The organism is Pseudomonas sp. NBRC 111143 (genome assembly GCF_001320965.1).
GTDB classification, from domain to species: Bacteria; Pseudomonadota; Gammaproteobacteria; order Pseudomonadales; family Pseudomonadaceae; genus Aquipseudomonas; species Aquipseudomonas machongensis.
The window spans coordinates 57672-114799 of record NZ_BCBT01000001.1; the positions used below are offsets into that span (position 1 = coordinate 57672).

The window sequence follows — 57128 nt, forward strand, 5'->3', positions numbered from 1 at the left end:
CCGTCTGTTCGAAGTCACCGGCGCCCGCGCCACCCATGCCTCACTGCGCTTCGACCGGCACTGGCGCAACCTCAGGACCCAGACCCTGCACGACCCGGTGGACTATCGCATCCATGAACTGGGCGAGTGGGCGCTGAACGACAAACGCCCTGCCCCGTCCTTCTATTCCTAAAGGCACGTCCATGCAATTGCTGACCCTCCCCCCTTCACCGTCATTGGCTACCTCGATCAGGGCGACCGCACAGGTCTTCGAAGACCCCAGGTCGCAGGCGCTGCTCGCCCACCTGCAACAGGTCGCTCCCAGCGAGGCCAGCGTCCTGATCATTGGCGAGACCGGCACGGGCAAGGAGTTGGTCGCACGCCACATCCACAACCTCAGTGCCCGCCGCGACGGCCCGTTCGTTGCGGTCAACTGCGGCGCGTTTTCCGAGTCGCTGGTCGAGGCCGAACTGTTCGGCCATGAGAAAGGCGCCTTCACCGGCGCCCTTGCGTCCAAGGCCGGCTGGTTCGAGGAGGCGAACGGCGGCACGTTGTTCCTCGATGAAATCGGCGACCTGCCGCTGCCCATCCAGGTCAAGCTGCTGCGTGTGCTGCAGGAACGCGAAGTGGTGCGCCTGGGGTCACGCAAGAGCATCCCGATCAATGTGCGCGTGCTGGCCGCCACCAACGTGCAACTTGAAAAGGCCATCAACGCCGGGCACTTTCGCGAAGACCTGTACTACCGCCTGAACGTCGTCACCCTCTCGCTGCACCCGCTGCGCGAGCGGCCGGGCGATATCCTGCCGCTGGCGCGCCACTTCATCCGCAGCTACAGCGAGCGCCTGGGCTACGGCCCGGTGGAACTGGCAGCCGATGCCCAGGCCAAGCTGGTGGCCTACAGCTGGCCGGGCAACATCCGCGAGCTGGAGAACGTGATTCACCACAGTCTGCTGACCTGCGGCGACGGCTTGATCCATGCCCGCGACTTGCGCCTGTCAAACCTGCGCCTGGAACGTCAGGACGATCTGCCTTCGCCGGCCTCTGCCAGCAAGGACGGCGGCATCGATGAACTGCTGCAGCAGGCGTTCAGCCGGCTGTACGAGGAGCAGCCGGGAGATCTGTACGAGAAGGTGGAGAATGCCTTGCTGCGCTCGGCCTATCACTTCTGCCATTACAACCAGGTGCATACCGCGCAGTTGCTGGGGCTGTCGCGCAACGTCACGCGCACGCGGCTGATCGCCATCGGCGAGCTGGTGGTGAACAAGCGCCGCGCACCGGAGCAGCCGTTGGACAACCGGATGGTGCGGCTGTCGATCTGAACGCGTCATGGCCTGTGCCACCCACCCAGGCGCGCTTTTCGCGGGTAAAGCCGCTGCTGCACGTAAATCTCGCCCCATGCCATTCGTCCACCTGATACCCGAACCCTGCCCGGCGGCTCCTTTGCCCGCCAGGCGGTTGCGATCAGCCCTGCAACGAGATGGCAATGACCAAGACCCGTTCCCGCAAAGCCCTGTATATAGGCCTGCCTCTGGCCCTGGTGGCCGCCCTGGGCAGTGCCGCTGGCTATTTCTACTGGCAACGCCAGGATGCCGGCTACCCGCACAAGATCGTCGAACAGGCCAACGCCCTGCATGAGCACATGCTCTCGTTCGACAGTCACATCACGGTGCCGCTGGACCTGGGCAGCACCGGCAACGAGATCGACAAGGACGGCCCTGGGCAGTTCGACCTGGTCAAGGCCAACCGCGGTCGTCTTTCCGGTGCGGCCCTGACCATCTTCGGCTGGCCGGAAATCTGGAACGGCCCCAACGCACCGCACCGCCCTACCCCGGGCTTCGTCGACGAGGCGCGCCAGCAGCAGGAAGTGCGCTACAAGATCATCAGCGGCATGGTCCGCGACTTCCCCAACCAGGTCGGTATCGCCTATACCCCCGACGACTTCCGGCGCCTGAACGGCGAAGGCAAGTTCGCCATCTTCATCAGCATGCTCAACGCTTACCCGCTGGGCCACGACCTGTCGCAGCTCGACCTGTGGGCAGCACGCGGCATGCGCATGTTCGGCTTCAGCTACACCGGCAACAACGACTGGGCCGACTCCTCGCGCCCGCTGCCGTTCTTCAACGACACCGCCGACGCTCTGGGCGGCCTGTCGCCCTTGGGTGAACAGGCGGTCAAGCGCCTCAACGACCTGGGCGTGATCATCGATGTCTCGCAGATGTCGACCCTGGCCCTGGAAGACGTCGTGCGCCTGAGCCGCGCGCCGATCGTGGCCTCGCATTCGGCGCCGCGGGCGCTGGTGGACATTCCGCGCAACCTCTCCGACAAGGAAATGCAGCTGATCAAGGACAGCGGCGGCGTGATCCAGGTGGTGGGCTTCGGCCAATACCTCAAGCCCCTGGGCAAGCCGGTGCTGGAAAAACTCGAGGCGCTGCGTGCGCGCTTCGACCTGCAACCCCTGCAGGGCCTGGCCAATGCCCTGATGCCGGGCGATGCGGTGATCGCCATCTGGCCTGAATCACGTTTCGGCGAGTACGCCAGCAGCCTGTACGGAATTCTTGAAGAAGAACCCAAGGCGACCCTCAAGCAGTACGCGAACGCCATCGACTACACGGTGAAGAAGGTGGGTATCGACCACGTCGGCCTCAGCTCGGACTTCAACGACGGCGGCGGCCTCGATGGCTGGAAGGATGTCAGCGAGATCCGCAACGTCACCGCCGAGCTGCTCAGCCGTGGCTACAGCGAAACCGATATCGCCAAGCTCTGGGCCGGCAACTTCCTGCGGGTCTGGGACCAGGTGCAAAAAGCCGGTCAACCTGTCGCTTCCACCCAACACTGATCAAGGCCTGCCCGCATGAGCAACCGTCGTACCTTTCTCAAGCAGGCCGGCCTGGTCGCCGCGAGCCTGCCGCTGCTGCCTGGCGCCCTGGCTGCAACCTCGTCGCCAGCAACGCTCACCGGCACGGACAAATGGCGCAACCTGCGCACGCTGTTCCCGCTGGACCCGGACATCGCCCACTTCGCCAACTTCCTGGTCACCGCCCACCCGCGGCCGGTGCAGGAAGCGATCGACCGCCACCGCGCCGACCTCGACCGCAACCCCGCCGCCCTGATGGACTGGGAAAGCCAGTACGAATGGCAGCGCGAGGACGAAGTGCGTGACTGGGCCGCACGCTACCTGGAGGTCGGTCCGCGGCAGATCGCACTGACCGGCAGCACCACCGAAGGCCTGGCCATGATCTATGGCGGCCTGCAGGTCGGCGCGAAGCAGGAGATCCTGACCACCGAGCACGAGCATTACTCCACCCACAAGACCCTGGCCTTCCGCACCCAGCGCGAGGGTACGCAGGTGCGCAAGATCCGCCTGTTCGACAACCCCTGGGACGTGTCCACCGATCAGGTGCTGACCACCGTGGAGCGCAATATCCGCCCCGAGACCCGCGTGCTGGGCATGACCTGGGTGCACTCGAGCAGCGGCGTCAAGCTGCCGGTCGGCGAGATCGGCGAACTGGTGCGCCGCCACAACCGCGACCGCAGTGAAGCCGAGCGCATCCTCTATGTGGTCGACGGCGTGCACGGCTTCGGCGTGGAGAACCAGCGCTTCGCCGACTTCAACTGCGACTACTTCATCGCCGGCACCCACAAGTGGATGTTCGGCCCGCGCGGCACCGGCATCATCTGCGCCGCCTCGACCGGCATGGATCACCTCACGCCCAGCGTAGCGACCTTCTCCCGCGATGAAGACTTCGCCACCATCATGACCCCCGGCGGCTACCACGCCTTCGAATACCGCTGGTCACTGGGCGAGGCGTTCAAGCTGCACCTGCAACTGGGCAAGGCCGATGTGCAGGCGCGCATCCACCAGCTCAATGCCCTGCTCAAGGAGCGCCTGCTCGAAGACCGCCGCATCGAACTGGTGACGCCGCGCAGCGCGCAGTTCTCGGCAGGCTTCACCTTCTTCCGCGTGCCCGGCAAGGACCCGGATGCCTTCGCCGCGAAGCTGATCGCGGGCAAGGTCATGTGCGATGCCGTGGAGCGCGACGTTGGCCCCGTCATCCGCCTGGCGCCAGGTTTGCTCAACGACGAACAGCAGATCGACCGGGTCATGCACCTGATTACCCAGCAACTTTGAACAAGGCATCTCCCATGAGCACACCTCTGCACCGCCTCACCCTGGCCGCCGTGCTGGCCGCCTGCAGCCTGCCGGCCCTGGCCGCGCAGCCGTCGGACAAGCCCGGCACAGTGTTTCGCGACTGCGCCAGGACCTGCCCGGAAATGGTCGTGCTGCCCGCCGGCACCTTCACCATGGGCACCCCGCCCGACGAGATGGGCCGCCAGGACGACGAAGGTCCGCAGCACCCTGTGACCTTCGCCAAGCCATTCGCCATCAGCCGCTTCCAGATCACCGCCGGTGAATGGGCCGACTACCAGAAGGCCACCGGCGTCGTCATCGCCGACGGCGACGACCGCCCCGGACGGCGCTGCACCAATAGCAAGCCCAGCTACCCGCAAGGCCCTCGCCAGCCGGCGGTGTGCATGAGCTACGGCGACATCGAGCACTATGTGGCCTGGCTGTCGAAGAAGACCGGCAAGCACTACGCCATGGTCAGCGAAGCCCAGCGCGAATACGCCGCACGCGGCGGCAGCACCGGCATGTTCCCGTTCGAGCCGGACGCCACCCTCGAGATCAGCAAGAACGCCAACGTCTACGGCCCCAAGGATGGCTACAGCTTCAGCTCGCCGGTCGGCAGCTTCCCGGCCAACGCCTTCGGCGTCTACGACATGCACGGCAATGTCTACGAATGGGTCGCCGACTGCTACCACGACAGCTATGTCGGCGCCCCCGCCGACGGCAGCGCGCGCACCGAGGCGGGCTGCACGCAGATCTCCATCCGTGGCAACGACTGGGGTGAAGCGCCGATCTTCTCGCGTTCGGGCAACCGCAACACCACGGTTCGCGACGACCGTGGCGACTGGCTCGGTTTTCGGGTAGTCCGCGAGCTCTGAGGCGCTACGCGGCGGTAAATTCTCCCACCCTCGGCTCGTTCCTATCGGTGTACTTGCGCAGGACTCGGGGCGCCCCACGCGGCGCCCCCACTCGACCATCCAAGGAACCGCAACCATGAGCCAGACCTCTTCGCCCGACAAAATCCACGACCTCATCGGCGTCGGCTTCGGCCCTTCCAACCTGGCACTGGCCATTGCCCTGGAAGAGCTCGCCGAAACCAACGGCCACGCCCTCGACGCGCTGTTCATCGACAAGCAGAGCGACTACCGCTGGCACGGCAATACCCTGGCTACCCAGAGCGAGCTGCAGATCTCCTTCCTCAAGGACCTGGTCTCGCTGCGCAACCCCACCAGCCCCTACAGCTTCGTCAATTACCTGCACCAGAAGCAGCGCCTGGCCGACTTCATCAACCTGGGCACCTTCTACCCTTGCCGCCTGGAGTACAACGACTACCTGCGCTGGGCCGCCGAACACTTCGCCACCCAGGCGGTGTATGGCGAGGAAGTGCTGCGCATCGAACCGGAACTGCGTGATGGCCGGGTCGATCACCTGCGCCTGGTCTCGCGTGACCAGCACGGCCAGGAGCACCAGCGCCGGGCCCGCTCGGTGGTGGTCGGCAGCGGCGGCACGCCCAAGGTTCCCGATGCTTTCCGCCCGTTCAAGAACGACCCGCGCGTGTTCCACCACTCCCAATACCTGAGCGCCCTGCAGCAGCTGCCGTGCAACAGCGGCAAGCCCATGCGCATCGCCGTGATCGGCTCGGGCCAAAGCGCCGCAGAGGCATTCATCGACCTCAACGACAGCTACCCGTCGGTCAAGGTCGACATGATCCTGCGCGCCTCGGCACTCAAGCCTGCCGACGACAGCCCGTTCGTCAATGAAATCTTCGCCCCCGAGTACACCGACCTGGTGTTCAACCAGCCGCACGCCGAACGCGAGAAACTGATCGGCGAGTACCACAACACCAACTACTCGGTGGTCGACGTCGACCTGCTCGAACGCATCTACGGCATCCTGTACCGCCAGAAGGTCGCCCATCAGTATCGCCATGCCGTGCTGTGCCGGCGCACCATCGAAACGGTGGTCGACACCGCCGAAGGTATCGAGCTGACCCTGCGCGACCTGGCCACCGACGTTCGCCAGACCCACCGCTACGACGCGGTCATCCTCGCCACTGGCTACGAGCGTCGCTCCCACCGCGACCTGCTGGCTCCGCTGCAGCAGCACCTGAAAGACTTCGAGGTCGACCGCGACTACCGCGCCCTGGCCAGCCCCGAGTTCGGCGCCAGCGTCTACCTGCAAGGCTTCTGCGAAGCCTCGCACGGGCTCAGCGACACCCTGCTGTCGGTGCTGCCGGCACGTGCCGCAGAAATCGGTCAGTCGCTTTACCAGCACCTGGGCAAGCACGCCAGCAACGCCCCGGCCGCGCTGCGTATGACCAGCGCCTGAAGACAGGAACCTTCCGATGAGCAAACAACCCCGTGGGGCCGTGCGTGAGCTGCTGACGCTGCTGCGGCCCTTCTGGCCGGTGGTCGCCCTGTCGATTGCCCTGGGCATGGTCGGTGGCCTGAGCGTCACCGCCCTGTTGGCCACCATCAACACCGGGCTGCACACCGAAGGCGGGCTGAGCCAGGGGCTGGTGCTGGGCTTCGTCGGGCTGTGCGCCCTGGCGTTGGTCAGCAGCATCCTCTCCGACATCGGCACCAACCAGGTGGGCCAGCACATCATCGCCAAGCTGCGCAAGGAGCTGGGCGAGAAGGTGCTGGCGGCACCGATCGAACAGATCGAGCGCTTTCGCAGCCACCGCCTGATCCCGGTCCTGACCCATGACGTGGACACCATCAGCGACTTCGCTTTCGCCTTCGCGCCACTGGCGATTTCGCTGACCGTCACCCTGGGCTGCCTGGGCTACCTGGCAATGCTGTCCTGGCCGATGTTCCTGATGATGCTGGCTGCGCTGGCCATTGGCATCGCCATCCAGTCGGTGGCGCAGTCCCGCGGTATTCGTGGGTTCATGGCGGCGCGCGATGCCGAAGACCAGTTGCAGAAGCACTACAGTGCAATTGCCGCCGGTGCCAAGGAGCTGCGTATCCACCGCCCGCGCCGCCAGCGCATGTTCCAGCATGGCATCAGCGACACGGCCGAACGGATCCGCGATCTGCAGACACGCTCGATCAACACCTTCGTGGTCGCCAAGAGCCTGGGCTCGATGCTGTTCTTCGTGGTCATCGGCCTGGCCCTGGTGCTGCAATCGCTCTGGCCCAGTGCCGATGCCAGCGTCATGAGCGGTTTCGTGCTGGTGCTGCTGTACATGAAAGGGCCGCTGGAACACCTGATCAGCACCCTGCCGATCATTGGCCGGGCGCGCATTGCCTTCCAGCGCATTGCCGAGCTGTCGGAGCGATTCGCCACCCCGGAGCCTCACCTGTTGCTGGCCGACTCCGGTCAAGCCGCACCACAGGTGCACAGCCTGGAACTGAGCGATGTCGGCTTTGCCTTCCCGCCGGTCGGCGATGCCCGCCCCTTCACCCTCGGGCCGGTCAACCTGAAGATTGCCCAGGGCGACATCGTGTTCATCGTCGGCGAGAACGGCTGCGGCAAGACTACTCTGATCAAGCTGCTGCTGGGGCTCTATGCCCCCCAGCAGGGCCAGATCAAGGTCAATGGCAAGGCCGTGGATGCCGAATCGCGCGACGATTACCGCCAGCTGTTCACCACGGTCTTCGCCGACTACTACCTGTTCGACGACCTGGTTCAGGGCGACCAGGCGATTCCCGAGGATGCCAACCAGTACCTGGAGCGCCTGGAAATCGCCCACAAGGTCAAGGTCAGCGATGGCCAGTTCAGCACCACCGACCTGTCCACCGGGCAACGCAAGCGCCTGGCGCTGGTCAATGCCTGGATCGAACAACGCCCGGTGCTGGTCTTCGATGAATGGGCCGCCGACCAGGATCCGACCTTCCGTCGCATCTTCTATACCGAGCTGCTCCCGGACCTCAAGCGCCTGGGCAAGACCATCATCGTGATCTCCCACGATGACCGCTACTTCGACATGGCCGACCAGCTCGTGAGGCTGGAAGCCGGCAAAGTCGTCGAGGAGCTGACACCCGCCTGAAAAAAACAGAACCGGATTTTTCCGGTTCTGCTGTGTGTGTGCGTCTCACTAGATGTAATGCAAATCATTATCTACAACACCATCATAGAGTCTGCCAATGCACGTCTTCCCTAACCTTCGCCCGTTGTCAAAGGCCATGCTTGTCCGGCGCCTCATGGCGTCCGGCTTGCCCGCCACCGCTGTCGGCATGATGCTGGCAGCGCCGATGGTTGCCCAGGCCCAGCAAGTGGCCTTCAACATTCCCCAGCAGGCGCTTGGTAGCGCGTTGATTGCCTTCGGGCAGCAGAGCCAGTGGCAACTGCTGTACTCTCCCGACCAGATCAGCGGCCTGCGCAGCACCGCGGTCAAGGGTTCGCTGGAGCCCGATGCCGCGTTGCGCCAATTGCTCGGCGGCACGGGCCTTGGCTACAGCGTCAACGGCACCACAGTGACCATCAGCGGCCGTAGGGAAGGCGGCGCGGTGGAACTGGGGGCGACCAACGTCAACGCCGGCGTACTGGGCGAGACCACCGAAGGCACAGGCTCGTACACCACAGGCTCGATGAGCACGGCGACCAAGTTGCCGACGTCGCTGCGCCACACGCCGCAGTCGGTCACGGTGCTGACCCGTCAGCGCATGAACGACCAGAACATGCAGACCCTCGAAGACGTCTCGCTGTACACCCCTGGCCTCACCCTGCGCAAGACCGGCGGTGAACGTCCGACCTTCTATTCGCGCGGCACCTCGGTCGACAACATCATGATCGACGGCCTGCCGGTGGCCTACGATACCGACACCCTCGGCACCTCGATGCTGTCGATGTTCGATCGCGTGGAAGTGGTGCGCGGCGCCTCCGGCCTGATGGTCGGTGCCGGCAACCCCTCGGGGACGTTGAACCTGATCCGCAAGCGACCAACCATCGAGCCGCAGATGTCGATCACCACCAGCGCAGGCTCGTGGAACAACTTTCGTACCGAACTCGACGCCAGCAGCAAGCTCAACGACAGCGGCAGCGTACGGGGTCGCGCCGTCGTCGCGCTGCAGGACAAGGACAGCTTCGTCGACGACTACAGCAACAAACGCCAGTTGATGTACGGCATCACCGAATTCGACCTGACCGAGGACACCACCCTCACCCTGGGCGGCTACTACAACCGCGAGGACAACCCTGGCGCCGATTGGTCCGGGCTGCCGACCTACGCCAACGGCAACTTCCTGCCGATCTCTCGCTCGCACCGCATGAGCCCGTCCTGGACCTACTGGGACAAGAAGAACAAGAGCGTCTTCGCCGAGATCGAGCACCGCTTCGACAATGACTGGAAGCTGCGCCTGAACACCACCTGGCTGCGCGGTGAGATGGACATGCTCGGCACCAGTTTCTATCGCCTCGACCAGGCGGCCGACACCCTGCAGCTCAACGTAGGCCGCTACACCTACGAGCACACCCAGAAGAGCGTCGATGGCTATGTCAGTGGCCCGTTCAGCCTGTTCGGTCGCACCCATGAACTGGTGCTCGGTGGCAGCTACCGCCACGACCGCACCGACGACGGCCCTGGCGGCGGCCCGCTGGGCACCTTCGATTACCCGGTCGATCCGCTGTCGTTCGATTTCGGCTCGGTGCCCAAGCCCGAGATCGACTTCAACTGGTCGCGCAAGGGCAAGGTCGAGCAGTCCAGCACCTACGCCACCGTTCGCTTCAACATCCAGGACGACCTCAAGCTGACCCTCGGCTCGCGTCTGGACTGGTATGAATACGAACAGCAGACCCAGTCCGGCGACTTCTCCTTTGGCGGCAGCTCCAAGGCCACCCGCGAGTTCACGCCCTATGCCGGCGTGGTGTACGACCTGAACGACACCTACTCGGTGTACGCCAGCTGGACACGCATCTTCAAGCCACAGGAAGCCCGCTCGGCCACCGGTTCCATCCTCGACCCGGTCACCGGCAGCAACTATGAGACGGGGATCAAGGGCGAATACTTCGGCGGCGCCTTGAACGTGAGCCTGGCCTACTTCCAGTTGAACCAGGAAAACCTCGCCAAGTACCTGCCACAGTCGTCCTGCCCGGACCTCTCCGATGGCTGCTACGAGGCGGCGGGCGAAGTCGAGACCAAGGGCGTCGAGCTGGAAGTGCAAGGCATGCTCGCCGAAGGCTGGCAGGCGTCGGTCGGCTACACCTATGCCGCCGCCAAGTACACCAAGGAAACCGATACTCAACAGAAGGGCGACCGCTTCGACAGCGACACCCCTTACAACCTGTTCAAGGTCAACACCGTGTACCAGTTGCCGGGTGACCTGAACCAGTGGAGCATCGGTGGTGGCTTCCGCACCCAGAGCCGGGCCTATACCAGCTTCGGTGTGCAACAGGGCGGCTACAGCGTGACCGACCTGATGACCGCCTACCGGATCAACAAGCACTTCACCGTGCAAGGCAACCTGAACAACGTGTTCGACAAGCGTTACTACCAGAACATCAGCAACCCGGCCGGGGCCAACATCTTCGGCGATCCACGCAACTTCACCGTCACCATGAGGTGGACGCTGTAACCTCTGCACCCTCGGGCCTGCCAGTCAGGCCCGATCCATTCTGGCGCGATCGAAACGCCCACCACACGAAGCAATCACCCGCCATTCATGACTCCAGGTCAAAAGACCTTGCCCCACGCCCCTCTTAATCAACCCCGCTGCAACCTTCAAACTGCTCCCCACTCGAATGGTCGATGTGTCCAGGCGCCAGCGCCTCCCGATCGATCCCGAATTCCCCTATAGCAGGAGCAGATCCATGAGCATTCCATCCTTCGGCCTCGGCACCTTCCGCCTCACCGGCCAAGCCGTCATCGACTCGGTCAAGTCCGCGCTGGAGCTGGGCTACCGCGTCATCGACACCGCGCAGATCTACAAGAACGAAGCCGACGTCGGCCAGGCCATCGCCGAAAGCGGTGTACCTCGTGGCGAGCTGTTCATCACCACCAAGATCTGGACCGACAGCTACGCTGCCGACAAGCTGATCCCCAGCCTGCGCGAGAGCCTGGCCAAGCTGCGCACCGATCATGTCGACCTGACCCTGATCCACTGGCCGGCCCCAGGCAACGGTGTCGAGCTGCGCGAGTTCATGGGCGCCTTGGCCGAAGCCAAGAAGCTGGGCCTGACCCGCCAGATCGGTATCTCGAACTTCAACATCGAGCTGACCCGCCAGGCCATCGATGCGGTTGGCAAGGGCGAGATCGCCACCAACCAGATCGAGCTCAGCCCCTACCTGCAGAACCGCAAGCTCACGGCCTTCCTCAAGGAACAGGGGATCACCGTCACGTCCTACATGACCCTGGCCTACGGCAAGGTGCTCAAGGACCCGGTACTGGCCAAGATCGCTGCCAAGCACAAGGCCACTGTTGCCCAGGTCGCCCTGGCATGGGCTCTGCAGCTCGGCTATGCGGTCATCCCCTCCTCCACCAAGCGCGAGAATCTGGCCAGCAACCTGCTTGCCCGTGACCTGCGCCTGGACGAAGAGGACATGGCGCAGATCGCAGACCTGGAGCGTAATGGCCGCGAAGTCAGCCCGGACGGCCTGGCGCCGGCCTGGGACTGATCCCTCGTCGCACTTGGGCGTCGACTGCGGTCGACGCCACACCCGACATTCCTGAAGTCGCCATAACCCGGAGTTTCCGATGAGCGCGCTTTCCCCTAAACGGGTCCTGTTTGCCCTGGCCATCGGCGCCTTCGGCATCGGCACCACCGAATTCGCCCCCATGGGCCTGCTGCCGGTCATTGCCGAAGGTGTCAACGCCAGCATCCCCACTGCCGGCATGCTGGTCACCGCCTACGCCATCGGCGTGATGGTCGGCGCACCGATCATGACCCTGCTGTTCAGCCGCTTCGGCAAGCGTGCTGCACTGATGATGCTGATGAGCATCTTCACCGTCGGCAATCTGCTGTCGGCGCTGTCGCCGGACTATTACACCCTGCTGGCCTCGCGCCTGATCACCAGCCTCAACCACGGCGCATTCTTCGGCCTGGGCGCGGTAGTCGCGGCCAGCGTGGTACCCAAGGACAAGCAGGCCAGTGCCATTGCCACCATGTTCATGGGCTTGACCATCGCCAATATCGGCGGCGTACCGGCCGCCACCTGGATCGGTCAGCAGATCGGCTGGCGCATGGCCTTCGCCGGCACCGCCGTGCTCGGTCTGATCGCCATCAGTGCCTTGTGGTACGCCCTGCCCAAAGGCGAGCGTGGCAGCGTGCCGCATGTGCGCAAGGAACTGGCGGTGATCGCCCGCCCCAGCGTGCTGCTGGCGATGGCCACCACGGTGCTCGGCGCAGGCGCCATGTTCACGCTGTACACCTATGTTGCCCCGGTGCTTGCGGAATTGACCGGTGCCTCCAATGCGTTCGTCACACTGGGCCTGGTGCTGATCGGTGTCGGTTTCACCCTCGGCAACAGCCTTGGAGGTCGTCTGGCCGATTGGTCGCTGGACGGCGCGGCACGGATCTTCCTCGGTACCCTGGCGGTGATCATGCTGCTGATGCCGTTGGTGCTGGGTAGCCATGTCGGTGCTGCGCTGGCCCTGCTGGTCTGGGGGGTATTCACCTTCGCCGTGGTGCCGCCGCTGCAGATGCGGGTGATGATTGCGGCGGCCGAGGCCCCAGGCCTGGCCTCGTCGATCAATGTAGGTGCATTCAACCTGGGCAATGCGGTCGGTGCCGCACTGGGCGGCGCGGTGATCAGCCTGGACCTGGGCTACGCCGCGGTGCCGATGGCCGGCGGTTTGCTGGCGGCGGCCGCGCTGCTGCTGGTGTGGCTGGGGGGACGCAACAAGGTGGCGAACAGCACCATCAGCGAAGCGCTGTAAGCACCGTACAGGGCTCTTCGAGAGGGACTACAGGTAATGGGAAACGCTGAACCGCGTCTTCTGCCAGTATCGAATGGCCCCTCTTCAGGACCTTCGCCATGCCACCTGCTGATGTTTTCCTGCGCGGCCAGCGCTATGATGCTCCTCATGCACACAGCCCCTTCGTGGCTGACCGGAGGTACATCACGATGACCGCAAAAGCCAGGAAAGTCTCCGAACCTGAGCTCGACGCTCTTGAGCAGACCGTGCCCGAGCATGCCCGTGAGGCGACACTCAGCGCCTATCAGCGCGCCCTGCAGATGAGCCAGCAGGGGGTGCTGACCACTGACGACGGCGAACTGGTCAGGGTCAACGCGGATGGCGCCCGGACCGTCCTGGCCAAGGCCGGCCCACGGCGCAGGGTCAAGCTCGGCGAGGTTGTCACCGTTCGCAAGGTCGACGACAGCAGCGCCGGTGAGCGTGCCTAGGCTGCGGGTCTTTGCCGGTCCGAACGGCTCCGGCAAGAGCACCATCAAGGCCAGCCTGCCCGCCGCACTGACCCGCCTCTTCGTCAATGCCGACGAGCTGGAAACCCAGGCCAAGGCCAGCGGCTTCATCGACCTCTCCCTCTTCGGCATCCAGGCCACGCTGCCTGACGTGCTGGCGTTCCACCTAGAGCATCCCTTGATCATCAGCAAGCGACTTGCCGAGCAGGTCGGGCGACTGGGGCTCGAGGAGCAGCGGATCGACTACCGTGCGGTACGCATGGATGCCTACTTCGCCTCGGTCATCGCCGACTTCATCCGCCAGCGCCTGCTCGAAGCCCGGGCCAGCTTCACCTTCGAAACCGTCATGTCCCATGGCAGCAAGATCGAGTTCATGCGCCAGGCACAAGCCAGTGGCTACCGCACCTACCTCTACTTCGTCTCGACGGAGAACCCGGAAATCAACATCGACCGGGTGGCCATCCGTGTCCGCCAGGGCGGGCATCCGGTCAGGCCGGACCTGGTGCGCAGTCGCTATGGACGTTCGCTCGACCTGTTGCCGGAGGCCATCGCCGCCAGCAACCGGGCCTATGTATTCGACAACTCGCAGCAGAGCGCGCTATGGCTCGCAGAGATCACCGATGGCACGCAGCTGGAGTATCGCACCGAGGAGATCCCGGACTGGTTCTTTGAAGCCTATGTGGACGAAGTCGAACCGTGAGGCTGGCCACGGATTATTCCACCTGCCGCAATTATGAACTGCCGCCTGCACCAATTCCCAGCGAACACGCTTGAGCCTACGCTTCATCCATCAGGCCACTTCTTCCGGGCCTGCACATGAGGAGTCCCGCGATGTCCCGCCCACCATTGCCCCCGTTCACCCGCGAAACCGCTATCGAGAAAGTCCGCCTGGCCGAGGATGGCTGGAACAGCCGCGATGCGGCCAAGGTTGCCCTCGCCTACACCCTCGACACTCGCTGGCGTAACCGGGTCGACTTCGCCAGCAACCGCGACGAGGCACAGGCCTTCCTGACCCGCAAGTGGAATCGTGAGCACGAATACCGCCTGATCAAGGAGCTCTGGGCCTTTACCGAAAACCGCATCGCCGTGCGCTATGCCTATGAGTACCGCGATGACAGCGGCCAGTGGTACCGCGCTTATGGCAACGAGAACTGGGAGTTCGCCGCCGATGGTTTGATGCAGAACCGTCACGCCAGCATCAATGAAATGCCGATCACGGAAGAAGAGCGCCAGTTCCGTTGGCCGCTGGGGCGTCGTCCGGATGACCATCCGGGGCTGAGCAGCTTCGGTTTCTGATCTTGCAGACGCATTCGCCCAGGCCTGTCGTGACAGGCCTGGGCGAAGTGCTTTTACGGTATTCAACCGTACAGGTAGTTGATGTCCTTGAGCGCCAGCGGTGGCACCTGGCCAAGCAGGTAGTCGCGCAGCTTGCTCATCTGCCGAGCCTTGGGGCTGGCCTTGAGCCACGTCATGTAATAGCCATCGCCTGTCGCCACGGCCTGCTTGAAGGGTGTGATCAGGCGGCCTGCGGCCAGGTCGGCACTGGCCAGTGCCAGATCGACCACCGAAATGCCCAGCCCCTGCTGGGCCGCGGAGATCCCTTGGTCAAGGGTGTCGAACACCTGCCCTTGATCGATGCTGATGTCCAGGGCATCGACCCGCGCCAGCCAGCGCCGCCAATCACGGCGGTCAGACGAGGGATGCAGGAATTCACAGTCGCGTAGCACCGACAGGTCTGACTCAGGATCCTTGAGGTAGTCGGGGTGGCAGACCGGAATCAGCCATTCATCGAACAGCTTCAAGCTCTCCACATCGGCAGGGAAATTGCCGCTGCCCAGCAGGATGGCGCAATCGTAGGGCTCGGAATAGAAATCTACCGTGTCGATGTCCATCCACACGCTCGACAGTTGCACGCTGCAACTGTCGTCGATCTTCTTGAAACCGTCCAGTGCCTTGAGCAGCCAGCGCACGGTGAGCGTGGAGGCGGCTTTCAGGCGCAGGCCGTAACGGTCCTGGCGCAACAATGCGCAAGCATTCTCGATGATCTTGAAGCCGACCTTGAGCTCCTGGGCCAGCAACCGACCGTGCTCGGTCAAGCGCAGCTTGGGGCCACGGCGCTCGAACAGGTCGCAACCGAACATGGCTTCGAGGGTCTTGATGTGGTGGCTTACCGCCCCTTGGGTCAGGGCCAGTTCTTCCGCTGCGCGGGTGAAGGAGCCGTAACGAGAAGCCACTTCGAAGGCACGCAAGGCGTGCAGGGCTGGAATCCGTTCTGACATCGTCGCCGTCCAAAGCATGAGTGAAACTAATAGTAGGTCATAGTTCCAGGCGTTTTACAACCTTGGGAGGTTCTTCGAAAATGCCGTTAAATAACAATTACAGCTAACCAACACGCCGCGATAAGGCAGAAAAACCACCTTATAGAAACTTCCTGGGGAAACCATGTTTACGGGTTATGGAAACTGCTATCGCCTGGATGCGCTAGAGCTGGCCGATGAACATGTTCGGAACAGGCAGCATTGGACCTACAAGACCATAGAGCACTTCAAGGAAATCCTCGGCAACCCCGGCTTTCCCTGTCTCTTCGGACGCAAGGCGGTCGCTGCCGCCACCTGCCACATCATTTTCGCCCGCGCCGATGATCCGGCCAATGATATCGCCCGCGGTCTCGCCGACTACGTCAGTACCATCGCGCCGATCCCGCTCAAGCAGCGCATCGGCAACCCGCTGCTGGTGTTTCTGGAAACGACCACCGACGCAACGCTGGCCGAACAGCAGGCCCTGGCCTGGAAGATTCTCCAGCAGGTCCACGCCCGCGACCCTCAGCCTTGGCCACAGGACGTGCCACGCGACCCGCATGACACTCAGTGGTCGTTCTGCTTTGCCGGCATGCCACTGTTCATCAACATGAGCTTTCCCGCCCATCGCCAGATGAAAAGCCGCAACCTGGGCAACAGCATCGCCTTCGTCATCAACCCACGGGAGAGCTTCGACGAAGTGGCCAGTGCAGGCACCGAAAGTGGCCAGCGCATCCGTGCGCGGATACGTGAGCGGGTTGCGCAGTACAACGACGGGGTCATCCCCGACAGCCTGGGGTTCTTCGGCCAGGACGACAACTTCGAATGGAAGCAGTACCAACTTCAGGAGGCCGGCTCGCTCATGCCCTCGCGCTGCCCCTTCCATGCCGCTGCAACGCCTGAAAACCAGATCGAGAACTGAATGTGAATACCGCACTGACTGCTACCTACGCCCTCACCGTCCTGCTGCTGATCGCCACGCCAGGCCCGGTAGTTGCGCTGATCGTCAACACCGCTGCCGCCTCCGGTTCGCGCAAGGCCCTGTTCACCGCCGTGGGCACCAACTGGGCGTCACTGGTGCTGATTGGTGCTGCCGCCTGGATCATCATGACCAGCGCCGCCATCGACAAAGCCTGGCTCAGCGGCATGAGCCTGCTGGGCTGCCTGTTCATCGGCTACATCGCCGTGGGCACGCTGCGCGAAGCACTGCAGCAGCAACCGCCGAAGCACACCGCCGAAACCGTCGAAACGCCGCGCATCGCCGGCCGAGGCGGCCTGCTGCAAGGTTTCATGGTGGGCATTTCCAACCCCAAGGACATCATCTTCTTCATCGCCTTCTTCCCGCAGTTCATCCAGGTCACTGAATCCTTCGAGAAGAGCATGGTGGTGCTGTCGCTGCTGTGGATCGCCATCGACTTCGCGGTGCTGAGCCTCTACATCTTCGCCATCGGCAAGATCGCTTCGCAGCGCAGCAACCGCCTGATCAGCCTGGCCTCTGGCGTCGCCCTGCTGCTGATCGCCGCGGGCGGCCTGCTCTACAACCTCAAGGAGCTGGCCGCCTGAGCCCGCCCGATTCCCAGGAGCGCCCATGACACCGATCGACATCACCCCGGACGTGGGCAGCGCCATTCCCCTGCGAGAAGACTACCAGCGCTTCCTGCTGCTCGGCGGACGCCGCGCGCCGCATACCCTTTACGTGCACGAGCGCGGCTATCGCTCCGACACCATCAATACCGATGCCTTGGGCCTGCGCTACAGCCACTGCGCCGGCAAGCGCTTTTCACTGGCCGAGCGCGGCGGTGCGGCGCGCATCAACCTGCTGGTGGGCGGCTCTACTGCGCTGGGTATCGGCGCCAGCTCCGATGAACACACCGTGGCCTCCTACCTGTCGATGCTCACTGGCGAGATCTGGTTGAACCTGGCCGGCTGCGGCCTTAACGCCACCCAGGAGCTGCTGATGTTCCTCAGCCACCAGCATCGCCTTGGCCAGATCGGCCATGTCGTGGTACTCAGCGGCCTCAACACCTTGGCCCAGGAAGGGCTTGGCGAAATTCTTTCAGGTGACCAGGAACCTGAAGCGGCCCGGCCATACCAGCGTTTTCTCAACAGCTTCAACGAGGGCGTGCAACTGGCCAAACCCGGACGGGCCTCGTTCTGGCAGCGCCTGGGGCAAAGTCTGGCGCCCCGTCGTTCGGCGCCAGCGCCCTGGGCCTGGCCGCTATCAGCACCAGAAAAGCGCCTGCTTCGCGCCGCCGATTGCATCGGCCGTACCCTGTGCCAATGGGAGCGATTACTGGCCGACAGCCACACCTCCCTGACGTTCATCCTGCAGCCACTGCTGCCCTGGTGCCGCGAGCAGTTGCCCGTCGGCGAGCAGGCCATGCTCTCGGCGCTGGACCGTCAGCCGGGCAACTTCGACCGGCTGCTGGAGGGTGTCTACGACAGCGAACTGCACTCAACCTTCTTCCGACGCATCAAGAGTCAGGCGCAGAGCGTACCCTGCTATGACATGAACGGTATGCTCAGCAGCTCACCGGTGTTCAACGAACATCTGTTCATCGATCGGCTGCATTTCAACGACCTGGGCAACAATGCCCTGGCCAAGGTAATCACCGCAAAGCTGGGGTTGGCCCAGGAAAAGTACGCCAACCGCAAGGTCACGCCGTTCAAGCTCGTCTGACAGTCGTCAAAGCCTCTTTCGACAGCACCTCGGGATGGCTAGAATAGCCCTTCACCGCTCCCGGTAGCCCGAGGCAAACGCGAATTCGTCATGAACACCCCTGCTGCCCAAACGCTTCTGGTTCGTCCCACTTGGGCGCCAGCCTGCGAGGCCCACTCGTGAGTCCAGCCGTCTTCCTTTCGGGCTTGTTCGCAGCGCTGACGCCGTTTGCCGCCCAGGCGCTCGACGTTCGCATCGACCCCCATGCCGATCTTCTCTACCGGCAGGCATTGCCATTGCTCGAGCAGGCCGACACCGAGGATGACAGCCCCAGCCCACTGCGCACAGCCGAGACCAATGATCCGGAGCTCAGCCGCCAGGGCCAGGCCATGGCCCGTACATTGCCAACGGCGGTAGCGCTACTGGAAAAGTCGGTTGCCTTGGGCCATCCCGTAGCGCAGTACCGCCTGGCGCTGTATTACATGACCTACCTGCCTGCCGGGAAAATTGCCGACGCTGCCTGCCCATTGCTCGAAGCCAGCCTGCGCCAGGGCTTCGCCCCGCCAGCGACAGCAATTGCTAACTGGTGCCCGTCCTACAACCATACTCCCGCCTACCGCGAGGCGCTGGAAGCCATTCCGAGCATGGCGACCCTTTACGCCGCCTACTATCCGCAACCCGCCACTCGACTGGCTTGCAACCGCAGTCGCCCGCAAGGCCTAGAACTTCAATGGGGGCGTCAGCGCGACTACCAGGCCGAGGTCTACCGCCTGCTCGGCGAGCTCGACCCGCAACGGCGTCAGGCTTTTCTGCAGAAGGCGGTGGAGATCAACGGTTGCGCGGCGGCCCAGCAGCGGCTGACCAGCAATCGCTGACCGCACGACCGCTGAGCATTCAGCCGGCAAATACCGGGTATTCCAACATTTAATTTGTGGATGCCAGGGCCTCGCCCCTATGCTGTCCGTGCATCCCCTGCGCCGCACCGGACGGTGCGGTTCACGGCACGGGGAGAGAACAACAAGTCGAGACTGTCCATGTCGAATCACTCCTACTTCGCCCCCCACGGTGGGCACCCGGCTCAAACCGAGCTGCTGACTGACCGTGCCATGTTCACCGAGGCCTATGCCGTCATTCCCAAGGGCGTGATGCGTGACATCGTCACCAGCCACTTGCCGTTCTGGGACAAGATGCGCATGTGGGTCATCGCCCGCCCACTGACTGGTTTTGCCGAAACCTTCTCGCAGTACATCGTCGAAGTCGCCCCTGAAGGCGGCAGCGAACGCCCTGAGCTGGACCCTAATGCCGAAGCCGTGGTGTTCGTCGTCGAAGGCGAGATCGACATCACCGTCGAAGGCAAGCACCACACCCTGGTGCCCGGTGGCTACGCCTTCCTCGCACCAGGGGCCGAGTGGAGCCTGCGCAACAACAGCAAGGCCAACGTCACTTTCCACTGGCTGCGCAAGCACTACCAGAAAGTCGAAGGCCTGGCGGTTCCCGAATCGTTCGTCACGCACCGCGATAACGCCACGGTCATCGAGATGCCGGGCACCGAAGGGCGCTGGGTCACCACTCGCTTCGTCGACATGGCCGACATGCGTCACGACATGCACGTCAACATCGTGACCTTCCAGCCAGGCGGCGTGATTCCGTTTGCTGAAACCCACGTCATGGAACACGGCTTGTACGTGCTCGAAGGCAAGGCGGTATATCGCCTCAACCAGGACTGGGTGGAAGTGGAAGCCGGTGACTTCATGTGGCTGCGTGCGTTCTGCCCACAAGCCTGCTACTCGGGTGGTCCAGGGCCGTTCAGCTACCTGCTGTACAAGGACGTGAACCGTCACGTGCACCTGACGCTCAATCCGCAGCGCTGAGGCGCCCACCTGCATCAACCGATCGGGGTCGGCCACGGCCCTGATCGGCGCAACATCATCTTCATGATCGTTCTGCCTGTTCCCGCGCATACTAAGGTGACCCTCTGCCTGGAGCCTGAACATGCCGCAGCTCCTGTCCCGAATTCGCCTCGCCATGCTTTGCGCACTTGTCCTGCCGACGCTTGCGTTGTCTGCCGACAACTGGCGCCTCACGCACCAGGAAAGCGGCATCGACATTTATCTTGGCGACGTCCAGGGATCGCCCTACCAGCAATTTCGCGGCGTTGTTCGGATCAAGGCCAGTGTCCGCACCCTGAGCGATCTTCAGGAAAACCTGCGTGTCGCCTGCAAGTGGTTGTACGCCTGCGCACAGATGCGCCTGCTGGAAGTGGATGGCGACAGCACCTGGGTCTACCTCACCACCGAGCTGCCCTGGCCGGCGCAACCCCGGGACATGGTCCTGCGCGTACGTACCGAGCGGCTCGACGACGGCTCACTGATTCGCAGGCTCAGCGCTGACCCGGACAAGGTGCCGGAGGCCCCCGGCTTCATTCGCGTGCGCCAATTGCAAGGTGAGTGGATCATGCACCCGCTGGCCGAACGTGATACCGAGGTCACCTATCGGCTGCAGGCCGATCCTGCCGGTGATGTACCGGGCTGGCTGGCCAATCGTTTTGTGGTCGATGCGCCAATGGTCACGCTGAAAACGCTCAGAGCGGTGGCCGAGCGCCAACCCTGACGCTCCTGGTCGAAGCGGTTTAGGAACGTTCCTACACGCACTTCGGAGCGTCTGCGCCCCTCACCCACCCTTGATGCCCTACCCTGTGCACCTTGCCAACAAGGAGGTGCCATGCGCGCATTTGTTTTCAGTTGCTTCATGCTGCTGGTTGCAGCCCCCGCCACGGCCAAAGAGCAACCTCCTGATCTGACTCCTGTCCACCTGGGCGTCGGCGGCCAGGCCGTCATCTACAACCTGCCGCTGACCGTCGCACTGGAGCAGGGCTATTTCCGCGATGAAGGTCTCGAAGTGAAGGTCATCGACTTCACCGGTGGCGGCAAAGCGGCACAGGCGCTGGTGGCCGATGCCGTGCAGGTGGTCAGTGGCGCCTACGAGCACACCTTGCGTCTGCAGGCTCGTGGCCAGGTACTTCAGGCCTTCGTGCTGGCAAGCGAGAGCCCGCAGCTCGCCATGGGTGTCTCCTCCAGAACCCTGGCGAACTACAGCTCGATTGCAGACTTACGAGGCAAGACCATCGGCATCAGCGCGCCCGGCTCCTCGACCCAGATGCTCGCCAACCGCGTGCTGGCACAGGGAGGGCTCAGCATCGAGGACGTTGCCTTTGCCACCGTCGGCACTGGTGCGACAGCAGTACAGGCGATGCTGAGCGGCAAGATCGATGCGCTGGTCAACGCCGAACCCTTGATCAGCCTGCTGGAGCAACAACAGGCGATACGCCTGATCGCAGATGCGCGCACTCCCGCCGGCACCGCGGCGCTGTTCGGCGGCCCCATGCCGGCTAACACCCTCTATGCCAAAAGCACCTACATCCAGAACAACCCACAGACCGTTCAAGCCCTGACCAATGCCATGCTCAAGGCGCTGACCTGGCTGCACGACGCCACGGATGCGGAAGTCGCCGACCTAGTACCGACACCCTACCTGATGGGTGACGCAGAGCTTTATCGCCAGGCGTTTCGCAACATCCAACCATCCCTCAGCGTGAACGGTCGCTTCCCTGCAGAGGGGGCGCGCAACGCTTTGCAAGCGCTGCAGAGTTTCGACCCGGTCATGGCCCAACGCCAGATCAACCTCCAGGCGACATGGACCAATCAGTTCGTTGACCAAGCCGCGCAACCATGACACCCACACTCGCTCTGGAAATGCTCGACGTGGAAGCGCGTCACGATCGCTTGCTGGCATTGGCACGGGTCGACCTGACTGTCCGTCAAGGTGAATTCGTCTGCGTATTGGGCCCTACCGGCTGCGGCAAGTCGACCCTGCTCGACCTCGCCGCAGGCCTCAAACCGGCCTACAGCGGGCAGATCCGCTGCCATGGCAAGCCCTTGGTCGGGTTGAACCGCCACGCATCCTACATGTTTCAACACGATGCGCTGTTGCCGTGGCGCACAGCGCTCGACAATGTGAGCCTTCCCCTGCAACTGCGTGGTGTGAACAAGCAACATGCCAACCAACAAGCCGTGTGTTGGTTGAGGCGAGTCGGGCTGACCGACGTTCCCGATCGCTACCCTCACCAATTGTCTGGCGGCATGCGCAAACGTGTCGCCCTTGCCCAGGCGCTGATCCACGACACTTCGCTGCTGCTCATGGATGAGCCCTTCGCCGCGCTGGATGCCCAAACGCGTCAAGCCATGCAGCAATTGCTGCTCGAATTGTGGGACGAACAACGCAAGTCGGTCTTGTTCGTCACCCACGATCTCGACGAAGCCATCACCCTCGCCGACCGCGTACTGGTTTTCAACGCCGGCCCTGCATCCCGGTGCATCGAAAACATTCGAATACCCCTGCCACGCCCACGTGACACGATGTCACTACGCAAGAATCCCGAGTCCGCAGCTCTGTACCAGCGTCTATGGCACACGCTGGGGCACCTGCCTCCCGCCACTACAATCGCCCGAGACTGACATGTCGTGGACCACCCTCTGGCTACTACGCGCCGCCCTCCTGCTCGCACTGTTCTCCTTCTGGTCATGGCTGGCTGCCGACGAAGAGCTGGCGTTCTTTGTCGGTCACCCACACGCAGTCTTGCAGCAACTCTGGCGATGGCTGAGCACGGGCAACGGTTCGCTGGAGCTGTATTGGCAGGATCATCTGCTGACTACGCTGAACTTTCCCGGCACGCTCTACCCTCACTTGCTGGTCACACTGACCGAAACGCTCCTGGCCTTTTTGCTAGGGCTCACCTCAGGCTTGGCACTCGGTCTCTGGTTAGGGCTCACGCCCTCGCTGGCGCGGGTATTGTCGCCGTTCATCAAGGCTGCCAATGCGGTCCCCAGGGTGGTGCTGGCGCCCTTGTTGGTGATGTGGCTGGGGCTGGGCATCGCCTCGAAGGTCGCGCTGGGCATCACATTGGTATTCTTTGCGGTCTTCTTCAACGTCTACCAGGGCGTGCGCGAGGTAAGTCCTGCGCTGTTGGCCAACGTAAGATTGCTTGGCGCCAACCGCTGGCAACTCATTCGTATCGTCTATCTGCCTGCCGCCCTGGGTTGGGTGTTTTCCAGCCTAAACACTGTCATCGGCCTGGCATTCGTCGGGGTCGTGGTCGGTGAATACCTGGGATCGACACGCGGAATTGGCTACCTCATCCTGCAAGCCGAGGCCACCTTCGACGTCAACACCGTGCTGGCGGGCATCATCGTTCTCACCTGCTGCGCCCTGCTCTTCGATGTCTTGCTCGCCAGGCTGGAGCGGCGTCTGTCAGCCTGGCGCCAGCAGTCGGATGATGAACCGCGACGTTGGTAGAAAATTCCAATGGAACATAGTCCGGCTGCCGCCCTCAACATGCCTACGTCCCTCGGAGACTTAGCCATGTCATTGTCTGTGAGTACGCACGATCACCGGGATCACCGGCCGTTCTGGCAACAGCCATGAAGATGCCCGGCCGCGCGCCCAGCTCCTGCCTGCAGCTCGACTACGTTCGCGACACACTGTTCGGCCCAGTGGCGCAGAGTGTCGAATGCCATGCCCAACTGGCCGCGCTTAATTTGCAAGGGCAACCTGCACTGCGTTTGCACATTCACCCGCCACTTCCGGACAAGGTTGAACGTGCTCATAGCGTTGCCTTCGTCTGGCAGGGACGCCATTATCGGGGGGTAGTGCGCGACTGCGGCAAATGCGGCGACGGTGGTTTGAATCTGCTGCTTGAGCTGCAGTGAAGCGATCGGCCGCCCGGGATCAGGCTATATGAAAGCCTTCTGGGCAGTCACCTTGAGGTCAGGCGCATGCCCCACTCGTTGCGCGCCACGCAATTGCCCGACCAAACCGACCAGGTCACGACAACTGTTAAGGCTATCGAGCGGTACGCCTGTCAGGGTGTAGCCATCCTCCAGGCTCTCACCACGCCCCAGGCGAATGGTCAGGCTGACGCCATCGGGGCTACTCACTTCGCAACGATCGGGCAGACAGGCCTGCTCGATCAACTGACGCATTTCCAGCATCGAAACGCCGATCAACGACATGTCATGACCCTCTCTTCAACGGATTGCCTCTGATGTGACTACACGCTGTGCAGGTGTAGCGCCAATTGATAGTGCTCATGTCCGCGGCGGCAGCCCATTCATCCAGGCAATGTCCAACGCGCAAAAGCCTTATCCACTCTAGTGAGTGGAACCATGGCGCGATGGCTCGTTCGATCGGTTGCCTCGGCAATGCGACAAACGGCAGCAAAAGTACCGTTCGTCGTATGCAACGAAGATGTTGCAAACTTTATCGTCCGGCTCGATTTCACAGCATCAAGCCATGGACCGTCGGGTTGCGCGTTGCGCTGAGGAATCGGGTAGCGATGATTGATGCAAAACTGTTCGTGATCGACTATGCGCTGCACGGCGAGCACAAGTCGTTCATCATTCGCGCCGAACGTATGGATAATGCCGAGGCCTGGCATTGGGCAAGTTGCGATGCCGGCGTCGGCAAAATCGGCCGCTATGGCCGAGAAAAGATCAAGAAAGTCAGTAGACCCATGGCCGAGCGCTATGGCATCAGCGAGGTGAGCTGGCGCGCCTCTGGCTGAAATTGGCTTGTGGCAGCGCCAGATACCCCGCATGACGTGCGTTCAGGATTTCACCATCTGCCCAAAACGCCCTGCGTGGAAGTCGTCGAATGCTTCGGCGATTTGAGCCTGGGAGTTCATCACGAACGGGCCATAACCAACGATCGGCTCATCGATCGGTTCGCCACTGAGCAACAACAAGGTGGCGTCTTCCAGTGCAGTCACGCTGGCATGTTCGCCATCGCGCTCCAGCAACACCAGGCTGGCCGGGCTGACGTCCTGCTGGTCGTTAACCCGTATCGACCCGCGCAGTGCAACCAGCGCGGCATTACGCCCCAGCGCAATCGGCAAATGCAGCGTTGCCCCAGCCTGCAAACGCACGTCCCACACATCCATGGACGTGAACGTCCGGGCAGGTCCCCGATGTCCCCGATAATCGCCTGCGATCACCCGCAAGCTGCCGATACCCTCGCCTAGCGCTACTCGGGGAATCTCAGCATCCAGTAGCGTCTGGTAACCCGCCGGAGTCAGTTTGTCGCGGGCAGGCAAGTTGACCCACAGCTGCACCATCTCAAGCACGCCACCGCTGCGGGCAAAGGCCGGCGAATGGAATTCTTCATGGATGATGCCATTGGCTGCGGTCATCCACTGCACGTCGCCAGGGCCGATCAAGCCGCCGGCGCCGGTGGAGTCTCGGTGTTCGAGTTCTCCCTGGTAGACAATGGTCACGGTCTCGAAGCCGCGATGCGGGTGCTGGCCGACTCCGCGACGGGCGTTGGTCGGCGGGAACGTGTGAGGGCCAGCGTAGTCCAGCATCAGGAACGGGCTGATATGGCGTGCCAGTTGATCGTAAGTGAACAGGCTGCGCACGGGGAAACCATCCCCAACCCAATGGGCGTGAGGACTACGGTGAATACCCAGAATCTTTTTCACGAGATATCTCCTCTCTTGGCTGGGAAGTATTCTACCGATGAACACAATGATGCATTAGGCGGGCAAAATAGCTTTATTTGTCTCATATGCAGGACAATCCTTCCCTGCACCTTCCAATCCGAAGGCTTGCCCGGCCCCGTTGCATTTAGCCGCCGGCTGCCCCAAGCTCAGCCCTTCCTGACCCCGGTACCACTAATGCCCAAACGTAGCCGCTACCTGATCGCACTGCTGCTCATCCTGGCGATCCCAGGGGTGATCGGTTATTTGTGGCGCGCGCCGAAACCGGTGCCCTCCAGCCTGCCGCCGCAGAGCTATGCCAAGGCACTGCGCCAGGCCCACGAAGGTCTTCCGGGGGCAGCCCGGGTGCTCTACCAACAGTTGCAACGCAATGACCTGCCACCGATCCGGCGCGCTGCGCTCTACGCCGAACTCCCTCACTACCCCTCTCCCCAGGCGCTGAAACTGGCCCAGCAGGACCTCGACCACGGCGATCCCCTTGTACGCCGTGCGGCGATCACCAGCATCCGGCGCCTGCTGCCACCAGCCCAACGCAGTCTGGTCCTCGGCCCTCTGCTCGAGGATGACGACCAGAACGTACGGTTCGCCGTGGTGGATGCATTGCTGGGTCTGGACCCCGATGCCATCGGCCTGTATTTCCGACCGCTGCAGGCCGCCCTGGAGCAATACCAACAAGCACTCGAACAGCGACCCGACGATGCCGAGGCACAAGTCCACCTGGCGCGCCTGTACCTTCACGAGCAGGATTATCCGCAGGCCGAAGCGGCGCTTCAGCGCAGCCTTGCTCTGGCACCGCAGGATCTGCAAGCGCTGGCAACGCGGGTACGCCTGCTGGAGCGCCAAGGCCAGCACGACGCCTCCCGCGAGGTGCTGGGCAAAGCCCTGGCGCTGCGCCCGGACTCTGCGTTTCTGCAATATGAACTGGGCCTGTGGCTCACCCGCCATGATCAACAGGAATACGCCTTGCTGGCTTTTTCCCGAGCCGTGGAACTCGAGCCGGACAATGCCGACTACCGCTACACGTTGGCCGTCACCCTGCATGACCTTGAACAGGTCGAAGCAGCACAAAAACAGCTGGAAACCCTGCTCGACCGCCAGCCCGCCAATCGTCGAGCTCGAGTACTGCTGATTCGCTACTGGAAGGAAACTGGGCAGTTACAGAATGTACAAGTCTTGCTCGCTGAACTTGAGCGACAGAACCCAGACGATCCCTATTTGCAACAAGGTTTGTAGAACCGGTTTGAACCCCGGCGGAACGCTGGTGGTCCAGTGGGTAGTAGCACGCTGAACGCACGGCCATTTCCGGCCAGGCCACTGCCCTGGGAGATTCGTCTTGTCCGGTTCGTTGTCGTTGGACGAACGCACCCTGATCCTCGCACCCGAGCAGGTTGCAGCGACCGTCGCCAAACTGTTGTCTGGCAGCGGTATCGCATGCCTGTGTACAAGCGACAAGCAGCGCTTTGGCCTATGGCTGGCAGAGGGTGTCGCCGTGGTAATCGCCGACTCGCAGGCTTTGTCCGATGATCCGCAGTCACCCCTGCACCTGTTCATCGAGGGTCAACCCGAATGGTCGGACCTGCCGGTATTGCTGCTCAACACCCATGCGACGACCGTTAATACGTCAATGTTGCAAGGGTTGGGTAACCTGTCGTACCTGAGTTACCCCTTCGACGAACAGCAACTTTTGGGCGCGACGAACCAAGCTCTGCGCGCTCGGCGTCGACAGTACATGGCGCGCAACGCGTTGAGCGCGCTGCACCAGCGCCTGGAAAGCCTACAGACTGGCGACCAGGCCCGACACCAGACTCGCAAGATGGAAGCTATCGGCCAATTGGCCGGCGGCGTTGCCCATGACTTCAACAATCTGCTGACCAGCATCGGCGGTAGCTTCGAATTGATCGACAGGCGTCTGCAGCAAGGACGCACCGAAGGGCTCGACAAAGTCCTGCGCATGGGGCAAGACGCCGTAGCCCGCGGGGCGACGCTGACTCACAGGCTGCTGGCCTTTTCTTCCCGTCAATCGCTGCAGAGTCAGGCGGTGGACCTGCATGCCCTGCTCCAGCCCGCGCGGTTGCAGGCTATATTGGGCAGCTCGGTGAAACTGTCTTTGCGCGTGTCGGATGAACTCTGGCCAGTCGAGGCAGACGACAAGCAGTTACGCGAATCGTTGAACAACCTGCTGCTCAACGCCCGGGAAGCCATGCCCAGCGGGGGGCGGCTGTCTATCGAAGCCAGCAACCAGCACATCGACGCTGCACAGTTCCAGGATGCTGGCTTGAGCAGCGGCGACTACCTGCAACTGACCATCAGCGACACTGGCCAGGGCATGTCGCAAGGCACGCTGGAACATGCCTTCGAACCCTTTTTCAGTACCAAGCCCGTGGGCCAGGGCATAGGCCTGGGGTTGTCGATGGTCTATGGGTTCAGCAAACAGTCCCACGGCCATGTCACGGTGGACAGCCAGATTGGCCGGGGCACGCGGGTGGATCTCTACCTGCCGCGCTGCCTGGGCATCCCGCCGCAGGCCTTGGAGGCTGCAAGTACGCCGACGGCAGGAAACTGCCGCGAGGTGTTGATCGTCGAGGACGATCGCGAAGTGCGCGAGCTGCTCTGCCAGGCTCTGTGTGATGACGGCTTCCCCTGCCAAAGCGCCTGCAACGCTACGCAGGCGCTGCACCTTCTGCGTTCGCCACAGCCCATCGCACTGCTTATCAGCGATGTCGGACTGCCAGGCATGAATGGTCGACAGCTGGCCGAGATTGCTCGCACGCTACGACCGAACCTGCCTGTCCTGTTCATTACCGGGTACGCGGAAACGGCCATGTCCCGCGAAGGCTTCCTCGCCCCTGGCATGCAACTGATCTGCAAACCCTTCGAGCTGAACCAGCTGAGCCAGCGCGTGGCACAGATGCTCGGCGAAGCATGATCGCCGTCAGGGCTCGAGCATCCGCTGAACCTGGACCGCGAGGCTTTCCAGCGAGAACGGCTTGAGCATGAGTGCGGTGCCTGGCTGGTCGAGAAGGCTGCGCTCGAGAGGCTGCGCGGTATATCCGGTAATGAACAGGATTTTCTGAAGGGGTTTGGCCTGGCGAATCGTCTTGCCCACCTGGCGTCCGCTCATACCACCTGGTAAACCGATATCGGTGATCACCAGGTCGAATACACCACTCTCACGATAGTGCTCCAGCGCCATACCGGAATCACTGGCTTCGATGACGTCAAAGCCATGCTCTACCAACACCTCCTTCATCAATGACCGTAAATTGCCCTCGTCGTCGACCAACAGTATTCGCTCACTCCGGCCCTGCTTCAACGCAGGCACCTCTCCCTCCTCACTGACTACCGGCAGCTCGCCTGGGTGGCGCGGGAACAGGAGTGTGACCTGAGTACCCTTCCCTGGCGTCGACTCGATCCACACATAACCCCCAGACTGGCGAGCAAATCCGTAGATCATCGGCAGCCCAAGCCCGGCGCCACGACCTTTGGGCTTGGTGGTGAAGAACGGCTCGAAAGCACGGCTCACCGCGTCTGCGGGCATGCCCTGCCCATCATCATGGACGTGAATGGCGACATAATCCCCGGCAGGGATGCTTTCATCGTGCTCCACCCCATTCACAAATCGTTCGTTGGCCGTCCGAATAGTCAAGCAACCCCTTTCAACCACCGCATCCTGGGCATTGCTGCACAGGTTGAGAATCGCAACTTCCAACTGCCAAGGATCGACCTGCACTGGCCAGGGCGCTACGTCCAGTTGCCAGTTCAATGCGAATTCTGGCCCGAGAGCCTGATGGATCAATGGCTCAAGATCTTGCAACAGGCCGTTCACATCGAGTAGTCGCGGTTGCAATGGTTGGCTGCTGGAAAATGCCAGCAACCGATGGGTCAGCGCCATCGCACGCTGTACCGACTCGCACGCCACATGTACGTACTCATCGATGCGCTCCAAGCGTCCCTGGCCCAAGCGCCGCTGGAGCAACTCGAGACTACCGCCAATGCCCGCCAATAGATTGTTCATCTCATGCGCCATGCCGCCCGCCAATTGGCCAACGGTTTCCATTCGCTGGCTATCACGCAGCAGGCTTTGGGCCTCGCGCAAGATCGTGGTGCGCTCCTCGGTAATATCCCGCCCTACTGCAATCAGCACGTCGCCCTCGGGCCGCGCACTCCAACTCATCCAACGGTAGTACCCATCCTTGTGCCTGAGCCGCGACTCCACCTGTTCGATCACCTTGCCCAGCAGCAGATCATTGATCGCCAGGCGGACCTCCGCACGATCAGCGGGATGCACAAGATCGACGAGCGCAATTGCGTTCAGTGACTGCTGTTCCCATCCCAGCACCCGATGCCATGCGTCGTTCGCGGCCAGCAGTTCGAGATCGTGGCTGACGATGATCATCGCATCCCGTGACAGGCGCCAGAGAGGATCACTGTTGGGTAGATGACACCCGATCTGTTGCTCGAAGCTCTGCGCCAGTTCACGCCACTGGCGGATTTGCTCCAAGCTGGCAGTGGTATCGATCGCGGTGTGCAAAAAACCGGCAACCGTACCTTCCTCATCGCGCACGGGGGCGTAACCGAACGCGAACCAGGCATGTTCACCGCTCTCACGATAACGCACCTGGATGGGCGACTCGTCGACAAAACTGGCCCTTCCCTCCAGCGCCTGGAAGACCCGTGGGCCCATTCGCTCCCATTCAACATGCCACAGCTGATCAAAACGTTCCCCTACCTGGCGCTGGTCGTCAGCCAGCAACGCCAGGTAGCTCTGGCTGGGAATCAGAGTCAGCTCCTTGCCCCAGGCCAGTGCGCAGGGAAAGGGCGACAAAAGCATGATATCGACCGCGATACGTAGCGAGGGAGGCCACTGTGACAATGGGCCCAACGGAGTGCTGCCCCAATCGAAGTGGAGAATATGTTCAGCGCGCACCTCGACCGAGGGTGACGGCGAAACCAAGTGTATGACTTGTGTGGCGCCCTTTCGCGCCTGTTCATCGGCAGCCACGAACAATGCTCCCGGCAAAGGCACCAAGTGGCATGAGCACGTTGGCTGGCAGGGTTTCCGAATCCATGGCAACTCCTGAAGATCATGAAATACCTGAAGGCTAGCACATCGCTATAGAGAACAGCCCGAACACGATTGCGCTGATCAGCCCGCACCTGTATCGGCCAGCAGGCTTTTTTCAAGGCACTGGTCAAGGAGCAAATGATCTAGCGACTCCATCAACCGTAATCAATCGCACAGGCAAGGGGTGGTTTGTCTCCACCCATTCACGACATGACTTACAGCGTCACTCGATACGCAAGAGCAAGCTTCTTCATTCATCAAAACGATAGGGAGAAGTCAATGAGCATTTCCAGGTATCTGAACCACCGCGTGACCAATCTCATGCTCTCCGTATTGATCGGCACAACCCCCGTGATCTCGGGATTGGTGGTCATGAACTACCAAATGCACAGACAACTTGAGAAAAAATCGAGGGTCTCCATCGAAGAAGCCGTGTTCGCTATCGATCGTGTACTCGATAGCCTACATGGCGCGGCACTGCAGGCGCAGCCACTGAGTACCCAGCCATGCAGTGAAGTTCAACAAGAACTCGAGAACCAGGCCAGACGTAATCCGCGGATTCACTCGTTGGTGTTGACCCGCAACGACATCGGATTTTGCAGTAGCCTGGGCACAAAGCCTTTGTACACGCCTCACTTCGCAAAGGGCGAATACCTGCAACTCAACATGAATTCACCGACCATCCCCAACGGTATTCTCGTGGAGTACCGCTTGGTCGCCGATAACCATTCAGTTATCGCCAGCACCTACGGGCTCGAGCTACGCAACGAACTGCGCGGCTTCAAGGACGGGGTCGTGTTGGAACTTGAGTTTGGCGACCTTTACATCTCGGCCAACGGTGACAGCCGTAACGAAGTACGCCCCTCGCTGTCGGAGTTCTCGCAGAGCGGCGTATCGGAAAAGTACGGTTACCTCGTCAGAGCGGGTTATCCCGATGGTTTTACGGCTCGCGAGTCACAATATATCAGGACAAATATCATGCCCTCCCTCGTACTCATCGGCCTGTTCACCTCGGTGCTCGTACTTTGGAGCCTCTTGCGTAAACGATACCCTGTCAAAGGGGTGTTGCCGGTCATTGACCGGTAACACCCTGTTCACAAGGCTAGTCGACGCTAAGCACGCCGCGCCGAACCTGGTCGCGCTCAATGGACTCGAACAGAGCCTTGAAATTACCTTCGCCAAAGCCATCATCGCCCTTGCGCTGGATGAACTCGAAGAATACCGGCCCCAGCAGGGTTTCCGAGAAGATCTGCAGCAACAGGCGCTTGTCGCCAGGCGCGGACGCACCATCGAGCAGAATACCCCGAGCCTGTAGCTGATCGACGGGCTCGCCATGCCCCGGCAGGCGCTCTTCGAGCATCTCGTAGTAGGTCTGTGGCGGCGGGGTCATGAAACGCGTGCCGATGGCCTTGAGAGCATCCCAGGTCTTGAGCAGGTCGTCGGTCAGGAAGGCCACGTGCTGAATACCTTCTCCATTGAACTGCATCAGGAACTCTTCGATCTGGCCCGAGCCCTTGGACGACTCTTCGTTCAGCGGAATACGGATCATGCCGTCCGGCGCAGTCATGGCGCGCGAGGTCAGCCCGGTGTACTCGCCCTTGATGTCGAAATAGCGGATCTCGCGGAAATTGAACAACTTCTCGTAAAAGCCTGCCCAATAGCTCATTCGCCCACGGTAGACGTTGTGCGTGAGGTGATCGATGATCTTCAGCCCCGCGCCTGCCGGATTGCGGTCGACGCCTTCGATAAAGTTGAAGTCGATGTCATAGATCGAGCTGCCTTCCTCGAAACGATCGATCAGGTACAGCGGCGCACCGCCGATGCCCTTGATCGCTGGCAGCCGCAGCTCCATCGGGCCCGTTTCGATTTCCACCGGCTGAGCCCCCAGCTCCAGTGCGCGGGCATAGGCTTCATGCGCATTGCGCACGCGGAATGCCATACCGCAAACGGACGGACCATGCTCGGCAGCAAAGTAGGAAGCGATGCTCTTGGGCTCGTTGTTCAGGATCAGGTTGATGCCACCCTGGCGATAAAGGTGGACATCCTTGGAGCGGTGAGTGGCCACCTTTGTGAAGCCCAATGCCTGGAATACCGGTTCCAGCACGCCAGGAGTGGGCGAAGCGAATTCGATGAACTCAAAGCCCATCAGGCCCATCGGGTTGTCGAAGATATCAGCCATGTTCGTGTCCTCATCTACAGCAAAAAAAACGGTGTCAAACGCTTGGGATGTCGGACAGACGAGGTGGTGAGCAGGGAATACCCCTCACGCTGCGGGAGAGGAAATCGCCATAGAGAAGCTTGAACCCGTGATATGCCATATGAACCTGGTCTCGGCTGGGTCGGCTTTCCAGAAGGGAAAGACCTTATTCTTGTATTCGTAAACTGATTCTACAGTGCGTAATTTCCTTTGTCGCGCATTAGTTCGGTACTCCGCCGAAGGTCCGAGCTATCCTTGTGCAACCACCAGTCATACAAGTCTAGACCCGCATGCCTCTTACGGTTAAACGCCCTGCTCGCTGGAGCTGGCGCCGCCTGCTGCCCTGGGCGGTCGGCACACTGCCAATACTGTGCGGCCTGGCGATCATGCACTGGCAGATCGAACGCGATCTGCGAGACAACAGCCAGGCCACCGTCCAGCAGGTCGTCAACCATGTGGAGCGTATCCTGGATGGTGTCTCCACGGCGGCGCAAGCGCTGTTGCCTCTGGCCGGACGCCCGTGTAGCGAAGTCACACTGGCTTTGCGCGAGCAGGTGACGCGCAATGCGTTCGTACGCTCCACCAACCTGTTCAACCACGACACCCTGTATTGCTCCTCGCTGTTGGGCGATTACGACGAACCGGTCAACCCCCTCGACTACACCGAAGGTCAGCTGTGGCTGATGGATGGCAATTCGATCACGCCCGGCCATCCCCTATTGGTGTATCGCACCGGTCAGGAGGGCCGCGGAGCCATCGCCACGGTCGATGGCGACCATCTGCTCACGGCTCTGCGCTTGATTGCCGATGACGAAACGCTGGGGATTCAGATAGGCAGGCACTGGTTGGGTGCCGACGGCCTCGTGCATACCGGCACCCCTCCGACAGCCGCCAGCGCACACGTCTCTCAATACTCGGCACGCTACCCGTTCAGCGTCCACGGTGGCTATGGTCCGGACAAACCGATGGAAGTGCTGCGCAGCCAGTATCCGGCGCTGTTGGGCCTTCTATTGGTCATTGGCGCGTTGATCGGTCTGGCCTGTCGTTGGCAACTGCGACGTGCCTCGTCGTCAAGGGCCGAGTTGAACCGGGCGCTGGAGGCGAACGAGTTCATCCCATACTTTCAGCCGGTGGTGCGCAAGGGTGACTACCGCTGGGCCGGCGCCGAGGTACTGATGCGCTGGCAACACCCGCACGAGGGATTGGTGCGCCCCGACCTGTTCATCCCCTACGCCGAGCACAGTGGGCAGATCGTGCCCATGACCCGTGCCCTGATGCTGCTTACCGCGCAAGGCCTGGCGCCCTATTCGGCGCTGATGGAGGACGGCTTCCACATCGGCATCAACATCACCGCCGACCACTGCCGCGACCTGGGACTGCTTGACGATTGCCGCACCTTTCTCCAGCACTTCCCACCTGGCAGGGTGATCCTGACCCTGGAGTTGACCGAACGCAAACTGATCGAAGCGACGCCGATCACCCTGGAGCTGTTCGAAAAGCTTCACCAGATGGGCGTGATGATTGCCCTGGACGACTTCGGCACCGGCCAGTCCAGCCTCAACTACCTGCGGCAGTTCAAGATCGACTACCTGAAGATCGACCAGAGTTTCGTCGCCATGATCGGCAGCGATGCACTGTCGCAGCACATCCTCGACACCATCATCGACCTGTCGACCAAGCTGGGGCTGGGCATTGTCGCCGAGGGCGTGGAAACCGACGTTCAGCGTGATTACCTTGCGCGACAACAGGTGGATTTCCAGCAGGGCTACCTTTACGCCCGGCCAATGCCGCTTGAAGAATTCCTTCAGGCGCTCGCTGCACAGCCTGCCAGCTTGCGGTTGCCCCAGGGCGTCCCCCCTGAGATCATGCCCGGCTGATTCGTCCGTTTACTTTCTGCAACCGAGGCTTTCGTGTCAAAAGGCATCATCTCGTCTGTCATGGCATCCTGTCTGTTCGCCGTGATGTACTTCTATACCTCCATGCTCGCACCGCTCGACGGCGAGGAGATCTTCGGCTGGCGCACCCTGCTGACCCTCCCGTGCCTCACCTTGTTCATGCTGCTCAGCAAGGACTGGAAGCATGTCGGCGAGCTGCTGGCGCGCGTTCGCCAGACGCCTCGCCTGTTACTGGGCATGGTCGGCACGTCATGGCTGCTGGGTATCCAGCTATGGCTGTTCCTCTGGGCGCCGCTGCACGGGCGTAGCCTTGAGGTGTCGATGGGATATTTCCTGCTGCCGCTGGCCATGGTCCTGACCGGCAGAGTGGCCTATGGCGAGCGCCTGTCACGCTTGCAGAAGCTGGCGGTAGGCTGCGCCGCGCTTGGCGTTGGTCACGAGCTGTACCAGCATGGCAGTTTCGCCTGGGAGACGCTGGTGGTTGTGATCGGCTACCCGATCTATTTCGTGCTGCGCCGACGCTGCCGCACCGACCACCTGGGCGGCTTGTGGTGCGACATGTGCCTGTTGCTGCCATGGGCCTTGTACTTCGTGATCCAAGGCCCGCTGTCGAGTGCCGACCTGGCTGCACATCCAGGCCTGTACGCCCTGATCCCACTGCTGGGAGCGATCAGCGCTTCGGCGCTGATCGTCTACGTGCTCGCCAGTCGCCTGCTGCCGTTCGGTCTGTTCGGCCTGCTCAGCTACGTCGAACCGGTGCTGCTGGTCGGCGTAGCCCTGCTACTGGGCGAGAGCATCGCGCCTGACCAGTGGCTGACCTACCTGCCGATCTGGGCTGCGGTGCTGGTGCTGGTGCTCGAAGGCATCAAGCACCTGTTGCGTCAGCGTCGTCGCTCGGTGTAAGACGCACCTGGCGCACCCGCCTCTCCTCCACCGCCACCACCGTCATGGTCCAGCCGTTCCAGGCCAGTCGATCGCCTACCACCGGCAGGCGATCCAGCAGGCTCATCACCAAGCCCGCCAGGGTCTGGTAATCCTCGGTGGCGCGGGCGACGAAGCCGGTACGCGCCTGAACCTGGCTCAGGTTCAGGGCACCACTGACCACGAAACCGCCCGACTCCTCGACGATCCCCGGCCCTTCCACCTCACTGGCATCCGGCAATTCGCCAGCAATGGACTCGAGGATGTCGGTCATGGTCAGTACGCCGGTGAAATCACCAAATTCGTTGACCACGAAGGCAATGTGGGTGGACTGACCACGCATCTGTTCCAGCGCGTTGAGAATACTGAAACCCTCCAGCAGGTTCAGCGGTGTACGCACCATGCTCTCAAGGTCTGGCTGGTTGCCCGAGAGCAACTCCTTGAGCAACTCCTTCTTGTGCACGAAGCCCAGTGGCTCGTCGATACGACCGTCACGAATCAACGGCAGTCGAGAGTATGGCGAGTTGACCAGGACCTGCGTAATGGCTTCATCCGACAGCGCCAGATCAATGGCATCGACCTCGGTACGCACGGTCATCACGGTGCGTATCGGTCGCTCGGCCAGGTTCAGCACACCGCTGATCATCACCCGCTCGCGGCGGTCGAACAGCACATGCTCTTCCCCCCCTTCAACCAGGTCGGCGATCTCCTCGCCCACTTCATCGGCCTCGATGCGTCGCCCACCCAGCAAGCGCAGTACAGCATGCGCCGTGCGCTCGCGCAGCGGCTTGTGTTGCTGCAGGCTGCGTTTGCGGCGGGCCCGAGCCACCTGGTTGAACAGCTCGATCAGGATCGAGAAACCGATAGCCGCATACAGATAGCCTTTAGGGATATGGAAGCCCAAGCCTTCGGCAGTCAGACTGAAACCGATCATCATCAGGAAGCCCAGGCACAGCATGATCACCGTCGGGTGGGCGTTGACGAAACGGGTCAGCGGCTTGCTGGCAACGATCATGATACCGATGGAGAAGATCACTGCGATCATCATCACCGAGAGCTGCTCGACCATGCCAACGGCCGTGATCACCGCATCCAGCGAGAACACCGCATCGAGTACGACGATCTGCGCGACGATGGGCCAGAAGGCAGCGTGACGCACAGCGCCGGTGCTCTGGGCCACATGCCCTTCCAGGCGCTCGTGCAACTCCATGGTGGCCTTGAACAACAGGAACACACCACCGAACAGCATGATCAGGTCACGGCCAGAGAAGCTCTTGCCCCAGACCTCGAACAACGGCGCGGTCAGGGTCACCATCCACGAGATGGAGGCCAACAGGCCCAAGCGCATCAGCAGTGCCAAGGTCAGACCGATCACCCGGGCACGGTCGCGCTGATGCGGCGGCAACTTGTCGGCGAGGATGGCGATGAACACCAGGTTGTCGATACCCAGCACCAGCTCGAGGACGATAAGCGTCAACAGGCCTAGCCAGGCCGTGGGGTCAGCTAGCCATTCCATTAGCGGGTACTCTCGGGAGAAACGTCACGAAGACGCGGAAAGGATGGCCAGGACGGCCGAAGACTGGGGGGCTCCGCGAAGGTGCTCATAAATACCTTGAAAGAAATTTGGGAAGGTGATCCTACAATCGAAGCAGGTTTTCCTGACAGTGTGAAACTATTACAAAAGCTGTAACAGCTCCGATTGAGCACTTTCATTCAATACCACGGCCTCAAAGGTGAGGCAGGATGCGTGACCTCATTCGACATCAAGGAAGCCCTTCATGAGCCTGTCACTGTCCATGGCCGCCTTCGCCTTGGCGGCCTCGATTTCTCCTGGCCCTGTGAATATAGTCGCCCTCGGCAGTGGTGCACGTCATGGGCTGCGTGCCAGCCTGGGCCATGCTGCAGGTGCCAGCCTGGGGTTCTGCCTGCTGCTGGTACTGATCGGCCTGGGGCTGCATGAAGTGCTGCTGCGCTGGCCAGTGCTAAGTCGCGTGCTGCATTGGGGTGGGGTGCTGTTCCTGTTGTACATGGCCTGGAAGCTGTCCAGCGACAACGGCCAGCTGAACGCCAGCCATCAGACGCAGGCGCCGTCGTTCTGGCACGGTGCTGTGATGCAGTGGCTCAACCCCAAGGCCTGGCTGGCTTCAGTGGCCGGAATCGGCGCCTACACCGGCGGCGACCAGCAACTGCTGTGGCTGTTCACCTGGCTGTATGCCCCCATCTGCTTCGTCTCGGTGGCCAGCTGGGCGTGGGCTGGCAGCGTGATCAGTCAGTACCTGGGCAACCCACGTCGCATGCGCCTGTTCAATCGCGGGTTGGCGGTACTGCTGGTCGCCAGCGCGGTGTACCTGGTACTGGGCTAGCGCGCTCAACCGCCGCTGCGGTAATGCCCTGGCGTGGCGGCCAGATGCTGCTTGAAAGCCCGCTGCAGATGCGCCTGGTCGGCAAAGCCTGCCTCCAGCGCCACCTCGGCAATCCCGCGTCCGCGACGCAACTGCGCCCGTGCGTGCTGTACCCGCTGGTCGACCAGATACCCATGGGGCGTCAAGCCAAAGCGTCGGCGGAACGCGCGAATCAGATACGCCCGCGACAACCCAGCGGCGGCGCAGATATCGTCAAGGCTCAAAGGGTCGAGGCGATGGGCACGAATGAAGGCCGCTGCCGTCTCCAGACGCGGATGTGCCTGCGAATGCGCGCCGGGCGCTGCCTCGAGGTATCCCGGCAGTGCCTTGAAGAACGCCTTCAGCATCGTTTCACTGACGTCGGTATCGCCATCGAACAGCCCGGCGAAGAGCTGCAACAGACGCGCATAGAGCGCTGGCGACTCGCTGTAGGTGGCCTGGGGCAGGACGAAGCCCTGCGCCTCAAGCCAGGGCAGGTCGACGTACAACATCAGGTACGACCAGACTTCACCCTTGATCGGATTGCACGCATGTACCACACCGGGGTTCATCAACACCGTGGCGCCGGCCGAAAGCTCGCGCCAGGTATCGCCGGACAGGTAGCTGCTGCGCCCGCCCGTCACCACACCCACGGAAAAACCTTCATGCGAATGCGGGCCATAGCAGACCTGGCGCCCATCTCCCACCCGCCGCGCCTCGACGAAGGGCAGCGCTGGATCGCGCCAGAACCGCGACACTTCGATCATCGTCCGCGCCTCATGCCTCACCGCCTTGTACCACGACCAGCAACTGCGCCTGGCACTCACCGACCGAGCGCAGCCGATGCGGTGTCTGCGCGTTGAAATGCAGGGCATCGCCCTGCTCCAGCAAGACCCGCTCAGACATGAAATCGACCTCGACCTGGCCCGCATGGACGAACAGAAATTCCTCGCCCTGGTGCTCCTTGAACGTGGGATCACTGAAATCTCGGGGTGGCTGAACAAGAAAGGGTAACAGGCTGCGCTGCCCGATCTGTGACGTCAGCACCGTATAACCCGGGCCTGCACCATCACCTACCAGGGCCTGGCGCTCACCGCTGCGCACCAGGCTGTAGCGCGCCTGGAGAGTGTGATCTTCGGCAAACAATTCTTCGACATTGACGTTCAATGCCCTGGCCAGCTTCAACGCCGCCGCGATCGAAGGGGTGTTCAACCCACGCTCGACCTTCGACAGGTAGCTCTTGGTCATGCCGGATTTCTCAGCCAGCACCTCCAGGGTAATGCCCAGTTTCTTTCTCAGCAGTTTCAAGCGGATAGACATGCGGCGCGGTTTTCCCGTGTGAACGGCCTTGCTAATGACACCTTGTGTCATGTAGATTGTTTTGTGTCATGTAATTGACCGCCCCTCTCCCGATCAAAGCAGCGGGGCGGGCAAGCACTGGCATCATCAGCACGCCACAGAGGATATCCCCATGGCCAACACCCTGACACTCGGCAAAGAGCAACTGGTGCACAAAGCGCTGGCACAGATGCAAGGCTCACTCGCCGATAATACGTGGACTGTACGCGAAAAGCTGGCCCTGACCTGTCGAATTCTCTTCGACCATGGCCATGATTCAGGCCTGGCCGGGCAGATCAGCGCCCGTGGCCCGCAACCTGGCACGTTCTACACCCAGCAACTGGGCCTGGGCTTCGATGAGATCAGTGCCAGCAACCTGCTGCTGGTGAACGAAGACCTGGAGGTGCTCGAAGGCCAAGGCATGCCCAACCCCGCCAACCGCTTTCACAGCTGGGTGTACCGCGCCCGGCCAGATGTGAACTGCATCATCCACACCCACCCCACCCACGTTGCCGCCCTGTCGATGCTGGAGGTGCCGCTGCAGGTCTCGCACATGGACCTGTGCCCGCTGTACGACGATTGCGCGTTCCTCGGCGCCTGGCCTGGCGTACCGGTGGGCAACGAAGAAGGCGAGATCATCAGCCAGGCCCTGGGTGACAAGCGCGCCATCCTGCTTTCGCACCACGGCCAGCTGTCCACCGGCACCAGTATCGAGCAGGCTTGCGTCTATGCCCAATTGATCGAACGCGCCGCGCGCCTGCAGCTGCTGGCGATGTCCGCCGGCAGCATCAAACCCATCGACCCGCAGCTTGGTCGTGAAGCCCACGACTGGATCGACCGCCCCAAGCGCCACGGCGCCTCGTTCAACTACTTCGCCCGGCAGAGCCTGCGCAAACACGCCAACTGCCTTGACTGACCCCCTGAATGCCTTGCTTGCGGAGCCACCCATCATGACCACAGAATTCCACGGTATCATCGGCTACACCATCACCCCGTTCAGCCAGGACGGCGAACAGCTCGACCTGCCTGCCCTGGGCCAGTCCATCGATCGCCTCATCGACAGCGGCGTACACGCAATCGCCCCACTGGGCAGCACCGGTGAAGGCGCCTACCTGAGCGACGGCGAATGGCATCAAGTCGCTCAATACAGCCTCGAACGCATTGCCAAACGCGTGCCCAGCATCGTCAGCGTCTCCGACCTGACCACCGCTGGCGCGATCCGCCGCGCCCGCTTCGCCCAGCAGCACGGTGCCGATGCGGTGATGGTGCTGCCGTCAGCCTACTGGAAGCTCAGCCCAAGCGAGATCCTCGAGCACTACCGCAGCATCGGTACCGCCATCGACCTTCCGATCATGCTCTACAACAACCCCGCCACCAGCGGCACTGATATGCCGGTGGAACTGATCCTGCGCATTGTCCGCGAGGTGGACAACGTCACCATGGTCAAAGAGAGTACTGGCGACATCCAGCGCATGCACAGGCTGCAACTGCTCGGTGAAGGCCAGGTGCCGTTCTACAACGGCTGCAATCCGCTGGCGCTGGAGGCCTTCGTGGCCGGAGCCAAGGGCTGGTGCACCGCTGCGGCCAACCTGATTCCAGGATTGAACCAGCAACTTTACCAAGCCGTGCGCAATGCCGATCTCGAGCAGGCGAAAGCCTTGTTCTATCGTCAGTTGCCGCTGCTTGACTTCATTCTCAAAGGCGGTCTGCCGGCCACCATCAAGGCCGGCCTGGGCATGACCGGGCTGGCAGTGGGCGAGCCGCGGCGGCCAGTGTTCGGGCTGGATGAGCAGGGTCGTGGCGTGCTGAAGGATCTGCTGCACGACTTGCAGGATCGTTGAAAGCCCAAAAGATTGATGGTTGTGCCATGATTCTCGTGGCTGCGGGCTCGGAAGGGCCCGCAACACCCTGAAAAATCTTCGCCAACCCTGAATTTTGCCTCAGCTCGTCCGTTCGATATGCTGCCCCTCCAAAACGGACCATGACGGTTCCGTCCTGCTATCAAGGATGTGTTCGTGCCAGATCCACGCTTGTCCCTTGCATTGCTCGGCCTTGCCACTATCCTGCTGCTCGGTGGCTGCCAGAGCGGGCCCAAGGCCGACGCTGCGCCACCTGTCGACCCCAAGGCTCGCCAGGCCTTCATCGAGCAGACCATGGGCATGCTGCACCACGACATGCTGGCTGCCACCGGCGGCCAGATGGCTGGAGTGCTCAACCTGGAAGTCACCCTGGATCGCGACAGCCGCCCGATCGCCTGCAGTACCCATCGTGCCAAGGCGAGCCTGGCCGTGCAGTTCCCTCAAGACATGACCGCCACCGACCGCAAACTCTTGGCCAGTACCGTCCAGAGCCAGTGCTGGAAAACTGTCTACCCCAAAGTGCCCGCCGGGATGCAGGGTGACAAGGGAGAGGTGCAACTGGTCGCGCCGTTGGTCCTGCTCAGGCCGCCCTATGTGTCGGAGCGTGAGCAGCAACGACGCCAGCAGCATGCCGATAATCAGTTTCTGTGGCGGACGCTGATGCGCGATGAACCAGTCGACAGCGTAGGCCTGGCCCTGATCCGCTACCAGGCAGATGCCGCAGGCCGGGTAACAGGCTGCCTGGTTGAGCTTGCTCCGCACCCGGTGCGCAAGGACGCGTTTCGCATGGACGGAGCCCTCCAGGCCCGGCTCAACCGGCAGTGCCTGAACCTCGACCTGGGGCAGATGCCAGGGTTCGCGCCAGACGCGCATGGCAATTTCGCCGGTAACGGGCTGCTCGAGTACGCGCCCTGGAAAGTCGGCCGTGATTAGGCTGTGTCTGGTCCCGCGGCCTTCAGGTCGGTACCGTCATGCCAATGAAGTTCGCCAGCTCCGCGGTACGCGGAGCGGCGAACAGCTCGCCGGGATCGCCCACCTCATGCACCTTGCCCTGATGCATGAACACTAGCTTGTCGCCCACCTCACGGGCAAAGCGCATCTCGTGGGTGACCATGATAAGGGTCATGCCTTCGCTGGCCAGTTGTCGCACCACGCCCAGCACCTCATTGACCAGCTCCGGATCCAGCGCCGAGGTGATCTCGTCGCACAGCAAGACCTTGGGCAACATCGCCAGCGCGCGGGCGATCGCCACCCGCTGCTGCTGCCCGCCCGAGAGGCGATCCGGGTAGGCGTCGAACTTCTCCGCCAGCCCCACCCTGGCCAGCATGCGCTCGGCCAACTCACGCGCCTGCGCCTTGCCGGTGTTCTTCACCACTTGCGGCGCCAGCATCACGTTCTCGCCCACGGTCAGGTGCGGGAACAGATTGAACTGCTGGAACACCATCCCGACCTTCTGCCGCAAGGCGCGCAAGTCGGCACGGCTGGCGTCGAGGTATTCACCGTCCACCTCGATCACCCCGTCGCTGATCGACTCAAGGCCGTTCAGCGTGCGCAGGAAGGTACTCTTGCCCGAGCCACTGCGGCCGATTATGGCGACCACTTCGCCCTCTTCGATGCTCAGGTCGACGCCCTTGAGCACGTGATTGTCGCCGTAGTACTTGTGCAGCGCGGACACTCTAAGCAGGGGCATGCAGCCTCCTTTCCAGATAACGGGCGCTCAGCGAGAGCGGATAACAGAGGATGAAATAGCCCAGCGCGACCAGGCCATAGACCATGAAGGGTTCGAAGGTGGCGTTGGCGATCATGCCGCCGGTCTTGGTCAGTTCGGTGAAGCCGATGATCGAGGTCACGGCCGTGCCCTTGACCACCTGCACCGAAAAGCCCACGGTCGGCGCGATGGCGATGCGCAGTGCCTGGGGCAGGATGACGTGGCGCAACTGCTCCATACGGCTGAGCGCCAGGCTGCCGGAGGCCTCCCACTGGCCACGTGGAATCGACTCCACGCAACCCCGCCAGATTTCGGCGAGAAACGCACTGGTGAACAAGGTCAGGGAGATCGCCGCCGCCATCCATGCCGAGACGTCGATGCCGAACAGCGCAATGCCAAAGAACACCATGAACAACTGCATCAATAGCGGTGTGCCCTGAAACAGCTCGATGTATCCACGGGCCAGGCGCCTTGGCAGTGCACGCTCGGAAATGCGCCCGATCAGTACCAGCAACCCGGCCAGGCCGCCACAGGCGAATGCCACCAGCGACAAGGCCAGTGTCCATTGAAGGCCCGTCAGCAAGTTGCGCAGGATGTCCCAGAAGGTGAAGTCCATTCAGCGTTTCCCCATCAGCAGGCGCTGCCCGATCCAGCTCAGCAACTGGCGCACGAGGATGGCCATCAGCAGGTACAGGACGGTGGTCAGCAGGTAGGTCTCGAACGCACGGAAGTTGCGCGACTGGATGAAGTTGGCGGCGAACGACAGTTCCTCGGTGGCAATCTGCGAGCAGACTGCGGAGCCGAGCATGACGATCACGATCTGGCTGGTCAGCGCCGGCCAGACCTTGGCCAGCGCAGGCCGCAGGACCACGTGACGGAACGCCTCGAACCGGCTCATGGCCAGGGCCGCTGCGGCTTCCAGTTGCCCCCTGGGAATCGCCTGGATGCCGGCGCGAATGATCTCGGTGGAATAGGCCCCCAGGTTGATCACCATCGCCAGCACTGCCGCCTCCCATTCGCTCAGCCGCACGCCCAGCGCGGGCAGGCCGAAGAAGATGAAGAACAGCTGCACGATGAACGGCGTGTTGCGGATCAGTTCCACGTACAGGCCGAACAGCAGGTCGAACGGGCGCAGGCGCCAGGCCCGCACACCGGCGCCGATCACGCCGATGGCAAGGCCGAGCACGGTGCCGATGGCGGTCAGCTGTAGGGTGAACAGGGCCCCTTTGAGCAGCAGGTCACCCTGGGCGAGCACGGGGGCGAAGTCGAATTGATAAGCCATGGCTAGATTTGTCCGCAGCCGCTCAAAGATCGGCAGGGAGAGGTTGCTTGAGCCATTTCTCGGCATTGCGGTTCAGGCTACCGTCGGCCTTCGCCGCGGCCAGGCTGCTATTGACCTTCTCCAGCAGCGCCGCCTCGTTCTTGGCCACACCCACGTAAACCGGCGAGTCCTTCAGCTTGACCTTCACCACCGGCACCTTGGCCGGGTTCTTCTCGGCGATGGCCGACATCACCACGCTGCCGCTGGCAATCAACTGGACCTGCCCGGAAAGATAGGCAGCGATGGTCGAGTTGTTGTCTTCGAAGCGCTTGATCACCGCATCCTTGGGCGCCACGGCGGTCAGGGCCATGTCTTCGATCGAGCCGCGGGTGACGCTGATGGTCTTGCCGGCGACCGCGCCAATGTCATCGATCTTCGCCTCGGCCGGTCCGAACACGGCCAGGTAGAACGGTGCGTAGGGCTGCGAGAAGTCGATCACTGCCTCACGCTCAGGGTTCTTGCCCAGGCTCGAGATCACCAGGTCGACCTTGCCCGTGGTCAGGAACGGGATGCGGTTGGTGCTGTTGACCGGGGTCAGGGCCAGCTTCACACCGAGCTTGTCGGCCAGCAGTTGCGCGGTATCGATATCCAGGCCACGGGGCTTCATGTCCGGGCCGACCGAACCGAACGGCGGGAAGTCCTGGGGCACGGCCACCTTGAGCACGCCACGGGCACTGATATCGGCCAGCGCGTCGGCCTGAGCCAACGGCAGGGCCAAGGAGGTGCCACAGAACAGGGTTGCCAGGAGCAGGGAGCGGAACGTCATGGGTAGGCCTCGCAGGAACTCGGGTGATGGGACTGACCTGGCCATTGCAGGGGGCATGCCAGTCTGCGCCCAACCCCTTTGCGAAACGCTGCCAGGCCCGTGACTGCAAGGTCTTACTGGTCTGAACAGTTGCAGCGCATGGTCGTCCTCTGCACCGCAATGCGCCCCGCTTTCGTGCAGGGCCTTGAGGGGCTGCGCCAGGTTGGCGCAACGCTTGCCAGCACGGTCCGTTCACCGTAAAACGTCAGCGTCATAGCCCTCTGACTGGTCTGAACAGCATGCTCGACACCCTCCCCCGCGCCGTCCCGGAACTGGCACTGCAGGCCATCCGCAAGCTTATCGATGAAGGCGGTTACCAGCCGGGCGATGCCCTGCCCTCGCAACGCGACCTGGCCGAACGGCTTGGTGTCAGCCGCGCCTCACTGCGCGAGGCGCTGTCGTCGCTCAGTGCACTGGGGCTGGTGAGCGTGCAGCCGGGCAAAGGCGTCTTCGTGCAGAGCCCGACACCCAGCGGATTTTCCTGGCCCTATGCCGAACAGGTGTCGGCGGCTGATACCTTCCAACTGCGCTATGCGCTGGAGGGTTTCGCCGCCGGGCAGGCTGCGCTGGCCCTGACCGCCGATCACATCGACAGGCTCCAGGCCAATGTCGAGGCCATGCGCCAGGAGCTGCGCAACGGGCGCTTCGAGCAGGCGGCGCGCCTCGATTTCGAGTTCCATCAGTTGCTGCTGCAGGCCTGCGGTAACCAGGCGATGCTGCAGGTGATCACCACCAGCCAGGAAATTTTCCTGGAGAGCCAGAAGCTGCCGTTCATTCGCCCTGAACGAGCCATGGAGACCTGGCAGGAACATCGCAAGATCCTCAAGGCCCTCGAGCGCAGGTCGCAAGCCGGGGCGCAGCGAGCGATGCAGGAGCATATCCGCAATGCTGCCTCGCGTACCGGGGTGGTATTTGCCGTCTGAGCGAGGACTGTCGTGCGCTGGTTCGCGACAGATTACCGGTTGAAACAGATATCCCGGTGTCGCCCTCAAGGATGCACCGCCCCCCGCCCTCCGCTCTACTGGCCCTGACAACGAGACGACACGGCTCGACCGTGTCCACCCCCGCCAGGCTGCCTATGACAACCGGAGAGCATTCGCATGTCTGTATCCCATGAGGTATCCCCCGCCACCCTGCGTCGGGTGATTGCCGCCTCGGCCATCGGCAACTTCGTCGAGTGGTTCGATTTCGCGGTATATGGTTTTCTCGCCACACTGATCGCCAGCCAGTTCTTCGCCAGCCAGGACGCCAGCGTCGCCCTGCTCAAGACCTTCGCCGTCTTCGCCGTGGCCTTCGCCCTGCGTCCGCTGGGCGGCATCGTGTTCGGCGCACTGGGCGATCGCCTGGGACGCAAGCGCATCCTGTCGCTGACCATCCTGCTCATGGCGGGCTCCACCACGCTCATCGGGCTGCTGCCGACCTACGCCAGCATCGGCATCGCCGCGCCCGTACTGCTGACCCTGGCGCGCTGCCTGCAAGGCTTTTCCGCCGGTGGCGAATACGCCGGGGCCTGCGCTTACCTGATGGAGCATGCGCCTCGGGAAAAACGTGCGTTCTACGGTAGCTTCGTGCCGGTCTCGACCTTCTCGGCATTCGCCTGCGCGGCGGTCATTGCCTATGCCCTTGAAGCCAGCCTGACGCCGGACGCCATGAACAGCTGGGGCTGGCGCGTGCCCTTCCTGATCGCCGCGCCGCTGGGTCTGGTCGGGCTCTACCTGCGCTGGCGCATGGAGGAAACACCGGCCTTCCGCGAAGCCATCGCCGAGGGCCGCGAGCACGAACATTCGCCACTCAAGGAAACGCTGCGCCACCATGGCCGGGCGATCCGCAACCTGGGCGCGTTCATCTCACTGACGGCGTTGTCGTTCTACATGTTCACCACCTACTTCGCCACCTACCTGCAACTGGTCGGCAACCTCAGCCGCGCCCAGTCGCTACTGGTCACCACCGTGGCGCTGCTGTTCGCAGCGGCTGGCTGCCCGCTGGCAGGTGCCTTTTCCGACTGGATCGGACGCCGCCGGACCATTGGCTTCACATGCCTCTGGGTGATGGTCTGCGTGTTCCCGGCTTACTGGCTGGCAAGCTCCGGCTCGATGGCGGGCGCGTTGCTGGGAGTGATCCTGCTGGCGGTAGGCGCTTTGTCCAGCGGGGTGGTCACCGCGGCCTTGCTGTCGGAGAGCTTCCCGACCCGCACCCGCTACACCGCCTCGGCCATCACCTACAACGTCGCCTATACACTTTTCGGCGGCACCGCGCCGCTGGTGGCGACCTGGCTTATCGGCCAGACCGGCAGCAGCCTTGCGCCGGCCTTCTACCTGGTGGTTATCGCCCTGGTGGCGCTGGTTGGCGGGCTGGCGCTACCGGAGACTTCACGCATCTCCCTGCATGAGGAATCGCTGGGGAGCCAGCCAGCCTCGGTCTGACATCACCGGAGCCGGCTGGTAGCCATCTCAATCTTCCTCCCGCCGGTACGCCCAGCGATAGAGTGCGGGCAACACCAGCAAGGTCAAGGCCGTCGACGACAGGATCCCACCGATCACCACTGTCGCCAGCGGCCGCTGCACCTCGGCGCCCGTGCCGGTGGCCAACGCCATCGGGATGAACCCCAGCGACGCCACCAGCGCGGTCATCAGTACCGGCCGCAGACGGGTCAACGCGCCCTCCTCGACCGCCACCCGCAGCGATCGTCCCTCTTCTCGCAGGCTGCGAATGAAGGCGATCATCACCAGGCCGTTGAGCACCGCCACCCCCGACAGCGCGATGAACCCGACACCTGCCGAAATCGACAATGGAATATCCCGCAGCCACAGGGCCAGCACCCCTCCGGTCAGGGCAAACGGAATGCCTGTGAACACCAGCAAGCCGTCACGCAGGTTGTTGAACATCATCAGCAGCAACGCCATCACCAGCAGCAGTGAAACCGGCACCACCACCTGCAGCCGCTCGGCAGCCGACTGCAACTGCTCGAACTGCCCACCCCAGCGCGTCCAGTACCCAGGCGGGACCTGCACCTGGTCGATCAGGCTCTGCTCGGCCTGCTCGACGAACGAGCCCAGGTCGCGGCCACGTACGTTGGCACTGACCACCACCACACGCTTGCCATCCTCGCGGCTGACCTGGTTCGGCCCTAATTGCAGGTTGAGGGTTGCCACCTGCGACAACGGGATAAAGCCGATCTGAGTGGCGCCAGCACTGGCCGGCACCGGTATCAGCAGGTTCGCCAGGCCGTCGACGTCTGTGCGCAGGGCCTCGGACAGGCGCACCACCATGTCGAAGCGCCGGTCCCCTTCATACAGCGTCCCCACCTTGCGCCCGCCGACAGCGATGGCCACCGCATCCTGCACCTGGGCAACGTTCAGACCGTGACGTGCCGCCTTGTCGCGGTCGATGTCGATGGTCAGTACCGGCAGCCCGGTGGTCTGCTCGACCTTCACCTCCGATGCCCCCGGCACCTGCTGCAAGGTGGTGGCAATTTTCGCCGCCGTGGCGTTGAGCACGTCCATGTCGTCGCCGAAGACCTTCACCGCCACATCACTGCGCACCCCGGAAATCAGCTCGTTGAAGCGCAGCTGGATGGGTTGCGACAGTTCATGGTTGCTGCCCGGCACACTGGCGGCAGCCTGCTGCACCTCGGCAATCAGCGCTTCGCGCGGTTTGCCTGGATCGCGCCACTGCTCACGCGGTTTGAGCATCACGTAGGCATCGGAGATGTTCGGCGGCATCGGGTCCGAGGCGATCTCGGCGGTCCCGGTGCGGGCGAACACCCGCTCGACTTCGGGTACCTGGGCGATGATCGCCCGTTCCAGGCGTTGCTGCATGTCCACCGATTGGCTCAGGCTGGTGCCCGGCACGCGCAGCGATTGCAGGGCGAAGTCGCCCTCGCTGAGGCTGGGAATGAACTCACTGCCCATGCGGCTGGCCAATACACCCGACAGCAGTACCAGGCTTGCGGCAGCAGCGAAGGCCAGCTTGCGTCGACGCAGTACCCAGGCGAGCACCGGGGCGTAACGCTGGCGAGCCGTACGCATCAGCACACCCTCTTCCTCCTTGACCTTGCCTGTGACGAACAGCGCAATCGCTGCCGGCACGAAGGTCACCGAAAGAATCATCGCCCCCAGCAACGCCATGACCACGGTGAACGCCATGGGGTGGAACATCTTGCCTTCGACACCGGTCAGGGCAAAGATCGGCAGGTACACCACCATGATGATCAACTGCCCGTAGATCAGCGGTCGGCGTGCCTCGCGGGCAGCCGCGAACACTTCATGGAAGCGCTCGGCACGGGTCAGCATGCGCCCGTGCTTGTGCTGGGCATGGGCCAGTCGACGGATGGCGTTCTCGACGATCACCACCGCACCGTCGACGATGATGCCGAAGTCCAGCGCCCCCAGGCTCATCAGGTTGGCGCTGACCTTGTTGGCGAACATACCGGTGAAGGTGAACAGCATCGACAGCGGGATGACCATGGCCGTGATCAACGCTGCACGGATGTTGCCCAGGAACAGGAACAGCACGGCGACCACCAGGATGGCGCCTTCGAGCAGGTTCTTCTTCACCGTGGCGATGGCTTTTTCCACCAGGTTGGTACGGTCGTACACCGTAACCGCCACCACGCCCTCGGGCAGGCTGCGGTTGATCTCGGCAAGCTTCGCCGCGACGGCCTGGGACACCGTGCGACTGTTCTCGTCAATCAGCATGAACACCGTGCCCAACACCACCTCGCGACCATTTTCGGTCGCAGCTCCCGAGCGCAGTTCTTCGCCCAGGCCGACCTGGGCCACATGGCTGACACGAATCGGCGCACCATCGGCACTGGAGATCACGATGTTGGCAATGTCCTCGATCGACGCCACCTGCCCCGGCGCCCGCACCAGCAACTGCTCGCCGTTGCGCTCGATGGCGCCCGCGCCGACGTTGGCATTGTTGCCCTGCAACGCCGCGATCAGGTCATCGAGCGTGAGCTTGTAGGCCGCCAGACGCTTGGGATCCGGTGCAATCAGGTACTGCTTGGCGTGGCCACCGATGCTGTTGACTTCGGCCACCCCCGGCACATTGCGCAGTTGAGGTTTGATGATCCAGTCCTGAATCACCCGCAGGTCGGTGGCGGTGTAGGGCGTACCGTCCTCCTTGAGTGCACCGTCCCGGGCCTCGACCGTCCACAGGAAGATCTCCCCCAGGCCCGTCGAGATGGGCCCCATGCCCGCTTCGATGCCCTCGGGCAACTGCTCGCGGGCAACTTGCAGGCGCTCGTTGACCAGTTGCCGGGCGAAGAAGATATCGGTGGCGTCATCGAAGATCACGGTCACCTGCGACAAACCCGAACGCGACAGCGAACGGGTCTGCTTGAGCCCAGGCAGGCCGGCCATGGCCGTTTCAATGGCGTAGGTGATGCGCTGCTCGGTTTCCAGCGGCGAATAGCCTGGTGCAGCGGTATTGATCTGCACCTGCACGTTGGTGATATCGGGCACCGCGTCGATCGGCAGCTTCTGGTAGCTGTGGATGCCCACCGCAGCCATCAGCACCACGGCGAGCATCACCACCAGGCGTTGCTCGATGGCAAATTGAATCAGGCGTTCGAACATGAGGGTTTCCCGGATCAGTGACTGTGCTCGGCCGAGCCCTTGCCCAGCTCGGACTTGAGGACAAAGCTGCCTGCCGCCGCCACCTGGGTGCCGCGTGCCAGGCCTTCGGTGATTTCGACGAAGCCGCCATCGCGGCGGCCAGTCTTGACTGGCAACGCCTGGAAGCCATCAGGGGTGCGGGCGAACACCACGCTGCGCTCTTCGAGGGTCTGCAGGGCAATCTGTGGGACCACCACGGCCGCCGCTGCTTGCTCGACGGTCACCGCGATATTGACGAACAACCCGGGGCGCCAGGCCCCCTTGGGGTTGGCCAGCGTGGCGCGGGCAGTGGCAGCGCGGTTCTGCTCGCCGAGCAGGTTGCCGACATAGTTGATGGTGCCCTCGACTTGCGCATCGAGGTCCGGCGAACTCACGGTCACGGCGCGGCCGCTGGTGACCTTGTCCAGATCGCGCGGGGTCACGGCGAACGTGGCCCAGACTCGGTTCAAATCGGACAAGGTGAAGGCATTGCTGGCCTCACTCACCACTTCGCCGACGGTCAGGTGTTTTTCCACCACCACCGCATCGAACGGTGCACGCAGCTCGTAGCGATTACCCACCCCCGCCGGGGCCACGGCCGCAACCTTCTGCCCGGCATTGGCCAAGGCGATCTCAGCTTCCTGCAAAACCTGGCGAGCCTGCAGGTAATCCTGCTCGGCGCTGATGCGCTCCTGCCATAGCTGCTTTTCACGCTCGAAGGTCAGCCGCGCCAGCTCGACCCGCCGCTGCGCCGCCTGCTGCTCGCTGCGCAGCTCGGAGATCTGTTGGCTGGCGATCACCGCCAGCACCTGGCCACGTTTGACCGGCTGGCCGAGGTCGGCCTGCACCGACTCGACCACACCCGGAACACGCGGCACCACGTGGGCGGTACGGTCCTCATCGAAACGAATCTCGCCAGGAAAACTGATCGCCGTACCCAGGGCACGCGGGCCGGCGGTCACCAATTGGACCCCGGCCGCCTCGATCTGCGCTGCAGAAAGATGCAGCTCGCCCTCTTCATCGTGACCTTCCTCGCCGGACGCAGCAGGCGCGCTGCCGTGGTCGTGGCCGTCATCGCCATGCTCGTCATGGCCTGATTCGCTGGTCTTTGCGGGGGCGAGATTGCCGGTCCAGGCCAGCCCACCGACGCCGATCACGGCGACCAGGGTGGCAAGGATGGCGTACGTGCGTGTGGTGTTCATGGGGGCTCCTGCTGCAAATGAAGAAGGTAGAACGCTTGATCCGCGCCTCAGCGCCCGGTATCCAGCTGGCCATAGATCCGCTCGATCTGTGCCCGGGCATCGCTTGCCGACGCCAGGGCGTCGAGGTACTGCCCGCGGGCCTCGATCAGCGTGCGCTGGGCGTCCAGAACGTCGAGGAAAGCGAACTTGCCGCGCTCGAAGCCACGCGTAGCGGTATCTACCGCCTGGCGTGCCGAGGGCAGGATGGTGCGGTCGTAGGCGTTGACCTCGGCCATGGCCATGGCCCACTGGCTCAGTGCGCTGCGGGTATCGCTGCGCAGGCGCAGTTCCACTGCGTTGCGCAGGTCGCGGGCCTGGTCGGCGCGACGCGAGGCCGCCAGCACGTTGCCCTGGTTTCGGTCGAACAGCGGCAGCGGCATGGACAGCCCGACCACGTTGACCCGTTCACGGTCCTCGCGGCTGTACTGGCTGCCCAGGCTGACCGTGAGGTTGGGGATCCGCTGGGCCTTTTCCGAACCCAGCGCGGCTTCTCCACGCTCGATCTGCGCGGCCGCAAGGCGCCACTCGACGGTCTGCTCGACCTTGCCCAGCAAGACCTCGGCCTGTGGCACCGGGCCAGGCAACAAGCCGTTGCCATCAAGCTGCGTGAACGCCACATCGGCGCTGCCAATCAAGCGCGACAGCGCCTGCCAGGCCACCGTGCGATCCGCTTCGGCACGGCGCAGTTGCGCCAGAGCCTGGGCCAACTGCACGTCGGCGCGAGTGGCCTCGACCGGCGATGACTGGCCCGCCGCAACCCGCGCCTTTACCACCCGCAGGCCCCGTTCGGTCAAGGCCTTGGACTGCTCGGCCAGCTCCACCGCAGTCTGCGCCCGCAGTGCAGCATGGAAAGCCTGGGTCACATCGGCACGCAGGCCATTGCCCTGGCGCTCGAGCTCCAATCGGGCGATATCCTGCCCGGCCTTGGCCACCTCGACACGCGCGCCACGCTTGCCACCCAACTCGAGCGCCTGGCTGAGCATGACCGTGGTGGTGCTGGTATCGCGGCGAGTGTCTTCACGCTCCCAGGAAAGCTCCGGGTTGGGTATCAGACCCGCCTGGCGCCGTTCGCCTTCGGCAATGCCGAGCGCCTGGCGCACGGCAGCCAGGTCCGGATTATCGGCAAACGCCGCATCGAGCGCCTGGTTCAGGGTCAGGCCCTGTCCTGCCTGGGCGACAGCACTGGCCGACAGCAGGCAAATCAGGGCGAGGAAGCGGGAGGGTTTGAACGGCACGGTCTGGGGTCCTCGACGGCTGGCGATTGCTGGCGAGGGACTCTAGGACGCGGCGGTTATCGTGGCGGTGGCGTGAAGATTACGATTCTGTAATCCAGCCGGAACGGTGGGCGATTATCGCCCCCGATTTTCATACCGAGCGGCGCCAGCTGATTTACAAAACTAACCGGATAGTACAAAACTTGTTGCAACCAACAATAAAAGCGATGCTGCGCCATGCCATGCCCAATCCTCGTACTCAACGGCCCCAACCTCAACCTGCTCGGCACCCGCGAACCTGGTCACTACGGCCGGGAAACCCTCGCCGACCTTGCCAATCTGTGCGCTGCCAGCGCCCGTGAGCTGGGCCTGGAAACCGAGTTTCGCCAGACCAACCACGAAGGTGAACTGATCGACTGGATCCATGGCGCCCGTGGCCGCTGCGCCGGCATCCTGATCAATCCCGGCGCCTGGACCCACACCTCGGTTGCCATCCGTGACGCGCTGGTCGCCTGTGAATTGCCGGTGATCGAGGTGCACCTGTCCAACGTCTACAAACGCGAGCCATTCCGGCATCTCTCGTTCGTATCGGCGGTGGCCGTGGGGGTGATCTGCGGCTTGGGCAGCCAGGGCTACCGCGCAGCGCTTGCCCACTTCCAGCAACTGCTGCAGGAGATCGCAGCATGACCCCGCACAGCATCCTCGCCGGCCTGATCGGGCGCGGCATCCAGGCCTCGCGCACACCTGCGCTGCACGAGCACGAAGGCGACGCCCAGGCCTTGCGCTACCTGTACCGGCTGATCGATGCCGACCAACTGGGTGTGGACGACAGTGCCCTGCCCCGCTTGCTCGACGCGGCGCAGCACACCGGTTTTACCGGGTTGAACATCACCTTCCCGTTCAAGCAGGCGATCCTGCCGCTGCTCGATGAGCTATCGGACGAGGCGCGCGGCATCGGCGCCGTCAACACCGTGGTGTTCAAGGACGGCAGGCGCATCGGCCACAACACCGACTGCCTGGGTTTCGCCGAAGGCCTGCGCCGAGGCCTGCCCGGCGTTGCTCGGCGCCAGGTCGTGCAAATGGGCGCTGGCGGCGCAGGGGCCGCGGTGGCTCATGCGTTGCTGGCCGAGGAAGTCGAGAGCCTGGTGCTGTTCGAGGTAGACCGCGCACGCGGGCAAGCGCTGGTGGACAACCTCAGCGCACGCTTCGGGGCCGGCCGCGCGCAGTTGGGCGAAAACCTGGCCCACGCCCTGGCGACCGCCGACGGGCTGGTCAATACCACGCCGGTGGGCATGGCCAAGCTGCCGGGTACGCCGTTGCCGGTCGAACTGCTGCACAGGCGCTTGTGGGTGGCCGAGATCATCTACTTCCCACTTGAAACCGAGCTGTTGCGCCACGCCCGGGCGCTGGGCTGCCAGACACTCGACGGCGGCACCATGGCTGTGTTCCAGGCGGTCAAGGCATTCGAGCTGTTCAGCGGTCGCAAGGCCGACCCGATACGGATGCAGGAACACTTTGCCAGTTTGCGCTGAGTGGCTCGCTGCAGCGGCGCTAGCCGGCGCCTACGTCGACGGCTCGGCCAGCAGCTCGCGGATCACCCGTTCCTGGCCAGCGTAGTCCCCTTCACCGAAATGCACATGGCGCACTTGCCCCTTGCGATCGACAAAGTAATGCGCCGGCCAGAACTGGTTGCCCCAGGCATTCCAGATCCGGTAATCGTTGTCGACCGCCACCGGATAACCGATGTCGAGCGAGCGTACCTTCTGCCTGAGATTGCCCACATCATGCTCGTAGTCGTACTCCGGCGTATGCACGCCCACCACCACCAACCCCTGGTCGGCATAGCGCTTGGCCCACTGGTTGACGTACGGCATGCTGCGCTTGCAGTTGATGCAGTCCCAGGTCCAGAAGTCCACCAGCACGACCTTGCCCTTGAGCGCAGGCGCATCCAGCGGCGGCGAGTTGATCCACGCCTGGGCACCTGCCAGCGAAGGCATCGGCCCCAGGTCGTCGCGCGCCAGCAGGTGCCCGGCCAGCCCCAGGCCTGCGAGCGCCAGGATCACACCGCCCACCTTGAGCCAGCGACGTCGCCAGGGGCGGCCTGGCTCGGCCTGGCTACGATCAGTTGTCATGGCAACCGCCGGTGGCGTAGGTACGGTACTCGACGCTCTGTGCCTGACCCTGCGAGTCCAGGTAATCCATGCGGGTATTGACCACGCCACAGGCGTTGCTGCGCTCGTTCTTCACCGACAGTACGCGCTTGACGTCCAGGTGATCACCGTAGCGGTACTGCATGGCCTGGCTGTCGGGCATCGGTTGGGTGCTGGCCTGGGCGGCGATGGCGCCGAAGCTGAGTACGGCGAACAGGCTGGCACTGGCAAGGGTCTTGAAGTTCATGGTGTATCTCCTGCGGGGCTTTAGGTGGAGAGCAGTTCACTCCCCGGTCGAGAGCCATTTGAAGCCCGCCAGGTATCGCCTGTGTGTCGAGAAACGCGCGTGCTGCTTCGTTCTGTATCTGTGTCGCCGACAGATACACTGCAATACAAACACCCGCAGGCAAGCGAGCCGAGCCTCGTTACACTGTGCCCATCGCACTCATTACAGGACCACCATGATGGAACACGTCGATCACATCCTGATCGTCGACGACGACCGCGAAATTCGCGAGCTGGTCGGCAACTACCTGAAGAAGAACGGTCTGCGCACGAGCATCGTCGCTGACGGCCGGCAGATGCGCAGCTTTCTCGAGGGCAACTCCGTCGACCTGGTCGTGCTCGACATCATGATGCCCGGCGACGACGGCCTGTTGCTGTGCCGCGAATTGCGCGCAGGCAAGCACCGCAACACGCCAGTCTTGATGCTCACTGCACGCAACGACGAAACCGACCGCATCATCGGCCTGGAAATGGGCGCCGACGACTATCTGACCAAACCGTTCTCCGCCCGCGAGCTGCTGGCGCGGATCAATGCAGTGCTGCGTCGCACGCGCATGCTGCCGCCCAACCTCACCATCAGCGAAAGCAGCCGGCTGATCGCTTTCGGCCAATGGCGCCTGGACACCACCGCCCGTCACTTGCTCGACGACGAAGGCACCCTCGTGGCCTTGAGCGGCGCCGAGTACCGCCTTTTACGGGTATTCCTCGACCATCCGCAGCGGGTGCTCAGCCGCGAGCAACTGCTCAACCTCACCCAGGGCCGCGAAGCCGACATCTTCGACCGTTCCATCGACTTGCTGGTCAGCCGGTTGCGCCAGCGCCTGGGCGACGACGCGCGCGAACCGACCTGCATCAAGACCGTGCGCAGCGAGGGCTATGTGTTCTCGCTGCCGGTCTCGCTGATCGAGTCGCCGACATGAAGTGGCCGGGCACCCTCGCTTCGCGCCTGGCACTGATCTTCCTGACGGGGCTGGTGCTGGCCTACGGCTCCTCGTTCGGTCTTCAGTTCTACGAGCGCTATGTCAGCAGCCGCTCGATGATGCTGAGCAACCTGGAAATGGACGTCGCCACCTCGGTGGCCATCCTCGACCGCCTGCCCGCCGCCGAACGTGCCGGGTGGCTTGCGCGCCTGGAGCGTCACAACTACCGCTACCGCCTCGACCAAGGCCTCGTCGGCCAGAGCATGCCCAGCGCCGACCCGCCCATGGCAGCAGAGTCGATCGTCAAGGCGATCG

Annotated in this window: 56 protein-coding genes (2 of these 56 cut by a window edge); 39 read left to right on the forward strand and 17 right to left on the reverse strand. The window is 62.8% G+C overall.

Features of this window, described 5'->3' with window-relative positions; all coding sequences use genetic code 11:
- The 13 genes from APH44_RS00150 to APH44_RS00210 all read left to right on the forward strand — a co-directional run.
- A protein-coding gene (locus APH44_RS00150) for an acyl-CoA dehydrogenase family protein (protein WP_054890883.1) crosses the window boundary here: on the forward strand, positions 1-172 show its 3' end. Its footprint begins 1016 nt before the window's first position; 172 of the gene's 1188 nt are visible here — the last part of the coding sequence; its start codon lies beyond the left edge, outside the window; its stop codon occupies positions 170-172.
- A gap of 10 nt (positions 173-182) precedes the next feature.
- Positions 183-1298: a sigma-54-dependent Fis family transcriptional regulator gene (locus tag APH44_RS00155; protein WP_054890660.1), complete on the forward strand. Its 1116-nt coding sequence runs from the start codon at positions 183-185 to the stop codon at positions 1296-1298.
- A 164-nt stretch (positions 1299-1462) separates the two neighbouring features.
- Positions 1463-2815: a pyoverdine-tailoring dipeptidase-like protein PvdM gene (gene pvdM / locus APH44_RS00160; RefSeq protein WP_054890661.1), complete on the forward strand. Its 1353-nt coding sequence runs from the start codon at positions 1463-1465 to the stop codon at positions 2813-2815.
- A 15-nt stretch (positions 2816-2830) separates the two neighbouring features.
- On the forward strand, positions 2831-4108 hold the full coding sequence (locus tag APH44_RS00165) for an aminotransferase class V-fold PLP-dependent enzyme (RefSeq protein WP_054890662.1): 1278 nt from the start codon (positions 2831-2833) through the stop codon (positions 4106-4108).
- 14 nt (positions 4109-4122) lie between these two features.
- A complete protein-coding gene (locus tag APH44_RS00170) occupies positions 4123-4983 on the forward strand; it encodes a formylglycine-generating enzyme family protein (protein WP_054890663.1) in 861 nt (286 codons plus the stop codon).
- A gap of 115 nt (positions 4984-5098) precedes the next feature.
- Positions 5099-6433, forward strand: a complete 1335-nt coding sequence (locus APH44_RS00175; RefSeq protein ID WP_054890664.1) for a lysine N(6)-hydroxylase/L-ornithine N(5)-oxygenase family protein — start codon at positions 5099-5101, stop codon at positions 6431-6433.
- A gap of 16 nt (positions 6434-6449) precedes the next feature.
- Positions 6450-8099 (forward strand): cyclic peptide export ABC transporter, encoded by a 1650-nt coding sequence (locus tag APH44_RS00180; protein ID WP_054890665.1) that lies wholly within the window; start codon positions 6450-6452, stop codon positions 8097-8099.
- 166 nt (positions 8100-8265) lie between these two features.
- Complete coding sequence (locus APH44_RS00185; protein ID WP_256216623.1) at positions 8266-10623, forward strand: TonB-dependent siderophore receptor; 2358 nt, start codon at positions 8266-8268, stop codon at positions 10621-10623.
- A 235-nt stretch (positions 10624-10858) separates the two neighbouring features.
- Positions 10859-11662, forward strand: a complete 804-nt coding sequence (gene dkgB, locus APH44_RS00190) for a 2,5-didehydrogluconate reductase DkgB (protein ID WP_054890666.1) — start codon at positions 10859-10861, stop codon at positions 11660-11662.
- A 79-nt stretch (positions 11663-11741) separates the two neighbouring features.
- Positions 11742-12923, forward strand: a complete 1182-nt coding sequence (locus APH44_RS00195; RefSeq protein WP_054890667.1) for an MFS transporter — start codon at positions 11742-11744, stop codon at positions 12921-12923.
- 188 nt (positions 12924-13111) lie between these two features.
- Positions 13112-13390 carry a hypothetical protein gene (locus tag APH44_RS00200; RefSeq protein WP_054890885.1) on the forward strand — a complete coding sequence of 93 codons (279 nt, stop codon included), beginning with the start codon at positions 13112-13114 and terminating at the stop codon, positions 13388-13390.
- A complete protein-coding gene (locus APH44_RS00205; protein ID WP_054890668.1) occupies positions 13377-14108 on the forward strand; it encodes a zeta toxin family protein in 732 nt (243 codons plus the stop codon). Before APH44_RS00200 ends, APH44_RS00205 begins: the two co-directional genes overlap by 14 nt.
- A gap of 131 nt (positions 14109-14239) precedes the next feature.
- On the forward strand, positions 14240-14704 hold the full coding sequence (locus APH44_RS00210) for a DUF1348 family protein (RefSeq protein ID WP_054890669.1): 465 nt from the start codon (positions 14240-14242) through the stop codon (positions 14702-14704).
- A gap of 62 nt (positions 14705-14766) precedes the next feature.
- Here APH44_RS00210 and APH44_RS00215 read toward each other — a convergent pair whose 3' ends face one another.
- Entirely contained in the window at positions 14767-15687 is a 921-nt protein-coding gene (locus APH44_RS00215; RefSeq protein WP_054890670.1) for a LysR substrate-binding domain-containing protein, read from the reverse strand.
- Positions 15688-15850: 163 nt separating this feature from the next.
- On the opposite strand from APH44_RS00215, the gene APH44_RS00220 reads away from it, so the two are divergent.
- The 10 genes from APH44_RS00220 (at position 15851) to APH44_RS00265 (ending at position 24129) form a co-directional block, all read left to right on the forward strand.
- Complete coding sequence (locus APH44_RS00220; protein ID WP_054890671.1) at positions 15851-16627, forward strand: YqcI/YcgG family protein; 777 nt, start codon at positions 15851-15853, stop codon at positions 16625-16627.
- Positions 16628-16629: 2 nt separating this feature from the next.
- The gene (locus APH44_RS00225; RefSeq protein ID WP_054890672.1) at positions 16630-17268 is read left to right on the forward strand and encodes a LysE family translocator; all 639 of its coding nucleotides are present in this window, start codon (positions 16630-16632) and stop codon (positions 17266-17268) included.
- Positions 17269-17293: 25 nt separating this feature from the next.
- On the forward strand, positions 17294-18385 hold the full coding sequence (locus APH44_RS00230) for a hypothetical protein (RefSeq protein WP_054890673.1): 1092 nt from the start codon (positions 17294-17296) through the stop codon (positions 18383-18385).
- A gap of 158 nt (positions 18386-18543) precedes the next feature.
- Positions 18544-19239: a hypothetical protein gene (locus tag APH44_RS00235; RefSeq protein WP_054890886.1), complete on the forward strand. Its 696-nt coding sequence runs from the start codon at positions 18544-18546 to the stop codon at positions 19237-19239.
- A gap of 159 nt (positions 19240-19398) precedes the next feature.
- The gene (locus APH44_RS00240; protein WP_054890674.1) at positions 19399-20235 is read left to right on the forward strand and encodes a bifunctional allantoicase/(S)-ureidoglycine aminohydrolase; all 837 of its coding nucleotides are present in this window, start codon (positions 19399-19401) and stop codon (positions 20233-20235) included.
- 121 nt (positions 20236-20356) lie between these two features.
- On the forward strand, positions 20357-20974 hold the full coding sequence (locus tag APH44_RS00245) for an START domain-containing protein (protein ID WP_054890675.1): 618 nt from the start codon (positions 20357-20359) through the stop codon (positions 20972-20974).
- Positions 20975-21085: 111 nt separating this feature from the next.
- Positions 21086-22096: an ABC transporter substrate-binding protein gene (locus tag APH44_RS00250; RefSeq protein ID WP_054890676.1), complete on the forward strand. Its 1011-nt coding sequence runs from the start codon at positions 21086-21088 to the stop codon at positions 22094-22096.
- Positions 22093-22878 carry an ABC transporter ATP-binding protein gene (locus tag APH44_RS00255; protein ID WP_082420889.1) on the forward strand — a complete coding sequence of 262 codons (786 nt, stop codon included), beginning with the start codon at positions 22093-22095 and terminating at the stop codon, positions 22876-22878. The genes APH44_RS00250 and APH44_RS00255 overlap by 4 nt, the downstream gene beginning before the upstream one ends.
- Position 22879: 1 nt before the next feature.
- A complete protein-coding gene (locus APH44_RS00260) occupies positions 22880-23716 on the forward strand; it encodes an ABC transporter permease (RefSeq protein WP_054890678.1) in 837 nt (278 codons plus the stop codon).
- A gap of 125 nt (positions 23717-23841) precedes the next feature.
- A complete protein-coding gene (locus APH44_RS00265) occupies positions 23842-24129 on the forward strand; it encodes a hypothetical protein (RefSeq protein ID WP_054890679.1) in 288 nt (95 codons plus the stop codon).
- 24 nt (positions 24130-24153) lie between these two features.
- Here APH44_RS00265 and APH44_RS00270 read toward each other — a convergent pair whose 3' ends face one another.
- Positions 24154-24432: a DUF1652 domain-containing protein gene (locus tag APH44_RS00270; RefSeq protein ID WP_054890680.1), complete on the reverse strand. Its 279-nt coding sequence runs from the start codon at positions 24430-24432 to the stop codon at positions 24154-24156.
- Positions 24433-24755: 323 nt separating this feature from the next.
- Here APH44_RS00270 and APH44_RS00275 point away from each other — a divergent pair, with 323 nt between their 5' ends.
- Complete coding sequence (locus tag APH44_RS00275; RefSeq protein ID WP_054890681.1) at positions 24756-24983, forward strand: DUF6555 family protein; 228 nt, start codon at positions 24756-24758, stop codon at positions 24981-24983.
- Positions 24984-25025: 42 nt separating this feature from the next.
- On the opposite strand, the gene APH44_RS00280 is transcribed toward APH44_RS00275, so the two are convergent.
- Positions 25026-25895, reverse strand: coding sequence for a pirin family protein (locus APH44_RS00280; protein WP_054890682.1), 870 nt, complete (start codon positions 25893-25895; stop codon positions 25026-25028).
- A gap of 195 nt (positions 25896-26090) precedes the next feature.
- Between APH44_RS00280 and APH44_RS00285 the strand changes: the two genes are divergently transcribed.
- Together APH44_RS00285 and APH44_RS00290 are read left to right on the forward strand one after the other, a co-directional pair.
- A complete protein-coding gene (locus tag APH44_RS00285) occupies positions 26091-27146 on the forward strand; it encodes a HEAT repeat domain-containing protein (RefSeq protein WP_054890683.1) in 1056 nt (351 codons plus the stop codon).
- 100 nt (positions 27147-27246) lie between these two features.
- Entirely contained in the window at positions 27247-28839 is a 1593-nt protein-coding gene (locus APH44_RS00290; RefSeq protein WP_054890684.1) for a response regulator, read from the forward strand.
- A 6-nt stretch (positions 28840-28845) separates the two neighbouring features.
- On the opposite strand, the gene APH44_RS00295 is transcribed toward APH44_RS00290, so the two are convergent.
- On the reverse strand, positions 28846-30915 hold the full coding sequence (locus APH44_RS00295; RefSeq protein WP_054890685.1) for a PAS domain-containing sensor histidine kinase: 2070 nt from the start codon (positions 30913-30915) through the stop codon (positions 28846-28848).
- Between the two features lie 342 nt (positions 30916-31257).
- On the opposite strand from APH44_RS00295, the gene APH44_RS00300 reads away from it, so the two are divergent.
- The gene (locus APH44_RS00300) at positions 31258-32064 is read left to right on the forward strand and encodes a CSS-motif domain-containing protein (protein WP_054890686.1); all 807 of its coding nucleotides are present in this window, start codon (positions 31258-31260) and stop codon (positions 32062-32064) included.
- 16 nt (positions 32065-32080) lie between these two features.
- Here APH44_RS00300 and hppD read toward each other — a convergent pair whose 3' ends face one another.
- A complete protein-coding gene (gene hppD / locus APH44_RS00305) occupies positions 32081-33157 on the reverse strand; it encodes a 4-hydroxyphenylpyruvate dioxygenase (RefSeq protein ID WP_054890687.1) in 1077 nt (358 codons plus the stop codon).
- Between the two features lie 308 nt (positions 33158-33465).
- Between hppD and APH44_RS00310 the strand changes: the two genes are divergently transcribed.
- Together APH44_RS00310 and rarD are read left to right on the forward strand one after the other, a co-directional pair.
- A complete protein-coding gene (locus APH44_RS00310) occupies positions 33466-35052 on the forward strand; it encodes an EAL domain-containing protein (protein ID WP_054890688.1) in 1587 nt (528 codons plus the stop codon).
- 33 nt (positions 35053-35085) lie between these two features.
- Positions 35086-35973, forward strand: a complete 888-nt coding sequence (gene rarD / locus APH44_RS00315; RefSeq protein WP_054890689.1) for an EamA family transporter RarD — start codon at positions 35086-35088, stop codon at positions 35971-35973.
- Here the strand turns inward: rarD and APH44_RS00320 are convergent.
- Positions 35936-37507 carry a TerC family protein gene (locus APH44_RS00320; RefSeq protein ID WP_054890690.1) on the reverse strand — a complete coding sequence of 524 codons (1572 nt, stop codon included), beginning with the start codon at positions 37505-37507 and terminating at the stop codon, positions 35936-35938. The genes rarD and APH44_RS00320 overlap by 38 nt on opposite strands.
- A gap of 262 nt (positions 37508-37769) precedes the next feature.
- Between APH44_RS00320 and APH44_RS00325 the strand changes: the two genes are divergently transcribed.
- The gene (locus APH44_RS00325) at positions 37770-38354 is read left to right on the forward strand and encodes a LysE family translocator (protein ID WP_054890691.1); all 585 of its coding nucleotides are present in this window, start codon (positions 37770-37772) and stop codon (positions 38352-38354) included.
- A 5-nt stretch (positions 38355-38359) separates the two neighbouring features.
- Here the strand turns inward: APH44_RS00325 and APH44_RS00330 are convergent, their stop codons facing one another.
- Positions 38360-39139 carry an AraC family transcriptional regulator gene (locus APH44_RS00330; protein ID WP_054890692.1) on the reverse strand — a complete coding sequence of 260 codons (780 nt, stop codon included), beginning with the start codon at positions 39137-39139 and terminating at the stop codon, positions 38360-38362.
- Between the two features lie 10 nt (positions 39140-39149).
- Positions 39150-39692, reverse strand: coding sequence for a helix-turn-helix domain-containing protein (locus APH44_RS00335; protein WP_054890693.1), 543 nt, complete (start codon positions 39690-39692; stop codon positions 39150-39152).
- 151 nt (positions 39693-39843) lie between these two features.
- Between APH44_RS00335 and APH44_RS00340 the strand changes: the two genes are divergently transcribed.
- The 3 genes from APH44_RS00340 (at position 39844) to APH44_RS00350 (ending at position 42502) form a co-directional block, all read left to right on the forward strand.
- Positions 39844-40626, forward strand: coding sequence for an aldolase (locus APH44_RS00340; protein WP_054890694.1), 783 nt, complete (start codon positions 39844-39846; stop codon positions 40624-40626).
- A gap of 34 nt (positions 40627-40660) precedes the next feature.
- Positions 40661-41551, forward strand: coding sequence for a dihydrodipicolinate synthase family protein (locus APH44_RS00345; RefSeq protein ID WP_054890695.1), 891 nt, complete (start codon positions 40661-40663; stop codon positions 41549-41551).
- A 174-nt stretch (positions 41552-41725) separates the two neighbouring features.
- Positions 41726-42502, forward strand: coding sequence for a hypothetical protein (locus APH44_RS00350; protein WP_151924613.1), 777 nt, complete (start codon positions 41726-41728; stop codon positions 42500-42502).
- 22 nt (positions 42503-42524) lie between these two features.
- Here the strand turns inward: APH44_RS00350 and APH44_RS00355 are convergent, their stop codons facing one another.
- Genes APH44_RS00355 through APH44_RS00370 form a run of 4 tightly spaced genes read right to left on the reverse strand, consistent with a single transcriptional unit; the run spans position 42525 to position 45364 of the window.
- On the reverse strand, positions 42525-43259 hold the full coding sequence (locus APH44_RS00355; protein WP_054890697.1) for an amino acid ABC transporter ATP-binding protein: 735 nt from the start codon (positions 43257-43259) through the stop codon (positions 42525-42527).
- On the reverse strand, positions 43246-43893 hold the full coding sequence (locus tag APH44_RS00360; RefSeq protein WP_054890698.1) for an amino acid ABC transporter permease: 648 nt from the start codon (positions 43891-43893) through the stop codon (positions 43246-43248). Before APH44_RS00360 ends, APH44_RS00355 begins: the two co-directional genes overlap by 14 nt.
- Positions 43894-44559: an amino acid ABC transporter permease gene (locus tag APH44_RS00365; protein ID WP_054890699.1), complete on the reverse strand. Its 666-nt coding sequence runs from the start codon at positions 44557-44559 to the stop codon at positions 43894-43896.
- A gap of 22 nt (positions 44560-44581) precedes the next feature.
- A complete protein-coding gene (locus APH44_RS00370) occupies positions 44582-45364 on the reverse strand; it encodes a transporter substrate-binding domain-containing protein (RefSeq protein ID WP_054890700.1) in 783 nt (260 codons plus the stop codon).
- Positions 45365-45642: 278 nt separating this feature from the next.
- Here APH44_RS00370 and APH44_RS00375 point away from each other — a divergent pair, with 278 nt between their 5' ends.
- Together APH44_RS00375 and APH44_RS00380 are read left to right on the forward strand one after the other, a co-directional pair.
- On the forward strand, positions 45643-46326 hold the full coding sequence (locus APH44_RS00375) for a FadR/GntR family transcriptional regulator (protein WP_054890701.1): 684 nt from the start codon (positions 45643-45645) through the stop codon (positions 46324-46326).
- Positions 46327-46503: 177 nt separating this feature from the next.
- Positions 46504-47826: an MFS transporter gene (locus APH44_RS00380; RefSeq protein WP_054890702.1), complete on the forward strand. Its 1323-nt coding sequence runs from the start codon at positions 46504-46506 to the stop codon at positions 47824-47826.
- A gap of 27 nt (positions 47827-47853) precedes the next feature.
- Here APH44_RS00380 and APH44_RS00385 read toward each other — a convergent pair whose 3' ends face one another.
- The 3 genes from APH44_RS00385 to APH44_RS00395 are packed head-to-tail and all read right to left on the reverse strand — an operon-like array spanning position 47854 to position 53479.
- The gene (locus APH44_RS00385) at positions 47854-50985 is read right to left on the reverse strand and encodes an efflux RND transporter permease subunit (protein WP_054890703.1); all 3132 of its coding nucleotides are present in this window, start codon (positions 50983-50985) and stop codon (positions 47854-47856) included.
- 14 nt (positions 50986-50999) lie between these two features.
- Entirely contained in the window at positions 51000-52205 is a 1206-nt protein-coding gene (locus APH44_RS00390; protein ID WP_054890704.1) for an efflux RND transporter periplasmic adaptor subunit, read from the reverse strand.
- 47 nt (positions 52206-52252) lie between these two features.
- On the reverse strand, positions 52253-53479 hold the full coding sequence (locus APH44_RS00395; RefSeq protein WP_054890705.1) for a TolC family protein: 1227 nt from the start codon (positions 53477-53479) through the stop codon (positions 52253-52255).
- Between the two features lie 216 nt (positions 53480-53695).
- On the opposite strand from APH44_RS00395, the gene aroQ reads away from it, so the two are divergent.
- Entirely contained in the window at positions 53696-54145 is a 450-nt protein-coding gene (gene aroQ / locus APH44_RS00400) for a type II 3-dehydroquinate dehydratase (RefSeq protein WP_054890706.1), read from the forward strand.
- Positions 54142-54990, forward strand: coding sequence for a shikimate dehydrogenase (locus APH44_RS00405; protein WP_054890707.1), 849 nt, complete (start codon positions 54142-54144; stop codon positions 54988-54990). Before aroQ ends, APH44_RS00405 begins: the two co-directional genes overlap by 4 nt.
- Before the next feature lie 30 nt (positions 54991-55020).
- Here APH44_RS00405 and APH44_RS00410 read toward each other — a convergent pair whose 3' ends face one another.
- Together APH44_RS00410 and APH44_RS00415 are read right to left on the reverse strand one after the other, a co-directional pair.
- On the reverse strand, positions 55021-55590 hold the full coding sequence (locus APH44_RS00410) for a thioredoxin family protein (RefSeq protein ID WP_054890708.1): 570 nt from the start codon (positions 55588-55590) through the stop codon (positions 55021-55023).
- Positions 55580-55855 (reverse strand): DUF2790 domain-containing protein, encoded by a 276-nt coding sequence (locus APH44_RS00415; RefSeq protein ID WP_054890709.1) that lies wholly within the window; start codon positions 55853-55855, stop codon positions 55580-55582. Before APH44_RS00415 ends, APH44_RS00410 begins: the two co-directional genes overlap by 11 nt.
- Before the next feature lie 217 nt (positions 55856-56072).
- Between APH44_RS00415 and APH44_RS00420 the strand changes: the two genes are divergently transcribed.
- On the forward strand, positions 56073-56813 hold the full coding sequence (locus APH44_RS00420) for a response regulator (protein WP_054890710.1): 741 nt from the start codon (positions 56073-56075) through the stop codon (positions 56811-56813).
- Positions 56810-57128, forward strand: the beginning of a protein-coding gene (locus APH44_RS00425) for a HAMP domain-containing sensor histidine kinase (protein WP_054890711.1). It continues 983 nt past the right edge of the window; only the first 319 of its 1302 coding nucleotides appear in the window; the start codon lies at positions 56810-56812; its stop codon lies beyond the right edge, outside the window. Before APH44_RS00420 ends, APH44_RS00425 begins: the two co-directional genes overlap by 4 nt.

What these genes read in the sequence shown, in the direction of transcription:
- APH44_RS00155 (WP_054890660.1), top strand. Translation starts at nt 183, where the DNA reads ATGCAATTGCTGACCCTCCCCCCTTCACCGTCATTGGCTACCTCGATC.
- pvdM (WP_054890661.1), top strand. Translation starts at nt 1,463, where the DNA reads ATGACCAAGACCCGTTCCCGCAAAGCCCTGTATATAGGCCTGCCTCTG.
- APH44_RS00165 (WP_054890662.1), top strand. Translation starts at nt 2,831, where the DNA reads ATGAGCAACCGTCGTACCTTTCTCAAGCAGGCCGGCCTGGTCGCCGCG.
- APH44_RS00170 (WP_054890663.1), top strand. Translation starts at nt 4,123, where the DNA reads ATGAGCACACCTCTGCACCGCCTCACCCTGGCCGCCGTGCTGGCCGCC.
- APH44_RS00175 (WP_054890664.1), top strand. Translation starts at nt 5,099, where the DNA reads ATGAGCCAGACCTCTTCGCCCGACAAAATCCACGACCTCATCGGCGTC.
- APH44_RS00180 (WP_054890665.1), top strand. Translation starts at nt 6,450, where the DNA reads ATGAGCAAACAACCCCGTGGGGCCGTGCGTGAGCTGCTGACGCTGCTG.
- dkgB (WP_054890666.1), top strand. Translation starts at nt 10,859, where the DNA reads ATGAGCATTCCATCCTTCGGCCTCGGCACCTTCCGCCTCACCGGCCAA.
- APH44_RS00195 (WP_054890667.1), top strand. Translation starts at nt 11,742, where the DNA reads ATGAGCGCGCTTTCCCCTAAACGGGTCCTGTTTGCCCTGGCCATCGGC.
- APH44_RS00200 (WP_054890885.1), top strand. Translation starts at nt 13,112, where the DNA reads ATGACCGCAAAAGCCAGGAAAGTCTCCGAACCTGAGCTCGACGCTCTT.
- APH44_RS00210 (WP_054890669.1), top strand. Translation starts at nt 14,240, where the DNA reads ATGTCCCGCCCACCATTGCCCCCGTTCACCCGCGAAACCGCTATCGAG.
- APH44_RS00215 (WP_054890670.1), bottom strand. Translation starts at nt 15,687, where the DNA reads ATGTCAGAACGGATTCCAGCCCTGCACGCCTTGCGTGCCTTCGAAGTG.
- APH44_RS00220 (WP_054890671.1), top strand. Translation starts at nt 15,851, where the DNA reads ATGTTTACGGGTTATGGAAACTGCTATCGCCTGGATGCGCTAGAGCTG.
- APH44_RS00230 (WP_054890673.1), top strand. Translation starts at nt 17,294, where the DNA reads ATGACACCGATCGACATCACCCCGGACGTGGGCAGCGCCATTCCCCTG.
- APH44_RS00240 (WP_054890674.1), top strand. Translation starts at nt 19,399, where the DNA reads ATGTCGAATCACTCCTACTTCGCCCCCCACGGTGGGCACCCGGCTCAA.
- APH44_RS00245 (WP_054890675.1), top strand. Translation starts at nt 20,357, where the DNA reads ATGCCGCAGCTCCTGTCCCGAATTCGCCTCGCCATGCTTTGCGCACTT.
- APH44_RS00250 (WP_054890676.1), top strand. Translation starts at nt 21,086, where the DNA reads ATGCGCGCATTTGTTTTCAGTTGCTTCATGCTGCTGGTTGCAGCCCCC.
- APH44_RS00255 (WP_082420889.1), top strand. Translation starts at nt 22,093, where the DNA reads ATGACACCCACACTCGCTCTGGAAATGCTCGACGTGGAAGCGCGTCAC.
- APH44_RS00260 (WP_054890678.1), top strand. Translation starts at nt 22,880, where the DNA reads ATGTCGTGGACCACCCTCTGGCTACTACGCGCCGCCCTCCTGCTCGCA.
- APH44_RS00265 (WP_054890679.1), top strand. Translation starts at nt 23,842, where the DNA reads ATGAAGATGCCCGGCCGCGCGCCCAGCTCCTGCCTGCAGCTCGACTAC.
- APH44_RS00270 (WP_054890680.1), bottom strand. Translation starts at nt 24,432, where the DNA reads ATGTCGTTGATCGGCGTTTCGATGCTGGAAATGCGTCAGTTGATCGAG.
- APH44_RS00275 (WP_054890681.1), top strand. Translation starts at nt 24,756, where the DNA reads ATGATTGATGCAAAACTGTTCGTGATCGACTATGCGCTGCACGGCGAG.
- APH44_RS00285 (WP_054890683.1), top strand. Translation starts at nt 26,091, where the DNA reads ATGCCCAAACGTAGCCGCTACCTGATCGCACTGCTGCTCATCCTGGCG.
- APH44_RS00300 (WP_054890686.1), top strand. Translation starts at nt 31,258, where the DNA reads ATGAGCATTTCCAGGTATCTGAACCACCGCGTGACCAATCTCATGCTC.
- hppD (WP_054890687.1), bottom strand. Translation starts at nt 33,157, where the DNA reads ATGGCTGATATCTTCGACAACCCGATGGGCCTGATGGGCTTTGAGTTC.
- APH44_RS00310 (WP_054890688.1), top strand. Translation starts at nt 33,466, where the DNA reads ATGCCTCTTACGGTTAAACGCCCTGCTCGCTGGAGCTGGCGCCGCCTG.
- APH44_RS00320 (WP_054890690.1), bottom strand. Translation starts at nt 37,507, where the DNA reads ATGGAATGGCTAGCTGACCCCACGGCCTGGCTAGGCCTGTTGACGCTT.
- APH44_RS00325 (WP_054890691.1), top strand. Translation starts at nt 37,770, where the DNA reads ATGAGCCTGTCACTGTCCATGGCCGCCTTCGCCTTGGCGGCCTCGATT.
- APH44_RS00330 (WP_054890692.1), bottom strand. Translation starts at nt 39,139, where the DNA reads ATGATCGAAGTGTCGCGGTTCTGGCGCGATCCAGCGCTGCCCTTCGTC.
- APH44_RS00335 (WP_054890693.1), bottom strand. Translation starts at nt 39,692, where the DNA reads ATGTCTATCCGCTTGAAACTGCTGAGAAAGAAACTGGGCATTACCCTG.
- APH44_RS00340 (WP_054890694.1), top strand. Translation starts at nt 39,844, where the DNA reads ATGGCCAACACCCTGACACTCGGCAAAGAGCAACTGGTGCACAAAGCG.
- APH44_RS00345 (WP_054890695.1), top strand. Translation starts at nt 40,661, where the DNA reads ATGACCACAGAATTCCACGGTATCATCGGCTACACCATCACCCCGTTC.
- APH44_RS00355 (WP_054890697.1), bottom strand. Translation starts at nt 43,259, where the DNA reads ATGCCCCTGCTTAGAGTGTCCGCGCTGCACAAGTACTACGGCGACAAT.
- APH44_RS00360 (WP_054890698.1), bottom strand. Translation starts at nt 43,893, where the DNA reads ATGGACTTCACCTTCTGGGACATCCTGCGCAACTTGCTGACGGGCCTT.
- APH44_RS00365 (WP_054890699.1), bottom strand. Translation starts at nt 44,559, where the DNA reads ATGGCTTATCAATTCGACTTCGCCCCCGTGCTCGCCCAGGGTGACCTG.
- APH44_RS00370 (WP_054890700.1), bottom strand. Translation starts at nt 45,364, where the DNA reads ATGACGTTCCGCTCCCTGCTCCTGGCAACCCTGTTCTGTGGCACCTCC.
- APH44_RS00375 (WP_054890701.1), top strand. Translation starts at nt 45,643, where the DNA reads ATGCTCGACACCCTCCCCCGCGCCGTCCCGGAACTGGCACTGCAGGCC.
- APH44_RS00380 (WP_054890702.1), top strand. Translation starts at nt 46,504, where the DNA reads ATGTCTGTATCCCATGAGGTATCCCCCGCCACCCTGCGTCGGGTGATT.
- APH44_RS00385 (WP_054890703.1), bottom strand. Translation starts at nt 50,985, where the DNA reads ATGTTCGAACGCCTGATTCAATTTGCCATCGAGCAACGCCTGGTGGTG.
- APH44_RS00390 (WP_054890704.1), bottom strand. Translation starts at nt 52,205, where the DNA reads ATGAACACCACACGCACGTACGCCATCCTTGCCACCCTGGTCGCCGTG.
- aroQ (WP_054890706.1), top strand. Translation starts at nt 53,696, where the DNA reads ATGCCATGCCCAATCCTCGTACTCAACGGCCCCAACCTCAACCTGCTC.
- APH44_RS00405 (WP_054890707.1), top strand. Translation starts at nt 54,142, where the DNA reads ATGACCCCGCACAGCATCCTCGCCGGCCTGATCGGGCGCGGCATCCAG.
- APH44_RS00410 (WP_054890708.1), bottom strand. Translation starts at nt 55,590, where the DNA reads ATGACAACTGATCGTAGCCAGGCCGAGCCAGGCCGCCCCTGGCGACGT.
- APH44_RS00415 (WP_054890709.1), bottom strand. Translation starts at nt 55,855, where the DNA reads ATGAACTTCAAGACCCTTGCCAGTGCCAGCCTGTTCGCCGTACTCAGC.
- APH44_RS00420 (WP_054890710.1), top strand. Translation starts at nt 56,073, where the DNA reads ATGGAACACGTCGATCACATCCTGATCGTCGACGACGACCGCGAAATT.